This is a genomic window from Devosia sp. MC1541 (assembly GCF_012847305.1).
In the GTDB taxonomy this organism is placed as follows: Bacteria; Pseudomonadota; Alphaproteobacteria; order Rhizobiales; family Devosiaceae; genus Devosia.
This window is the reverse complement of sequence record NZ_JABBDZ010000002.1, coordinates 169,705-226,655: the sequence shown is the minus strand read 5'-3', so window position 1 is coordinate 226,655 and position 56,951 is coordinate 169,705. Positions and strand designations below refer to the sequence as shown.

The following is a 56,951-nucleotide window of genomic DNA, read 5'->3' as shown; positions in this document are numbered from 1 at the left end:
GCTCTATGTTAAGAACGGGCCGGTCCCCTCGCTTGAGGCGGACGTGCCGGGCACGCGCGACGAGGACAAATATTGGGCGGAGCAGCGCTATAGCTTTGAAAATGGTCTGCACAAGGATTTCCAGTGGCTCCGCACGCCGGAAACCGAGCGCATTTTCACAACTGAAAACGGCAAGTTGCGTCTGTTTGGTCGCGAGTCGATTGGCTCGTGGTTTGAGCAATCATTGGTCGCCCGCCGCCAGACGCATTTTTCCTATGACGCGGAAACGCTCGTCGATTTTGCCGCCACGGACGAACGCACCATGGCCGGGCTGACGGCCTATTATAGCCGCTACAATTTCTTCTATCTCGCCGTGACGGCCCATTCGGATGGTCAACGCGAACTGCTGCTGATGACTTCGGAAATGAGCTGGCCAGATGGCAAGCTCAAATTCCCTGCGGCCCCTGTGCAAATCCCTAATGGCGGCAAGGTCCGGCTCAAGCTCACCGTTCGCAATCGTGACCTGCAGTTTTACTACGCGCTTGAGGGCCAAGAATTGCAGGCCATTGGGCCGGTGTTCGACGCGTCCTTGCTGTCCGATGAATGTGGTGGTCACCAGGCACACGGCAGCTTCACTGGCGCCTTCGTTGGCGTTGCCGCTCATGACTTGAACGGCACGGCCTCGCCAGCGGATTTCGACTACTTCACTTACACGCCGCAGCACGGGTCCTTGGATCGTTATAAGCTCGATGCGGTAAGTTAAGCGCTTTATTTCTCTCGAACAGGGCGCGGAGGAGAACGACTTGTCTCTTTCGCGCCTTGTTATTTTTCTGGTGTTGTCAGAGTCTTCTCATCCGTTCTTAGGGAGAAGACTATGAAGCCCGAAACTATTGCCCTGCACCACGGCTATACCTCTGAAGCGACGACGAAGTCCGCTGCCGTGCCGATCTATCAGACGACCTCCTATACCTTCGACAATACCCAGCATGGCGCTGATCTGTTCGATCTGAAGGTTCCGGGCAATATCTACACCCGCATCATGAACCCGACTCAGGCCGTGCTCGAAGCGCGTGTGGCTGAGCTCGAAGGCGGGATCGCAGCACTGGCGCTTGCCTCGGGCATGGCTGCCATCACCTATGCCATTCAGACCATTGCTGGTGTCGGCGACAATATTGTTTCGGTTTCCCAGCTCTATGGCGGCACATACAATCTCTTCGTTCACGCTTTCCCGCGTCAGGGGATTGAAACCCGTCTTGTCAGCCATGACGATTACGAAGGCTTTGAAAAGGCTATCGACGACAAGACCAAGGCGATTTTCCTCGAATCCATCGGCAATCCAGCGGGCAATGTCGTCGACATTCAAAAGATCGCCGAGATCGCCCATCGCCATGGCGTGCCAGTGATCGTCGATAACACTGTCGCGACCCCCTATCTGACACGCCCATTCGATTTCGGCGCGGACATCGTTGTGCACTCGCTGACCAAATACATCGGCGGCCACGGTGTCGCCATCGGTGGCGCGATTGTTGACAGCGGCAAGTTTGATTGGAAGGCCAATGCCAAGCGCTTCCCAATCCTCAACGAGCCCGATCCGTCCTATCACGGCGTGGTCTACACTGAGGCTCTGGGGCCGGCAGCCTATATCGGCCGTGCTCGCGTTGCTCCGCTGCGCAACACTGGTGCTGCGATCTCCCCCCACAATGCCTTCTTGATTTTGCAGGGTCTGGAAACGCTTGGTCTGCGTATCGAGCGCCACTCTGAAAATGCGCTCAAGGTGGCCAAGCACCTCAAGAGCCATCCCAAGGTAAAGTGGGTGAATTATGCCGGGCTTGAGGACAGCCCTTACCATGCCGTTGCGCAGAAGATTTCCAAGGGCTCGGGCTCGGGCATTTTGTCCTTCGGCATCGACGGTGGGAAGGAATCTGGCGGGCGATTTATCGACGCCCTGCAGTTGATCTTGCGCCTCGTCAACATTGGCGATGCCAAGTCGCTCGCTTGCCATCCGGCCTCCACCACGCACCGTCAGCTCTCGCCAGAAGAACTGGCTAAGGCCGGTGTGTCGGAAGATTTGGTCCGTATATCGGTGGGCATCGAGCACATCGACGACATCATCGCCGACATCGATCAGGCGCTGGCCAAGGCATAATCACAAGTTCTGGAGCCGGGGGCGACAGCCTCCGGCTTTGGGCGTAGTCTGAGCTCTTTAGCGGTCGCAGGTTCTGCGTATCGCGCTTGAGGCAGCGCCACGCGGGTCACGCGACTTTCATTGTTGGAAGGAGGACGACTATGGCCCGAATTCATCTCATGTCCGGTGTGGGCGAAAAGCTCGATCTGCCGGCAATCGCGAAAATTTCTTATGCGGACCTTGGCGATGCCCTCAGCAAAGGGGCTGCGGATTTTTGGGCCAAGCCCAGTCATTATCTGCTCCTGGCACTGATCTACCCGGTCATCGGTATTGTGCTCACCGTGTGGATGAATGGCTATCAGACCTGGCCCCTCCTTTATCCACTCATCGGCGGTTTCGCCCTTCTCGGTCCGGTAGCGGCGCTGCCGCTTTACGAAATCTCCAAGCAGCGCGAAGAGGGGCGCCGACCCAGTTGGCGCGATGCCTTCCGTGTCATTCGCTCACCTGCCATTGGCAGTATCGTCGTGGTTGGCGTCATGCTGCTCGTGCTGTTCACTCTCTGGCTCACCGCCGCGCAGTCGATTTATCAAAGCATTTTCGGCTCCGTCGCGCCGCGCACTTTAGATGGTCTGTTCGCGCAAGTCTTCGGCTCGCCGGACGGGATGAGCCTGCTGGTTATGGGCACGGGCGTGGGCGCGCTATTTGCTCTTGCGGTGCTGTGCACCAGTGTCATCGCCTTCCCGCTGCTCATCGATCGCGATGTCGGCGCCTATGTGGCCATTGAAACCTCTGTCCGCGCCGTGCTGAAGAACATTGGGCCAATGTTGGCTTGGGGGCTAATCGTTGGCGCGGCCGTGTTTATCGGCTCTGCCCTGCTGTTCGTTGGGCTTGCGGTGGTACTGCCTATTCTGGGCCACGCCACGTGGCACCTTTATCGCAAGCTGGTCCCACAGACCTCGCTCATTCGATAAAGCGATAAACGCACGGAAAACGGGTGCTCTGCCGGTTGGCAGAGTGCCGTGAATTGCCTAAGCTCGGCACTTCCGACTAGCGCCCCAATCTCCCGAGCTCATGGACCAAATTTCGCCAGACGCAACACTGAGCGCCGCATCTGGACTGACGCCCATGATGGCCCAGTTCTTTGAAATCAAATCGGCCAATCCGGGCTATTTGCTGTTCTATCGCATGGGCGATTTCTATGAGCTCTTCTTTGAAGACGCCGAGATCGCCAGTGCGGCCTTGGGCATCGTGCTCACCAAGCGCGGCAAGCACTTGGGCGAAGATATTTCCATGTGCGGCGTGCCGATCCACGCTGCCAATGATTATCTCAATAAGCTGATCCGGCTCGGACACCGCGTCGCCATTTGTGAGCAAATGGAAGACCCGGCGGAAGCCAAAAAGCGCGGCTCGAAATCTGTGGTGAAGCGGGGCGTTGTGCGCCTTGTTACCCCTGGGACGCTGACCGAAGATGACCATCTCGACGCGCGATCCGCCAATTATTTGGCAGCGCTCTCCATGGTCCGTCACGGCGACACCGACTTTGCGCTCGCTTGGGCCGATATTTCAACTGGCGAAACCTTTGTTTCCGACCTGACGGCTGAACAGCTTTCGGACGAAATGGCCCGGATCGCTCCGGCCGAATTGCTACTGACCGATGCGACGCGCGCGGCACTCGTCGAGCGGCATTTGTTCGCGCCGGCCTGGGCCGCGATTGCGTCTTCTCTGGCGCCAGAATTGGCTGACAGCGAAAACGCCTTTGCAGCGCTGCGAAAAGTGTTCGACCCGTCGGTTTTTGATCCCTCTGCTTTATCGCGCGCATCTCGCAGCGCCGTTGGCGCTTTGGTGGGGTATGCGCTTGAAAGCCAGAAGGGTCGCGCCACGGCGCTGCGCCCGCCGGTGAGTGGCGCCAATGAGCTGACATTGAGCATCGATGCGGCGACCCGCTCATCGCTCGAAATCCTGCAAACCCAACGTGGCCAGGCCAAAGGGTCACTGCGCCAAAGCATTGACCTGACCGTCACCGCTCCCGGCGCGCGTCTGCTGTCCAATCGACTGGCCGCGCCGCTGAGCAAGTCTGAGCCGATCAATGAGCGTCTCGATGCAGTGGAGCGTCTGTTCGATGACACGTTGCTGCGGACGCGGTTGCGTCAGGATTTGAAGGCTGCGCCCGATGTGGCGCGCGCGCTCTCGCGTTTGACACTGGAGCGCGGTGGTCCGCGTGATCTGGCCTCCATTGGCAAAGCCGTGTCGGCAGCGCTCGATGTGGCGGCGCAATTGGCCGCACATGATGACCTACCCCCGATCCTGTCGCGTTTGCAGGCCGTTCTCGGCGCTGCCCCACGCGACATGGCGCTGAACCTTTCGCTGGCGCTGGACGATGATCTGCCACTTTTGGCGCGCGATGGGGGCTTTGTGCGGCCCCATTACGATCCGCGTCTGGATGAAGAACGGGCTCTGAGCCGCGAAACCCGCGAGGTTGTCGCCGCTCTGCAGGCGCGCCTCATGGACGAGACCGACGTCCGCTCGCTCAAGATCAAGCACAATGGCGTTCTGGGCTTCTTTGTTGAAGTCCCGGCCGCCCATGGTCAGAAGCTGCTGGAGCCGCCGCATCGCGAGGTTTTCATCCATCGCCAGACCATGGCCAATGCCATGCGCTTTACGACGACCGAGCTGGCGGAACTTGAGGGCCGTATCTCGCAGGCGCAGGGCGCTGCGCTCGAAATCGAGCATGCGATTTTTGCGCATCTGCGTGAAAGTGTCTTGAGCCACATGACTGCTTTGCAGGATCTGGCCGATGCCCTCGCCGAACTGGACGTCACAGCGGCTTTGGCGGAAGTCTCGGCAACGCGCGGCTATCATCGTCCCTTGGTCGACGACAGCCTAGCCTTTGCTATTGAAGGCGGGCGCCATCCGGTTGTGGAACTGATGGTGAAGGCCGAAGGGCATAGTTTTGTCGCCAACAACGCCGATCTATCTGGTTCGGAGGAAACAGGTGGCGGTGGTCTTTGGCTCGTCACTGGCCCGAATATGGGCGGTAAGTCGACCTTCCTCCGTCAAAACGCCCTGATCGCCATTCTCGCACAGATGGGCTGCTTTGTCCCTGCGGATAGCGCCCATATCGGCGTCGTTGATCGCCTGTTCTCTCGCGTCGGCGCCTCTGACGATATCGCTCACGGCCGCTCGACCTTCATGGTCGAAATGGTCGAAACCGCGGCTATTCTTAATCGCGCGACCCGCCGTTCGCTGGTGGTGCTCGACGAAATTGGCCGTGGCACAGCGACCTTCGATGGTCTTTCCATCGCTTGGGCGGCGGTTGAGGCCTTGCATGAAACCACCGGTTGCCGCGCTTTGTTTGCCACCCATTTCCATGAGCTGACCTCTTTGGCCAAGACGCTCTCGCGTGTTGCCAATGTCACCATGAAGGTGCGTGAATGGGAGGGCGAAGTTGTCTTCCTGCACGAAGTTGGCCCCGGCGCTGCCGACCGATCCTATGGCATTCAGGTTGCGCGCCTTGCCGGTCTGCCTGAACCTGTCATCTATCGTGCTAAGCAAGTCCTAGACATACTTGAGAAACGATCCTCCGGTACGGCCTCTTCCAGCGACAAGGCGAGCGTGCTAGACGATTTGCCGCTCTTCGCGCATCAGCCTGTTCCGGTTCCAGTCCGAACAGACGCTGTGCACGAGGCACTCGACGCGGTCCGGCCGGATGAAATGACCCCGCGCCAGGCTATAGAGGCTCTGTATCACTTGAAGAAACTCCGCGATGACGCTCGCCGAAACTGAGGCCCGGCCCAAAAAGCCACAGTTCGCGCTCAAAACCGCGCCGACCATTCTTGCCGAACTCGATAGTATCGTGGGCGACGAGGCCGCTGGCTCGCCCAGGGCTCGCGCGCTGGTTCTGGCCCATATTCGTCAGACGCTCCAGACCGCCCGCAAGGCCGCCGAGGTCGACCTAATCGCCACCGGCAAGGGGACGCGCTGCGCGCAAAACCTTTCGGCTGCGCAGGATGAGATCATCCGAGCGGTCTATTCCTTCGCAACAATGCGCGTTTATCCGGTCGATAACCCTTCTGGCGCTGAAGCCATCGCGCTCTCGGCTGTTGGCGGCTATGGCCGTGGCACGCTGGCGCCGGGTTCGGACATCGATCTGCTGTTTATCCTGCCCTATAAGCAAACCCCTTGGGGCGAGCAGGTCACAGAATATGTGCTCTACATGCTCTGGGATTTGGGTCAAAAAGTTGGCCACGCCGTGCGCTCGGTGGATGAGTGTATTCGCATGGCTCGCGCCGATATGACGGTGCGCACCGCGACGCTCGAATCCCGCTATGTGACCGGAGATAAAGAGCTGTTCTCGCAACTGGTCTCGCGTTTTGAAACCGAGATCATGCCGAAGACCGGCCCGGAATTCATCGCTGCCAAAATGGCCGAGCGCGATGAGCGCCACCGACAAATGGGCAATACTCGCTATGTGGTTGAGCCCAATATCAAAGACGGTAAAGGGGGCTTACGCGATCTCAATACCCTCTTCTGGATCGGCAAATATTTCTATCAGGTCAAAACCAGCCAGGAGCTGGTGGACAAAAAAGTTCTCAGCGCTGCGGAATATCGCCACTTCTCTCGCGCTGAAGATTTCCTTTGGGCAGTGCGCTGCCACCTTCACTACATCACCGGTCGTGCTGACGAAAAGCTGACCTTTGACGTGCAGCCCGATCTGGCGCGCCGCATGGGCTATGAGCAGCGTCTTGGGATGCTAGGGGTTGAGCGCTTCATGAAGCGCTATTTCCTTGTGGCCAAAGACGTCGGTGATCTCACCCGTATCATTTGCGCCAGTCTCGAATTCCATCACGTTAAAGACATGGACGTGGTTGGCCGCATGCTCTCGCCTTTCCGTAAGGGCAAGAGCAAGATCAAGGGCGAAGCCGATTTCGTCATCGACACCGGGCGTCTCAATATCGCTGCCGCCGATGTGTTTGAAAAAGACCCAGTCAATCTCATTCGCATGTTCATGGTCGCCGGGCGCGAGGAACTGCTGTTCCACCCTGACGCCATCAAGGTTATTCGCGACTCTCTCCATCTCATCGACAACAAGCTGCGCAATGATCAGAAGGCAAATGCCTTTTTCCTGACTGTTCTCACCAGCTCCACCTATGTCGAGCGCATGCTGCGGCAGATGAATGAGAGCGGCGTTCTGGGCAGGTTTGTGCCCGATTTCGGCAAGATCGTCGCCCTGATGCAGTTCAATATGTATCACCACTATACGGTGGATGAGCATTTGATCCGCTCGGTTGGGATTATGGCGGATATCGCCAATGGCGGTATGCGCACTGAATTGCCGCTGACTCATGAGTTGCTGCCGCAGCTCAACGACACCAAGCTGCTTTTTGTGGCGCTGTTCCTTCATGACATCGCCAAGGGACGCCCGGAAGATCACTCCATCGCTGGTGCGCGGATCGCGAAAAAACTGTGCCCACGCTTCGGCCTGACCCCAGCCGAAACAGATACTGTCGCTTGGCTGGTCGAAAACCATTTGGTGATGAGCGAGATTGCGCAGGCGCGCGATATTCAGGATCCTGAAACCGCCAAGGCATTTGCAGAAATCGTGCAATCGCCACAGCGTCTGGCCCTGCTGATGATCCTTACCGCTTGCGATATTCGCGCTGTGGGTCCTGGCACGTGGACGGGTTGGAAAGGCTCGTTGCTGCGGGCGCTTTATTACGCGACCGAACCCCTACTGTCGGGCGGTCATTCGCAAGTCAGTCAATCGGATCGCGTCAATCAGGCGAAATACGCCTTGAAAGAGGCGTTGTCGGCCTGGCCTGCTGAAGACGTCGACGCCTATATCGGTCGTCACTACGACCACTATTGGCTCCGTGCTGAACCAGAATTGCAGATCGAGCACGCGCGGATGATCCGCAATGCCGATCAGTCGGGTAACCCCTTTGCTGGGTCGATCCGGGTGAAGGCGTTTGAGAGCATCACCGAGGTGAGCTTTTATACGCCCGACCATCCGCGCCTGCTCTCGCTCATCGCGGGTGCCTGCACTATGCAGGATGCGTCGATTATTGGGGCGCAGATATTCTCGACCCGTGACGGCCGCGCCATCGACACTTTCCGCCTTCGTCGTTCGTTCACCTCCGATGAGGACGAAAAGGTTCGCGCCACTCGAATTATCGATACGGTCAAGCAATTGCTGCAGGGCCAGCGTCAGGTGACCATCGATCTGGGCAAGGAAAGTCGCCACAACAAGCGTCTCAAACCTTTCGCCCTGCCCGCTCAGGTCTCGGTGTCCAATGCCATCTCGGAAAAGTTCACCGTTATTGAAGTGGCCGGTCTCGATCGCATTGGTCTGCTCTATGCTTTGACCCGCGAGATATCCGATCTGAGCCTGACCATTGGGTCGGCTCATATCGGCACCTATGGGGAAAAAGCGGTCGACGTTTTCTATGTCACTGACCTGACGGGCCAGAAGATTCACGTGAAACAGCGCCAGAAGAAAATCCACGATTCTCTTCTTGCCGTTTTCGAAACACCGGACGCGAAGAAGCCAAGCAATGGCTAAGCGTCGAGGACGCGCATGAGCCTATTTCGCAACTTCGTCTCTGTCGGTTCTATGACATTAATCTCGCGCGTGGCCGGCCTCGCGCGGGACATGTTGATGGCGGTGGTCTTGGGAGTTGGCCCGGCCGCGGACGCCTTTTATGCCGCCTTCCGCTTCCCCAATCTGTTCCGACGCTTATTTGCCGAAGGCGCGTTTAACACCGCCTTTGTGCCGATGTTCTCGGGCGCGCTTGAAACGCAAGGCAACGCCGGGGCCAAGGAACTGGCCTCGCGGATCATGAGCTGGCTGGTGGTGGCACTGATCATCGTCACCATCTTGGCCGAAGTTTTCATGCCCCAGCTGATGGCACTGTTTGTGCCGGGCTTTGTCGGCGATAAAGAAAAATTCGATCTGACGGTTTTGTTGACCCGGATCATGTTCCCCTATCTCGCCTGCATGTCGCTGATGGCGGCCTATAGCGCGATCCTAAATACGCTAAACCGCTATTTTGCTTCGGCTTTTGCGCCGGTTCTGCTCAATCTCGTCAATATCGCCGCCCTCATCCCGCTCGCCACATTCTTCGTGCAAGCGCCGCAACAGGCGACACTTTGGGTGGCCCTTGCGACCATGCTCGGCGGCGTTGCCCAGCTTATTTTGGTGTGGGGCGCAATCCAGCGCACTGGCATGAAGCCCAAGCTGCGCCTGCCGCGCTTTGATGCAGATGTGCGCCGGTTCTGGGTTCTGGCTGTTCCGGCGATCCTCGCTGGGGGCATTACCCAGATCAATATTTTCGTCGGGACGATCATCGCCTCGGGCGGTGAGAACACTATTTCGATCCTCAATTTCGCCGATCGTCTCTATCAATTGCCGCTCGGTATCATTGGCATCGCCATTGGCACTGTGCTTTTGCCGGAGTTGAGCCGCCACCTCAAAGGTGGTCGCGAAACTGAAGCGCGGGCCTCTCAAGACCAAGCCCTCTTTATCTCCATGCTGCTCACAATGCCGGCGGCCTTTGCGCTGGTCGCGCTGGGGGAGCCAATTGTCCGCGTGCTGTTTGAACGTGGGCAATTTGGTGCGATGGATACGCTCTATACCAATGAAGCGCTTATTGGTTTTGCTATCGGGCTCCCCGCCTTTGTGCTCATCCGCATCCTCCAGCCAGGGTTCTTTGCGCGCGAGGATACGGTCACACCGACCGGGTTTGCGCTGGTGAGTGTGGTGCTCAATATTGGGATTTCGCTGCTGCTGTTCCCAAGCTTAAAACACCTTGGCATCGCCTTGGCGACCAGTGTCTCCGCCTGGGCCAATGTGGCCTTAATGGGCGTCACATTGGCATATCGTGGGCACTTCAAGCTCAGTTGGGCCCAATGGCGTGGTCAAGTGTCGATCCTGCTGGTTAGCGCCATCATGGGTGGTGGCCTGTTCATTCTCGCCGACCAAGGTCGGGGCCTTTTGGGGACTGGCTCCCCCTTCTGGATACAGGCGGGTGTGCTCGCCATTTTGATCATGTTCGGTGTCGTGCTCTATTTCACACTCATACACATCACAGGCACACAACGCCTCGGTCAGCTTTTGCGACGGTTCAAACGTCGCTAATTGGTTTTCATCTTCTGTCGGGCCGTATAAAACGGTCCTCAAATTTCCCGTCTTGGGTTGAAGGACATCATGAATTTTAGCCCCCGCGTTTTTTCTGGCATCCAGCCTTCCGGTGATCTGCACTTGGGCAATTATCTCGGCGCCATTCGCCGTTTTGTGCCTCTTCAGCATACGCACGAAACCATCTATTGCGTGGTTGATATGCACGCCATCACGGTCTGGCAGGAGCCTGATGCGCTGCGCCGCGCGACGCGTGAAGTGGCCGCCGCTTTCATCGCTGCCGGTATCGATCCGAAGAAGTCGATCATTTTCAACCAGTCGCAGGTCGTTCAGCATGCTGAACTGGCTTGGATCTTTAACTGCGTCGCGCGCATCGGTTGGATGAACCGCATGACCCAGTTCAAGGATAAGGCTGGTAAGAATTCTGAGGCGGTCTCGTTGGGCCTCCTCGCCTATCCTTCGCTCATGGCCGCAGACATTCTGCTCTACAAGGCGACGGAAGTGCCGGTTGGCGACGACCAGAAGCAGCACCTTGAGCTCACTCGCGACATCGCGGCAAAATTCAACAATGACTATGCCAAGTCCATTGCTGAGACCGGCGCGGCCAATGTTGATGGCGAATTCTTCCCCATTACCGAGCCACTGATTGCCGGTCCTGCGACCCGCATTATGTCGCTGCGTGACGGCACCAAAAAGATGAGCAAGTCGGACCCGTCCGATCAGTCGCGCATCTCGCTGCTCGATGATGCTGATGCGATCTCGAAAAAGATCAAGAAGGCGACCACCGACCCGGCTGAGCTGCCGAGCGACGTCGAAGGCCTAGCGGGCCGTCCTGAAGCGGACAATCTCGTCGGCATCTATGCAGCACTCAGCGACAAGACCAAGGCCGAAGTGATTGCCGAATATGGCGGCGCTGGTTGGGGTAAGTTCAAGCCAGCTCTGGCCGAGCTCGCGGTTTCCGTTCTCGCGCCAATGAACAATGAGATGCGTCGCCTGCTCGACGATCCAGCGACCATTGATGCGATTCTGCGCGATGGTGGCGAACGCGCTGGCGCGATCGCTGAGGCGACCATGAAGGACGTCCGCAACATCGTTGGCTTTATCCGCTAATCGGAGGCGCTCATGGTCGCTGAAGTTGAGTACAAACGCAAATTTCTGGTTGTCATCGACGAGACGGAAGAATGCGAACGCGCGCTGACTTTCGCGGCCTATCGCGTCAAACGCACCGGCGGCACCGTGGTGCTCATGACCGTCATTCCCTCCCCCGAGTTTATCGGCTTGGGGGTGGAAGACGTTTTGCGCGCGGAAGCGGTGGAGCAAGCTGAGCGAAACCTCGACTTGCGTCTGGCGCGTATTCGCGAAATTGGCGATGTCCGTACGGAATCCGTGATCCGCGAGGGCAATGGCCCTGAGCAGATTGAAGAGGTCATCGCTCGCGATAAGGATATTGCTATCCTTGTGCTCGCGGCCTCCAATTCCTCCGATGGTCCGGGGCCATTGGCGACCCATTTTGCGGCGCGCGCCAATGTGCTCCCAATCCCACTGACCATCGTTCCCGGTCACATGACCGACGAGGAAGTGATCGCGGTATGTTGAAGACTTAGGCGGCCTCGGCCGCCTTTTGTTTGCGCTTCAAGAACGGGTCATTGAGGAATGTCCCGAAGGGGAAGAACGAAGCAATGGTCGTTCGTGCCCATTCCACCGGCGTAAAGCCCTTGCCCCAAAGGCAGAACACCATAGCGACGATGTAGAGAACGAAGGCGAGGCCGTGGATGCGGCCAGCCGGGGAAATAAGGTCGGGATAGCCGAACCAGTATTTTGCTGGCATGGCGACGCAAAACAGCGCGAGGGTTGTAATACCCTCAAAGACGCCGATATATCTGAATAAGCGGATCATGTTATGTCTCTAGCGCTGCATGGTTGTCCGCGCAATCGTGACGCTCTGTCGCAAATGCAGCTTGCAAGACCCTTGCATTCGCCGCCGAAATAGCTATTTTAGAAGCATTCTAATTTACGAGCAGCATCCATGTTCATCCAGACTGAAGCCACGCCGAACCCGGCAACTCTGAAGTTTTTGCCTGGGCGGGATGTGCTCACCGGTGAGCCACGCGATTTCCGCGACGCCGATGCCGCGACGGCCTCCCCGCTCGCGACCGGCCTGTTCGCAATCTCTGGCGTGACCGGCGTTTTCCTTGGTTCGGACTTTATCTCGGTCACCAAGGACGAAACAAATTGGGCCCATATCAAGCCAGCTATTCTTGGCGTGATCATGGATCATTTCCTGTCGGGCAAGCCGGTTATCGCCGAAGGCGTTGAAGCGCCGCTCAACTTCGACGAAGTCGAAGAATTCTTCGAAGAAGAAGACAAGGAAATGGTCGAAGTCATCAAGGAATTGTTGGCGACCCGTGTCCGTCCTGCTGTGGCGATGGATGGCGGCGACATCATTTTTAAGGGCTACAAAGAAGGCACCGTGTTCCTCCATATGCAGGGCGCGTGCTCGGGTTGCCCTTCTTCCACAGCTACCCTAAAGAACGGCATTGAAAACCTCCTGCGCCACTTTGTTCCCGGCGTAGAGGCCGTTCAGCAGGTTTGATATTTCTTAGGGCTCAGTCCTGAGATAAACAATTAGCAGCAAGCCAGAAGCCCGATGAGTAATCGTCGGGCTTCTGGCTATCTGGTGCCCCAGCCAGACCCGATACAAGAGTTGAGTTCGCCCATGTCCACCACCGTCACCATCGAAACCCTCGGACAGCGGGGCGAAGGCGTCACCAGCATTGATGGCCAGCGTGTTTATGTGCCCTTCACCTTGCCGGGTGAAGAGGTTGTCATTGAGCACGAGGGTGAGCGCGGGCATCTGCAAACCGTCACGACCGCTTCAGCTGATCGTATTGAACCCTTCTGCCCCTATTTCGGTGAGTGCGGCGGCTGCCAGATCCAGCATCTTTCGCCCGATGCTTATAAAGCCTTCAAAATTGGCTTGGTGGAAACAGCGCTCCAACACGCCGGTCTTGAGCACAAGGTTGAGGCTTTCCACATCGCGCATGGCGAGGGACGCCGTCGTGCGACGCTTCATGCTCGCAAGGATGCTGCTGGCTATATGCGCATTCGCTCGCATGAACTGCTCAACATCGAAAAATGTCCGATCCTTGTGCCTGCTCTCGTGCATGCTCCCAAGATCGCGCGGATTTTGGCGGCGTCTATCGGGGAATGCGATGTCAGCTTTACAGCGACCAGCACGGGCCTAGATGTGCACGTTCGCAAGGCCCCAAAGGGCTTGAAGTTGGAGACGCTCGTGCCATTGGCCGCCCAACTGCGTCTGGCGCGTCTCTCCATTGATGGCGACATGGTCTCGGTGCGCCAACAGCCAACGATCACTATGGGACGCTCGGAAGTTGATCTGCCGATTGGTAGCTTCCTCCAAGCGACTGCAGAGGCCGAAGACGTTCTGGCCAGCTATGTCATCGCCGCAGTTGGCAAGTCCAAGTCCGTGGCCGACCTTTTCTGCGGGATTGGTCCATTTGCCCTGCGTCTGGCCGAGAAGGCGCCGGTTTACGCCGCTGATAGCGATAAGGCCGCAACCCTTGCGCTCGCAAAGGCCACACGTTTCACCAAGGGGTTGAAGGCCGTCACCAGCAAGGTGCGAGATCTTTTCCGCGACCCACTTACCCAGTTCGAGCTCAACTTCGAAACAGTCGTTCTCGATCCGCCTCGGGCTGGTGCCGAAGCGCAGATCAAAGAGCTGGTAAAGTCGAAGGTGAAGACCGTGGTCATGGTCGCCTGCGATCCGAAAACTTTTGCTCGGGACGCAAAAACGCTTGTTCAGGCCGGGTTCATTCTCAGTGAGCTAATAGCAGTAGATCAGTTCGCTTGGTCCACTCACATCGAAGTCGCAGGAACCTTCCGTCGGTAAATTTAGCAACCGATAACGATGTACCCGCGTTTCTTCCATCAAGGGCTTGAACGAGACACGCACGTGCCTTCAATTAGGCGCGTTTTGATAAGGAGCATTACTTAATGATGCTGAAGACCATTATTGCCGCCGCTTCGTTTGCAGCTTTGTTTGCTGCGCCAACCTTTGCTCAGGACGCTTCGCCGAACGGGACCTGGGTTGATAAGTGGGGCACGAGCTTCACATTCAAGCTTTGCGGTAGTGGCACCGATCTGTGCGGTACGCTGAACGATATTCAGGGCGACTCGCGTACCCCTGAAAACCTGAAGTTCGTGAATCAGCAGGTTGTGCAGGGCAAGCAGACTGGCCCGAACAAGTGGGAAGGCAATATCTCGCTCAACGGTGGTGGTGCAAAGGCCATTGTTGAACTTAAGAATGCCACCACTATCAAGCTCACCGGCTGTAAGGGCGGCATTTTCTGCTCCAGCATCGATTACATCAAACAGTAATCGATAGATGAATTTGAAAAGCCCCGGGAGACCGGGGCTTTTTTTGTTTAACAGACAGTGGTAACGCGTTCCTTGATCACCTGAAGCACTTCGTCGCCATCGCGCTTCCACCAATTGTTTTGGCTGAAAATCTCTACCTCTTGCGGGCCGAAGAAACCTGCGTCCTCGATCATTTTGCGGATGCCGGGAAGGTCGATAACCCCATCGCCCATCATGCCGCGATCGAGCAAAAAGTCCGAGGTTGGATTGAGCCAATCGCAAATATGATGCGCGAAAATACGCTTCATCCGCCCTGCCCGCGCAATGGCTTTGGCCAAATTGGGGTCCCACCAGACGTGATAAACGTCGATAGCGACGCCAACCGTTTCGCCAAGCTGTTCGCAAATATCGAGCGCTTGGTCGATGGTGTTCACGCAGGCGCGGTCCGCAGCATACATAGGGTGCAGCGGCTCGATGGCGATCTTCACATTGGACGCATTGGCGTGTGGCAGGATGGCGGCAATGCCGTCGCACACCTGTTTGCGGGCTTCAATGATATTGCGGCTGCCCTGCGGAATGCCGCCCACCACTAACACAAGACAGTCTGCATTGAGCGCCGCGGCTTCGTCGATAGCGCGCAGATTGTCTTCAATATTGGCCTTCAGCCCTTCCGCGGTGAGGGCTGGGAACATGCCGCCACGGCAGACGCCCGTCACTTGCAGCTTGTTGTCCCGAACAATCCGCGCAGCTTCTTTAAGGCCAATGGCTTGGATTTGATCGCGCCACGGCGAGATGGCGGTAATTCCAGCCCGCAAGCACCCGTCGACAGCTTCGGCAAAGCCCCACTGCTGGCGCGTTGTGGCAAAATTGAGAGAGATGCCTCTTTCGGTCATGCGGAAACTCCATTGACGGCGAGGAAGGCCTTCATGTGGCTCGTGGCGAGTTCTGGGTCGGCCAGCACGCGGGCCTTGTCAGCAAGGCGGAAGAGCTCGGCAAAGTGCTGCACGGAACGGGTCGACTGCTGCCCGCCGACCATCTGAAAATGATCCTGCAATCCGTTGAGATAGGCGAGGAAGACGACGCCGGTTTTGTAAAAGCGGGTGGGCGCTGCAAAGATGTGACGGCTCAGCGGAACCGTTGGCTCCAAAATGTCGAAAAACTCATTGGTATTGCCACGGCCCAAGGCCGCGAGACCGGCTGATGCTGCGGGCGCAATGGCGTCAAAAATGCCAAGCAGGGCGTGCGAAAAACCTTGGTCGTCGCCAGCGATCAACTCGGCATAATTGAAATCGTCGCCCGTATACATTTTGACCTGGCTCGGCAGGCGGCGGCGCATGTCGATCTCTTTTTCTGCCGAGAGTAGAGAGATTTTGATGCCGTCGACTTTGTCGGCGTGAGCGGCGATCACATCGAGGCACACGTCCATGGCTTCGTCATGCGTACCCTTGCCCCAATAGCCGAGCAAAGCTGGATCAAACATTTCGCCCAGCCAATGCATGATCACCGGTTGCTTCACCTGGCTCAGGACATGGCCATAAACGCGAGCATAATCGTCTGGCGACTTGGCTGCAGCGGCGAGCGCGCGGCTGGCCATGAGGATGACGCGGCCACCCTGCCCTTCAACGAAATCAACCTGTTCGTCATAGGCGCGCAGAATATCGTCAATAGTGACGTCTGGTCCGGGCGCCAGATGGTCGGTGCCGGCGCCATAGGCGATGAGACTGTCAGAGCGACTGCGGGCTTCCACCTGCGAGCGGCGGATCAGCTCCTGCGCTTCGGTCCAGGTGAGGCCCATGCCGCGCTGGGCTGTGTCCATGGCCTCGGCAACGCCAAGCCCGAGGTCCCACATGCGATGGCGGAATTTCAGCGTCGTGTCCCAATCAATTGCTGGGGTCAACCAAGGGTCGACGCTCGCCAGCGGATCGGCCACGACATGCGCTGCCGAATAGGCGATGCGCGGAAAGTCGCTGGCTTTGAATTTCACGAAGGGGATCGGATCGCCCTTGAGCACATAGGGCGTAATCGAACGATCAGCATTGGGTAGGTTTAACTGTGGCATCGGCATCTCCTCAAGCCTTTGCAAACGCCCACCGCCGCCTCAAAACACGTTCGAGGCGGCGCCGGGAGGGTTGAGCGAAATTAGAATTCGAGCTTTGGCACATCGAGCCAGCGGCGCTCGGCCCAGCTCTTGAGGCCCAGTTCGGCCAGCTGCACGCCCTTGGCGCCGGCCTCAAGGCCGTATTCCCAAGGCGCGTCCTCGGCGACATGGCGCAGGAACATTTCCCACTGCGCCTTAAAGCCGTTGTCGGCTGGCCAGTTGTCCGGAACTTCTTCCCAATCGTTGAAGAAATTCATGGTCTGGGGCTGGTCAGGGTTCCACACCGGCTTTGGCGTGTTGACGCGATGCTGGGTCCAGCACTTGTGGAGGCCTGCAACGGCGGAGCCGTGAGTACCATCGACGTGGAAGGTCACGAGATCGTCGCGACGGACGCGCGTTGTCCAGCTCGAATTGATCTGGGCAATGATGCCGCCTTCGAGCTCAAAGGTTGCGTAAGCTGCGTCGTCGGTATCGCAGTTGAAAGTATTGCCCTGCTCGTCGACGCGCTTTGGAATATGGGTCGCACCCAGGCAGGAGACGGCCTTCACTTCACCGAAGAGATTGTCCATCACATAGCGCCAGTGGCACAGCATATCGAGGATGATGCCGCCACCGTCGTTCTTGCGATAGTTCCAGCTTGGGCGCTGCGCCTTCTGCCAGTCGCCTTCAAACACCCAATAGCCGAACTCGCCACGCACCGAGAGAATGTCGCCGAAGAAACCGCTGTCGCGGAGCATTTTAAGCTTCATCAGGCCGGGGAGGAACAGCTTGTCCTGCACCACGCCGTGCTTGAGGCCAGAGGCGCGGGCGGTTTTGGCCAGGTTGACCGCGACTTCGAGATCGTCCGAGGTCGGCTTTTCGCAATAGACATGCTTACCAGCGGCAAGTGCCTGTTCGATCAGGCCTGCGCGCATCAGCGTCGTGCCAGCATCGAAGAAAATCTCGTCGTCCTTATTGGCCAGTGCGGCCTCAAGATCGTCGCTCCAGCGGGCGATATTGTGCTTCTTCGCCAGCGCTTCGATCTTGTCGCGATTACGACCAACGATGATCGGATCGACAACGAGGCGGTCGCCATTGGCAAGGCTGATGCCGCCTTGATCCCGTATGGCCAGAATAGAGCGCACCAGATGCTGGTTATAGCCCATGCGCCCCGTGACGCCGTGCATGATAATGCCTACCCGCCGAACCGCCATCAAAACCTCCTCAGGATCGCGCTGTGTAACTGTGTAGTTACTTAGGCGAGGAGAATGACGGCCGTCAAGCGGGTTTGCGTAGGCATAAAGTGGTGAGGTTAGAGCCCCATCACCATTTTTACGCCCATCAGACCGAGAAAGATCAGGATCATTCGGTCAAAGGCCTTACGACTCAGTTTCCCAGCAACGCGCTGTCCGAGGGGCATAAAGATGGCGATCGGGATCAGCGCCAGAAGCGCTTCTAGCATCCAATCTGGCTTCATAATGCCGGAGATGAATAGCGCGGGGAGGTGGATAAATCCGAGGAGTAGGAACATGGCCGAGACGGCATAAACATGCACGCGCCGGTCCAACCCCATGGCATGGATAAAGGTCACGCCAACGGGTGCCGAAATGCCGGTTGCGCCTTGCAATATGCCCGTGCCAACGCCGGTGAAGGGTGCCAGTTTTTGCGCCACAGTGGGGGCAATGGAGAAGTGCGGGTTCTTAATTTTGAGAACAAAATAGACCAGCAGCACAATGCCAAGGCTGAAGATCAAATAGCGCTCTGGAAGATTGCCCAAGAGCCATGTGCCGAAGCCAACGCCGACGGCGCAGGTCACCAAAAACATCGGCATAAACTGCAAGCGCACGTCCTTGGCGCCATCACGAAATTGCCAGACCTGAGCAATATTGGTAACGATCTGCACCACGGCCATAATGCCCACAGCATGCTGCAAACCAAAGGCCGAGGTCAAAACCGGCAATGCGATCAGGGGCAGCCCCATGCCTGTTGCGCCCTTCACAAAAGCTCCCGCTGCCAAAGTTAAGCCCAAGATGGCCAAGCGTTCCAATTCCATGATTGCCCCGAAGAGATATGTTCGTCCGCGCCACCATACCAAGCCGGACTTTCGCCAAGCAATTACCGCATGGCGTGATACTCTAATAGGCCAGAGTTAGCGCTCACTAAATCACTGATCGGTTACTTCTAGCTTGACACATAGTTTTTAGGCACCCAATCTGCCCGGGTGAGCACCAGAATACTGGGCTCCAACGGGAGGAGTTTTAGGATGAAGCAGTCACTGCTGCGCGTCGTCCTCGCGTCGAGCACTGCTGTGTTCGCGCTGGGCGCAACTATGGCCATGGGTCAGGAATGGAAGCCTGATCGTCCAATCAATCTCATCGTACCGTGGGGCGCTGGTGGGTCGACCGATCAGGTGACCCGTGTCACAGCGCCGATCCTTGCTGAAGCCCTTGGTGTTGAAGTCGTCGTCGTCAACCAACCTGGCGCCTCCGGTGCCATTGGCACGCAGGAAGTGCTCAACGCTGAGCGCGATGGCTACACCTGGACCGCCAATGCGATCGCCAACAACGCCACCTATTCGGTGACGGGGCTTTTGGAAAACACCAATATCGACGACTGGCATATCTATCTCTCCGTTGCCAACGTGCCGGTAGTCTCAGTGCCGACAGACAGCCAGTTCAAGGATTTCGGCGAACTTTTGGCGGCGTTCCAGTCGGACGCTGGTAGCGGCATTTCCGTGGCGACAGCCGGTATCACCTCATCTGGTGGCACAGCCATCGGCGCGCTTTCGGGCGCGGCGGGCGGCTTTGACTACAACATGATCACCTATGATGGTGGCGGCCCAGCTGCGATTGCAACAGCCGCTGGCGAAGCCATGGTCACAACGCAACTTGCCGTTGAGCAAACCGAACTGATCCGCGGTGGACGTCTCAGAGCTCTGGCCGTGTTGTCCAATCAGCCGCTTGTTATTGAAGGCGCTGAGCCGATCCCACCGATCACAAACTGGCTTCCAGACATGGAGTTGGCGCCGGATTACTTCGGTATTTTCGTGCCAAAGGGCGTGCCGGCCGAGGTGGTAGCCACACTCGACAAGATTTGGGCTGAGAAGGTCTCAACATCTGAAGCGGTAAAAACCTACGCTGAAACCTTCGGTGCCGTTTTCGCTCCATCCTATGGCGAGGAAGCGCGCGCTCTGGCGATGCCGGTTGTGATTCTTGAGGCCTGCGATTCCGTTGGTCGCGGTGAAGCGGTCAACGATCCGTCCACCATTGGCATCGATTGCGAAACCCGCACTGAGATGGCCAAGAACTAACACCAACCAACCAACCGCTGGCTTTCGTGAAAGCTAGCGGTTGGCTCGATGTTGGTGGGGCCGTACCAAACTTTAGGCACATAAAATGACCCTCTCTGCTCAGCACGAGGATGCTGCGCGCATACGCGCCGATCTTATCACTGCGATTATTCTGATCGCACTCGGCCTTGCCGTTACGTATCTGTCTTGGACCATGGATCGGCTCGCCGTGCGCCGTATTCACCCAGCAACGATACCGGGTCTCGTGCCCTTCGTGCTCGGCGTTGCCCTGACCCTGTGTGGGTCCCTGCTCGCCTTTCGGTCATGGAAGCTCGATACCAAGGCTGGCGGGGTAGCTCTGCTGAACCTGCTGCTTTCGTGGCAAACTATTCGCGTTGTCACCGTGGCCGCTCTCGCCTTGGTCTACACATTGGGGCTCGTGGGCCGCATGCCGTTCTGGCTGGCGTCGGCGCTCTTTGTGTTCGCCTTTATCGTCTTGTTTGAAACCGTACTGGCAGATCGGCCCGCCAACCTCGTGCGGACACTGATCTGGGCACTGGTGGTCGCGCTCGTTGCAGGCGTGGGCGTCAACTATGTGTTCGGCCAGATTTTTCTGGTTCGGCTGCCTTAGGAGACGGCTTCCATGTTTGACGGACTTATTCTCCTCGGCCAGGGCGTGGCGCATTTCATAACCCCCTCCGGCCTTTTCAATGTGGCGTGGGCAACACTGCTCGGTCTGACCATCGGTATTTTGCCCGGCCTTACGGCCACCATGGGCGTCGCGCTCTTGGTGACGCTCACCTATAAAATGGCGCCAGACCAGGCCATTCTCACCCTGATGTGCGTCTATTTGGGCGCCATTTATGGGGGCAGCCGCACTGCCATTTTGCTCAATATTCCCGGCACACCGGCCAATGCGGCGGCGACGCTCGATGGTCACCCGCTCGCCAAGCAGGGCAAGGCAGGTCTTGCCATGGGTCTTGCGACGACCTCCTCAACTTTGGGAACCTTGGTCGGCATTTTCTTTCTCGCCATTATTGCTCCCGTGCTTTCCGAAGCGGCGCTGAAATTTGGCTCGTATGAGTTTTTCTGGCTCGCACTATTCGGCGTGGTTGTATCGGGTCAGATGACGGGCTCTGATACGCCGCTCAAGGGCTACATCGCCGGGATCATTGGCCTGTTGGTGGCCATGATCGGCATGGAAACGCTGCATGCGCATCAGCGCTTTACCTTTGGCATACCGGCGCTTGGTGGCGGCATTGATTTGATCCCGGCCATGGTTGGCGCATTTGGCTTGGCCGAAATTCTCTCCACCATGAAGCGCACGGCCATCGCCAATATCGCCCCGGTGAATGATCGTGTCGTGCCGACCTTTCGCGAGATTTTCCAATATTGGAAAACCATTATTCGCTCCGGCATCATTGGCACCTTTGTTGGTATCATCCCGGGTGTCGGTGAGGACGTTGGCGCCTGGAGTTCCTATGCAGCGGCCAAAAAGCTGTCCAAGAACCCCGAAGAGTTCGGCAAGGGCAGCCAAGAAGGGCTGATCGCGGCAGAAACCGGCGATAATGCCGTGGTATCGGCCTCGATGATCCCGACACTTACTCTGGCCCTGCCCGGCTCTGCCGCTGCCGCCGTGCTCATCGCGGCGATGATGATCCACGGCATCCGCCCTGGCCCCATGCTGATGATCGAGAATGCGCCCTTCCTCTATCAGGTCGTGGGCATGCTGCTGTTGGCAACGCTCGCCAATCTGATCTTCGGCCTGTCGCTGACAAAGGTCTTCATTAAGGTCCTTTCGGTCCCACGCGAACGGCTCATGGCGGTCATCTATGTGCTCTGCGTTATTGGCTCTTTTGCCATCACTCAGCGCATGTTCGACGTCTACGTCATGTTGGTCTTTGGCATTGTCGGCTTCTTCCTTCGGGAGATGAAGTACCCAATGGCGCCACTGGTTTTGGGCATCGTGCTCGGCGATCTCTTAGACCTGAACCTGCGCCGCGGCTTGGCGCTTACCAATGGCGACCCAACGCCCTTCTTTACCCGGCCGATCAGCGCTGTTATTTGCCTGATCATTGTCTTCACCATTCTGATGTCCATTCCGGCGGTAAATCGACGTGTCCGATCCCTCTTCGCCCGCAATCGTGGAGCTGTCCCAGCCAAAAGCTGAGACGTCAAAACGCCCAAGGAATTCGGTAAAGACCAAAGCCTCCATTCTGGCAGCAGCCAGAGTGGAGTTTGCCGATCGGGGCTTTGAGGGCGCGCGCGTCGATGCCATCGCCGAGCGTGCTGAGGCCAATAAGCGGCTGCTCTATCATTATTTCGGCAATAAAGAGGAGCTCTACCGGGCCGTCCTCTTGGAAGCCTATACCGAGATCCGCGCGGGTGAGCGGGCGCTGTCCTTGGGGCGCTATGATCCGGTGGAAGCTATGGACCGCCTTGTGCGGTTCACCTTCCGTCACTTTCTGGCGAACCCATGGTTTCCGCGCCTCTTGGGCACGGAAAACATCGAGAACGCGCGTTTTCTCAAGACCCTGCCCGATATCAAGGCGCTGCATTCGCCGCTGGTCGGGCAAATCGCCGAGATTATCGAGCGTGGAGCCGAAGCGGGACTGTTCCGCCGCGATGTCGATCCGGTGCAGCTTTATATTTCCGTGGCTGCGCTCGGCTTTTTCTATGTGTCGAACACGGCCACCCTATCGGTGATCTTTGAACGCGATCTCTCAAGCGTTGCTATGGTCCAGGAGCGCGAGGCGCACGCCGTGCAAATGGTTCTCGACTTTTTGAAAACCAAATCGCGGCACGGCTAAAAAGCAAAAAAGGGCAGAGGTTTCCCCCTGCCCTTGCTCATTCCGTTCAGCCCCTAAAGGTCGACGTCATCGTCCTGACCGAGCGCTTCAATATCGGCTGCGGCGCGACGCAAAATCTCAGCGGCGCGTAACTGCACTTCGTCCGAACCAGTGCGGGCCTTTTTAATCGCCTGCTTAACCGATTTGCGCGCCGCATCCAGTTCCGGCACCACGTCATGCATAGGCCGGTCGTCTGGCGCCCAAGCGGGGTGTGACGGCGTTGCTTCCGGCTCCCCTTTGCCACCAAAAGGCCAATCGGCTGCAACGAAATCGCGGAACTTGTTCACCTGCTCGCCCGTCCGCGCCAGAAACTCTAGCGTGGCGGCTACTGCCTCGCGATTGTCTTCCAAATGCGCGCGGCCTTCGTCGGTAATTGCATAAAGCTTCTTATTGCCGTCAACGCTCGAGGTCGCGAAGCCCGCCTCCTCAAGATAGGTCAGCGCCGGGTACACAATGCCGGGGCTCGGCGAATAGACGCCATTGGACGCTTCTTCTACGGCTTTGATCAGATCATAACCGTGGCGCGGCTGCTGCTCGATGAAAAAGAGCGCCACGAGGCGTAAGTCACCCGAGGCCAGCATTTTGCCGACGCGGGCCTTGCCACCCCATTCGCCGAAATCGACGCCAGCAGCACGCTGCATACGGCCCCAGCTGCGACGCGCCAATTGGTCTACTGTGCTCCAGTCAAAATCACGAAAATCGCGAGATGCCATGATATGTCTCCAAGATATATCTTAACGCCCTTGAGCAAGAGATTGTCCCTGCAAGATCGGTTTCAAGATATATCGCGGAAACAAAAAGGCGCTCCGAGCCTATGAGCTTGAAGCGCCTTCAAAAAATATTTTGCGATAGTTAGGTGGCAAGACCTGTATTGGGGCCGCGATCGGCTCGGTCGAACTCGCCATTACGGCGGAAGCGCCACATATAGGTCGGTAGCACCTCGCCCATGCTAGTGGGAGCAATGCCAAATGCCGCGAGGGTGCGCTTGTCTCTGATAGCTTCGTCCGAAACCACATTATCGACCCCGAGCAAGTCGACCTGGTCGCTGGTCACCACTGGCTTGAAGGGCAGAATACCCAAGAGGTTCGCGCCAAGTTTGGCGAGACCAGCTGGGAATGGCACCAGCGGACGGTTGCGGCCAGCTTCGGCGAGAATGCGTTCCATAAGAACCTTGTGGCTTTCAACGTCTGGGCCACCCAGCTCGTAAATCTTGCCAGTCTTCACCTCGCCCTTCGCGGCCTTGGCAATGGCTTCCGCCACGTCGCCAACGAATACGGGCTGGAACTTCGTATTGCCAGCAATCAGTGGCATGATCGGCATAATGCGCGACAGCGTACCCATGAGGTTAAAGAAGCCATCGCCAACGCCGAAGATCAGCGAGGGGCGCAAAATGATGGCCTGCGGATAAGCCGCCAGCACAGCTTCATCACCAGCAAGCTTGCTGGCTGCATATTTTGATACCGACGCAGCCTTATCAACGCCGAGCGCCGAGAGATGGACGAGAGTTGAAACCCCGGCGGCCTTGGCGGCGCGAGCGACAGTTGCTGCGCCCGTGGTGTGCACGGCGTCAAAATTCTGTTTGCCGCTCTGGTGACCGATGCCGACCAGATTGATCACAATATCGGCGCCGGCGATGGCGCGCTGGACGGATGCTTCATTGCGCAGATTGGCTTGGATCGGCACGATCTGACCAACAGAACCCGGAGTGCGCACAACACCTGCTAGGTCAGGACGACGAACAGCAACGCGGATACGGAATCCTTCGCGTGCCAACACCTGCACCAGATGGGTCCCGACAAATCCCGATCCACCAAAAATCGTGACGAGCTTCTGGGCATTGCGAGTCATAGACGGCACTCCTGCGACAAGTTGACCGGTTTTAGCCAAGCCCGGTCCGCCTGTCGAGTGTTTCGGCCCGCTTTGATGGCCGATTGTTTGCGTCCGATGGTGCTTTAGGCGCGCAGTTTTCCACTCAGCGCAGATTTTTTCAAATCCGATATTCAGCCCAGTTTTCAAGGGCCTTCGCTGTGGAAGAAATCGGGATAAGGGTTTGTATGGGTGCAAAGTTTTAGGCTGGCCCGCAAAGCGCGTTGACTTCGGAAACACCCTAATCTAGATAGTCACTCGTTGCCGCAGCACTGCTGCAAAAGCGACACTGCCCAGATGGCGGAATTGGTAGACGCGCACGGTTCAGGTCCGTGTACCGCAAGGTGTGGAAGTTCGAGTCTTCTTCTGGGCACCAATCCTTCTCGAAAACCCGTGTATCCCTCGTGGATGCGCGGGTTTCGTGCTTTAGGGCACTGAGGTTTCTCCGCTTGGTACAAAACTCTGGTACAAAGCGCGGGTTTTTACCCTTCTAGGGTCAGATCAGGCGCTGGCGTCTGATCCGGGCGTGGGCGACAAAGCCGGCCAAGATGCTTCCCAAAACCGCGAGTAAGAACGGCCAGTGGCGCAGCTGTGCGAATAGCGTGCTGTCTAGCCGCTCATGGGGACGGACATCGAGAGCGCCCATTTCACCCGGCGGGAGTTGTGCCGTGATGCGACCCAGTGGGTCGGTGGCATAGGTGAGGCCGGTATTGGCGACACGAATGAGGCTCATACCTTCTTCGACGGCGCGAATTCGGGCGTGGTGCGCGTGCTGGCTGGGGCCGTAGGACGCATCGAACCAAGCGTCATTGGTGACATTGAGCAGGAAGCCTGCATTGGCGGTTTCGCCAAGATCGCCGGAAAACAAAATTTCGTAACAAATCAGCACCAGAGCGTTGATGCCCCCGGGCAGGGTCATCAAGCGGCGCTTGGCGTCGCCTGCGGCCCAACCATCCGATCCGGGCACGAATTGCTGCATGCCAATTTTGGCAAGGAGCTCGTCAAACGGCAGGTATTCACCAAAGGGGACGAGATGGGATTTGTCGTAGCTCGAGACGATCTCGCCTTCGGTGTCGACAACGATCACTGAATTGTATGGCTTGCCTGAGGCGTCCACTGCATCCAGCGCATAGGGACGACGTGGCGCGCCGGTGATGAGGCTGGCTTGCGGGGGCAGGAGACGTGCGATCCGGGTGAGGGCCTCTGGATAGGCTTCGAGATAGAAAGGGAGACTCGATTCTGGCCAAACGAGATGGGTGATATCGGCTAGACCCTGATCGATCGGGTCCATGCGCATTTCCGACAACATGGTGAGGCGGTCGATGAGTGCGACTGGGTCGACATTGCCAAAATCGCTGTGCTCATAAACCAGTGGCTGCACGAGGCGCATATGCATGTCGGTGCGCTCGGTGACCGGTGTGGTGTTGAGCCGGTTCCAGCCATAGCCAAGCATGGAGGCGACGACAAAGATGGCGCCAACGAAGGGCGCCAATCGCCGGGACCAATTGCGATCATCTGCCGGCCAAATCAGGGCAGGGGTCGCGGCAATCAACGGCGCGATAAAGCTTAGGCCATAAACGCCGACCAATGAGCTGGCCTGCATCAATTCTTCAGTTGCGGTGAGACTGTAGCCGAGCAGATCAAACGGGAAGCCGGTGAGCACATGGCCGCGAGCAAATTCTGCCGCGGCAAGCCAGCCAGCAAGAGTGAAAATACGCGTGCCCCCGTGACTCCAGCTCATATGAGCAAAGGCACTGGCCAGGCCCCAGAAGAGAGCGATCAGCGCTGAGAGCGCCAGGATGGCAAAAGGCATGGCTGCAACAAACCACCCCCCATCGACGAAAAACGCCGCGCCCAGCCAATGAAAGCTAACGAGGAAATAACCAAGGCCGAAAGCAAAGCCGATGAAGAAGGCGGGGCCGAAAAGGCGCTTAAGCCCTTTGCCGCGTTCCGCACCATCGAGAGCCCAGATCCAAATGGGCATGGCGACGAACAGCGCTGGCAGAAGGAAAAAGGGAGCGACAGAAAGCCCTGCAACAAGGCCTGCCAGCAGCAGGATCAGGAACCGGCGCCATCCCTGGCTCAGCATCGTCGTTTCAGCGAGCCATGTCATATCGAGATACGCAGCGAATCAATGGGCATAAAGGCAAGGTGGTCGCAGTGGGGTGAGGCGTCAAGGCGGTGGACTCAAGCCATTTTGAGCGATAGTGCCTGTTAGAACCCGTCTTGGGAGATCCTCGCTTGCCCGCAATTACCCTTGCTATCGACACAGCTGCTCCGCGCCTTCAGTTGGGCCTGCTCTTGGCAGACGGTACCAGCGATTTCATCGTTGATGACATCGCCAAAGGGCACGCGGAAATTCTCTTCGCGCGTCTCGACACTTTGCTGTCGCGGAACAACGTCTCCAACGCTGATATTGAGCGCATCGCAGTCACCACTGGCCCGGGCTCGTTCACCGGTCTGCGCATCGGTCTTTCCGCAGCGCGCGGCCTCGGTGTCGCCCGCAAAATACCCGTGCTGGGCATTCCAAGCTTGCAAGCGCTTTCGCTGACCGTGGCGAGCGGTCCGGTGGTAATTTTCTTGGATGCCCGCCGCGACGAAGCCTATTTTCAGACGTTCTCGGCCCCCGGCGTTCCGAAAACTGCCGCGCGGCTGCTGCCGCTTGAAGAGGCGCGCGCTGCTATTTCCCATGAGGCGACCTTGGTCGATAGTCCCTTTGTCGACATCGTCGCCATGGCTCGTTTTGCTGCCGAGCAAGATGTCGCTGACTATCCGCCACATGCGAGCTATGTGCGGGATGCCGATGCCAAGCCGCAAAACGCGTCTCGCATTCCAAGGCGCGTCTGATGGATAAGCTGTGGTTGGCCCCGCAAGGGCTGCATGTCGAACCGGCAGAGCCTTCTGATGCGGCCGCCTTGGCGAAAATCCATGCTGGATCATTTTATCGCGGCTGGTCGAGCGAAGAGTTTTCCAATTTTATCGCCGACAAGGCGACACCAACCTATGTGGCTTGTGATGCAAAGCGCCGCATTGCCGGCTTTGCGGTTATTCGCACTGTGCTCGACGAGGCCGAGCTTCTCACCATCGCGGTTGATAAAAAGTGGCGCAACAAGCGCTTAGGACGTGCGCTGCTCGATGCGGTGTTTGCTGATCTGCTGATGAGCCCAGTGACCACCATGTTTCTGGAAGTCGACGAGCAGAACACCCCCGCGATCCGCCTCTACGAACATCACGGCTTTAAGGCCGTGTCGAAGCGGAAGGGGTATTATCCACGCCCCGATGGCTCGGCAGCCACCGCGCTTGTCATGACGCGCGATCTTGGTTAACCCGGTTGTTTAGAGTGCGCGCGGGAGCGGAAACATGACCAAACTCACATCTGATCCCACCCTCGAGGAAGCATGTGTTGCTAAAGGCATGCGCATGACGGATCAGCGGCGCGTAATCGCTGCGGTGATCGAAGAGAGCACCGACCATCCCGACGTGGAAGAGCTTTACCGTCGCGCCTCGGCGATTGACGGACGCATTTCGCTGTCGACGGTCTACCGCACCGTTAATCTGTTTGAAGAAGCTGGCTTGGTTACCAAGCATGATTTCAAGGACGGTCGCGCCCGTTTTGAGCTCATCCCTGATGAGCACCATGATCATCTGATCGACATTCGCACTGGCATGGTCATCGAGTTCCGAAATGAGGAAATCGAGGCTATCCAAGAAGTTATCGCAAAGCGCCTTGGCTATAAGCTCGTCGACCATCGGCTTGAGCTCTACGCCGTCCCTCTAAACGCCCCCAAGACTAAGCAGGACTAACGCGTCTCATGATTTTCAGGACTATCTTTTTCCTGTTCATCCTTGTCCCCTACATCATCATCGCCTTGCCGATCCAATGGGTGATCGTCAAGCTGGATATGAAGTGTTGGCAGTATGTCCCGCGGGGCTTCCATAAGCTCAGCTGTATTCTGCTCGGCCTGCGCGTCCGCGCTATTGGCACGCCGTCCGAAGGTCGGCCCACGCTCATGGTGTCAAACCACATTGCTTGGACCGACATTATCGCTATCGGCTCACAAGCGCCGGTGACATTCGTTGCCAAGCGCGAAGTTGGTGACTGGCCGATCGTCAAGCAGCTCGCCTATCTGCAGCGCACGATTTACGCTGACCGCAATCGACGCACGGAAACCGGACGCACCGCAGAAGCAATGGGCAAGCACATTGCCGACGGTCATTCTGTCGTGTTGTTCGCCGAAGGCCAATCGGACATTGGCACCCACGTGTTGCCGTTCCGCTCGGCCTTGGTTGGCGCCGCTCAGATGGCGATAGCTGGAGCTGGGGCGAAGGACGTCGTGCTGCAGCCCGTGACGATTGCCTATACCAAGCTGCAGGGCCTCCCCATCAGCCGCAATGAGCGTTCGCTGATCTCGTGGTCGAAATCCAATTCCCTTGGTCAGAACCTACGCGAAATCTTTGGCGGCTCGATCAAGGACATTACAGTAGCCTTTGGCACGCCCATGCCGCTGACGGCGACCACTGATCGCAAGCTGGTCACAAAAGCCGCCGAAGACGTCGTTCGGGCCAATCTGGTGGCGCTCAATCGCGGTGGTGAAGTCCGCGTTTAGCCGTCTCAGTCCGGCCATAGAAAACATTTTGGGCGCGCTCATCATTTGAAGCCGTCGGCGTATCTGCTGGAAATACGTTGCCAGATAGCGGCTCCTGGCTGGAGGAGAGGCGCGATTTAAGCCGTCCGATGATGTCGGCCGCCTTCACCATTAGGGACAACTCAATATCGTCCTCAGGCGTGCCTTCAACTGCGTCTATCCAGACCGGTACAAAAATTTCATGCTCGATAAGACGTCCGCCGATAGTCTCGGCAAGAACTGCGCGCACTTTACCCGTGATCCTATTTTGCAGACGAGGATGGCTGTGGCGCTCTGACAGCGCAATGTCGATCAGCTCTAAGGTCATGAATTCCTACGGCTCTTTGCGAGCTCGTGACCAAATTGGCCCGGTTAAGTTCATAACTCCTTAACGACACAAGTGTGGCTTTAGTTCTCCCCAGTTGGGAATTTTTGGTCACAGTTTTGTTAGCTGGTTAAACGACGACAGCCTTCTCGACGCGTCCAGATTCTCCGAACACTCGTAGGTATCTTTCAATCTGAGATTTTTCGCCGGTGGCCTTCGCAGGATTGTCTGAGAGTTTAACGGCCGGTCGGCCATTTGCCTCACTCACCTTGGCAACCAGTGAGATGGGTTTGAGTGCCCTTTGCGGCACGGGAGAGCATCCCTCAAAGTCGTTTGTGAGGTTGGTGCCCCAGCCAAAGCTCATGCGCACCTTGCCCTCAAAGTGCAAATAGGCTTCCTCGATCATGTCGACGTCGAGCCCATCCGAAAAGATCAGGAGCTTTTCTTTCGGGTCCCGGCCACGCGATTTCCAGAAATCGATAATCTTTTCGCCGCCCTCAATGGCAGGGGCGCTATCGGGGCGGAAACCAGTCCAATCGGCGACCCAATCCGGCGCATCGCGGAGGAATGCGTCTGTGCCAAAGGCATCTGGCAGGACGATGAGGAGATTGCCCCCATAATAGCTCTTCCAGTCCTGTAGGACGCGATAGGGCGCTTCGCGCAATTCCTCGTCGGAACGCGCAAGGGCCGCAAGCACCATGGGCAGCTCATGGGCGTTGGTCCCGAGCGCTTCGAGGTCGGTATCCATCGCCAGCTTTACGTTGGACGTGCCGGTAAAATTATCGCCAATCCCTTCCTTGAGCGCTTCAACGCACCAGCGCTGCCAAAGGAATGAGTGCCGACGACGCGTGCCGAAATCTGAAATTTTGAGGTCGGGCAGTTTCTTGAGCCGCTCGACCTTGTCCCACATTTTAGCTTTCGCACGGGCATAGAGCACGTCGAGCTCAAAGGGACCGAATTCCTTCATGGCGGCGCGGGAGCGCAATTCATTGATGATCGCGAGGGCCGGAATTTCCCACATAGTGGTTTCAACCCACGGGCCGGGGAATTCCAAAATGAACTGGCCATCGCGCTTTTCGAGGCGATACTCGGGAAGCTGGAAGTTTTCGAGCCAGCGCAAAAAGCCTGGCTGGAAAATCTGCCGCGAGCCATAAAAGCTGTTACCGGCCAGCCAGATCATTTCTTTTTTCGAAAGGCGCAGCGTGCGGCAGTGGTCAAGCTGGGCACGCAATTCGTCAATGTCGATCTCTTCCGCCAGCTTAACGCTATTGGTCCGATTGATCAGGGAGAAGGTGGCTTCGACCTTGGGATACAGCCCCCAGATCATCTGCATCATCAACAGCTTATAGAAGTCCGTATCCAGCAGACTGCGCACGATCGGATCGAGCTTCCACGTGTGGTTATAAACACGACGGGCAATATCGGTATAAGTCGCCAAAAGCAGCCTCCCAAGATCGGCGGCAGTTTGTACCGTTTTGTCTTCGCAATGGAAAGTCGTCAGAGCACGGCTTCGTCAGGTGTACCCGTTTTATCCGCGCAGTTGAAACGATTCAAACCGGCCCAATTCTGCATCGATCGCCGCTTTGCTCTCGGCTGCTGGCGTTTCACGCCAAACGAAATTCTGCACGTTTAGCGTTTTAGCGTTGCGGTCGGTTTTGAGGTCGACCACGGCGGCAACGCGGTCTCCGATCAAAACGGGTAGAGCGAAATAGCCGTATTTGCGTTTTGCTGCTGGCACATAGGCCTCAAACACATGGCTATAATCAAAGACCATCTCGAGGCGTTTGCGCAGAATGATCAGCGGATCAAAGGGCGATAAGATATGCACGAGCTCTGGGTCGATGGGGTGGTCTGTTTCGAGCGTCTCAGGCTTTGCCCAATGCGCGATTTTTTCTGCGCCTTCCAGCGCTACAGCCACCAATTGCTTGCGTTTGACGCGTGCTTCGATCGCCTCGCTGACCGCCTTCTTCATGCCCGCGTTGAGATGACAGACGGAGGCGAGTGAGACGAAACCCTGCGCTTGCAAGGCGCGGTCGAGGAGATAATTGGCCGTTTGTTGCTCAGTTGCGCGTCTTGGCGGTGTTTGCCACTCAAAATGCCGCTGGGTCAGCTCATAGGTTTTGAGCATGCCAGCGCGTTCTGAAATGGTCACGAGCCCTTGGAAGAACATCAACTGAAGCACGCGTTTAGACGGCTTTTTGCTACCCCAAGCATGGGTCTTCTCGACGAGGACATCATCCTCAATGTCTCGGATCGAGAGGGGGCCTTCGTTGAGGAGGCGCTGGGTCATGGCTTTGACTTCAGCGGTGGTGACAGACCCGAACCAGGTCGACGGGGTATCGCGAAACTTTTGCATTGCCGCGCCGAAGAACCGAAAATCAGCACTGGGCACATAGCTCAACGCATGGGTCCAATATTCAAATATGCTTTTGCTCTGGCTTTGGAGCTGCGCGAGGTCCGCTCGTGAATAGTCTGGTATGCGCGAAAATAGAATGTGGTGGTGGCAGCGTTCGATCACATTGATCGTGTCGATTTGCACATATCCCAACTGCTCGATTGCCGCTTGTGCTGCGGCGGGCCCAGCCCCAAATGGCGCGCGCTCATCGAGCCTTTGCGCTGCCATCCAAATGGCGCGGGCGTGACTGCGTGGGATGACGCGTTTTGTTTCGATTGCCACAACTGTCTCCCGAGGACCGCAACTAGAGCGCGTTCATGGTTTGATCTTATATCGCGGAGGGTTGCAGTCAACCAAGAGGCGAACGCGAGAGAGCGGTTGCGCAACATACGATCAAAAAATTTTGGAGAAGAAGGATGGTGGAGCCTAGCGGGGCCGAACCATGCGGGAAAATTTACGAAACTTCTCAATAAGTTATTGATCTTGCTACATTCCTGAGGCAGGGAGTGGGGGCGCATTTGGGGGCGCAGTAGGATCATATGGCACTTTCTCGGAACGCTGATCGCAAGTTTCTTGAGCTTCACGGCAACAAATGGCGGGTCGTGGTTCCTGTCCCGAGGAAGGCTCAAGCTGCCATTGGGAAGACTAAGCTTCGGCAGTCGCTTCCGACCGATAGTTTGGCCGAGGCAAACAGGTTGAAGTGGCCAGTTGTTGCCAAGCTCCAGCGTCAGATAGATCGGGCCTTGAGGCCTGATGATCACTTGGGACAGGCCTTGCACCTTGCTCAGCAGCGTAGGGATGCCGTGGCTGCCACTGGAGACGCGGAGCCTGAGGAAAACCAGATTGATGACTACATCGAGGAAATCCAAGGACCTGTCCTCGCGGAGGATGAATTCGGTGAGCCGATTTATGATCCGCAACGCGAGGCAGCAGCGCACCGCTTCGCGGATATCGCCTATAGTCGCGCTACGCCATTAAGTGCGTCCCGTGAGAAGTATGAGGCGCAGCTCACGGTTGCTCCGCGGACAAGGGCGGATGACGTCAGGGCTTTTGCTTATCTTCTTGAATGGTGTGACCGCGAAGGCATCCCGGCTTTTCGCGAGACTTTCGGGCGGCGAGAGGCTGTGCGTTTTCACGACGACTTCGCTACGTCTGGCGAAAGGCATCCTGTCACTTTGAACAAGTACATGCGCCGCCTTTCCACCTTCTGGAAGTGGATGGTTCGTAGAGGAGAGGTGCAGTCCAATATCTGGCAGACGCTCACCTATGCCGTTCCGCATGAGACCGACGAAACCGAGGAAAGGCCTTTTAGCGACACAGAGCTGAAGGCGTTGCTGAGGGGACCGGCGGTGCAACACATGCATGACCTTATGCGCCTAGCGGCGCTCACGGGCGCTCGTTTGGAGGTGTTGGTCAGTCTGAAAGTGGGTGATTGCCATGACGGCTCGATCCGCTTCAAGGCGGCTAAGAAAGAAAAAAGAGCCCGCCTCGTTCCAATCCATCCTGATCTTGAAGCAATCATTTTGCGGCGGACTGAAGGGAGGCAGGATGAGGACGACTTGTTCCCCGAGTGGCCGCCAGTTGTTAAGAAGGGGTCTTTGCGCGAACGATCGTTCAAAGCCTCTCAGCACTTTACAACCTACAGGCGGTCCGTGGGCGTCACTGATCCCGTGGAAGGCAAGCGCCGCGACCGCGTCAACTTTCACTCCTTCCGCCGATGGTTCATCACCAAGGCTGAGCAGGCCGATCAACCGGAGAGCACAATCGCAACGGTAGTTGGGCACAAGCGCGAAGGAATGACCTTCGGTGTTTATTCTTCTGGGCCGAAATTAGAGCAAGCAAAACGGTGTGTCGAAGCGGTCTTGTTGCCAGAAGCCTCTGATATTGCCGTGTTGCCGTTTAAAAAGCCTCACGATCAGCGATAATCAATTATGTCCCCATATATGAGAAGGAAGCGCTTTTTTCTCATGTCTGGTCTGCGGTTTCTATAAGGTTGTTCCGTCGTTGGTTCTAGTTGTTGATTTTGATAGCCTGAATTCTGGGCTTCGGCATTATGAGGCTTTGGCTGATCTGGCCTCGGGTGAGGGCGGGCCGCACGTGGAAGAGCTTCGCCTCGATCAGTTATCGCTCTGCCCTGCCGTCTTCCAACCTCGGAATACGATAGCGATCTCTTATGATAGCGAGAAGCACGTCCGCGAGCTCATGAGGGCGATCAAGGAGGTGAAATCCCTCGAGCCCATCGTTGTTTGGTGGGGTGGTGATGGTTGGGTCGTGATCGACGGGCATCACCGGGTGGCCGCATATGATCGCTTGGAGCGCAGCAAGCCTATCCCGGTGGTGGTCTTCGAGGGAACGCCTCAGGATGCTTTGCTCGAGAGCATACGCCTCAATGGCCAGAATAAGCTGCCGATGACTACGCAGGAGAAGGCTAACGCGGCCTTGAGGCTCTGCCTGCTCACCAGCAAGTCCAAGGCGGATATCGTCAAGGCCACGGGCACATCTTCAGGTACAGTCGCAGAGATGCGCAGGGTGATCTCAGAGCTGAAAGGCCAAGGGCTTACGGTGGAGGAGATGTCCACCTTCACGTGGAAAAGCCTCAGAGAGCGCCTCAGTGGGCCGCGAGAAGCTTCTGGGGATTTCTCCGAGTACACTGAGAGGCGAGCCGCTGAGATCAAGGCAGGGCTCTTGGACTTGCTCCACAAGAACCCGCTCAATGACGCTGATGCCTTGGCTTTGGCAATCTCGGAGGTGTCGTATGAGTTCGCTCGAAGGCTCATGAATAGCGAGCACTGGCCTATCCCGTGGAGTGAGCCAGAGGATGACGATGAGGATGAACTCGCTGAGGTGGCCTACTGACCTCCTCTAGGAGCCACGGGGTGCACACTAAGGTATGTGCAAATTGTACAGGTTAAGCCTCCGTCCTGACCCTGGCTCATTTTCTCTGAAAAGTTTGTGAGCTCATTCAATAGGTAGGCTCATGTGAGTTTCCCCCGGTGTGGGGTGGTCTGGTGTTGGAGGCCGCGTGGGCCTTCATTGCTGGCGAAGCTAGAACTTCTCGAACCAAGGTCCGTGCCCTGACGCCATCTCATCCATCAGTAAGTATACGGAACGCATGGCTTTTATGTGCTCAGGTGTGCCGATAGTTTCGATTGGGCGCTTCGTATTGCTGAAACCATTTATTACCCGGAGTAGGAGCGCGAAGGTCAGGTAGATATTCTCGAAGGTCTGCAGGTCACCAGATAACGACGCTTCGGGTCGCTTGCGTATTTCACCATACCAAGAGCGATTTCGATGGAAGCTCGCGGCACCCCACTCTCGGAATGCAGCGCCATGCGCTATGCTGTGTCGAAACTCGAAAGCGGTACGTGCTGTCTTGCACCACAGCTCCGCAAGGTGTTTCGCAGGGCGGTCGGGTAGCTTTGCAACTTCCGCTTCGAACATGCCGATCAAGACACCAATTGGCTGTGCGTCGGTAGTGTGCTTCTCGCCCTTTGGTGAGTGGCCTTGCAGTCTCCAAATCGCGAACTCCAGTCGAAACTCAATATTGGCTGCGAAGACCGTTATCGCGCCAATCTTCTCGGATATTTGGGGGGTTAAGCCGTGCTGACCTTCTAGTAGGTCCGGTCTGATGACTTCAAAATCAGGGTATGAGCTCATGATTTCTTATATCCTGTCCGGGCTTTGATCGTCGCTCGATCTCAGCTTGTAGCACGTACTCTTTGCTGAATTTGAGCATGTCTTTGAGGTACGCCTCTAGCGAACTGGGGTGATTCGTGGTTCGATAAATCAATTTGACAACTCAAAACGAACCATCATTTATGAGACTACTCATAACGAACTGATGGTGCTTGTTGATGTTTGTCCGTGCTTATCTCCGCGCTTCTACCAAAGAGCAGGACGCCAGCCGTGCTCGTGCCGACCTTGAGGCGTTCGCTGAGGCGCGTGGGCTTGTGGTGGTGGCAACCTATCTCGAGAACGAGAGTGGGGCCTCACTGAAGCGCCCTGAGCTCTTCAGGCTACTTGCTGATGCTAAGCCCGGCGATGTTCTGCTTGTTGAGCAGGTGGACCGATTGAGCCGTCTAAACGCAGCTGACTGGGAGCGTTTGCGCTCAGAGATACGAGCTCGTCAAATCCGCGTTGTGGCGCTGGACTTGCCCACTTCGTGGCAGCTTGCGGCGACGCATAGCGATGACTTCACTGCGCGGATGGCGGAGGCCATCAACGGAATGCTGCTGGACATGCTCGCTGCCATTGCGCGGAAGGAATATGAAGACCGCCGTCGGCGTCAGGCTCAGGGCATTGAGAAGGCCAAGGTGAAAGGGAGTTATCGAGGCCGTCCTGAGGATACGCAGAGAAACGAGGCGATCCTTTCGATGCTCCGTTCTGGGCAAAGCTGGAACACCATCATTCGAGCGACGGGTTGCTCTCGCTCCACTCTGTCAAGGCTGGCTAAGAGGGAAGCGATCGCGTCTGCGGAATGAGCATGTCCTCTTCGGGAGCGCCAAGGCGGCTTGCGACGTGAACTTCACTTGTTCGTAGCGTGGCTGGAGCCTGCCATCAGTAGTTCAGCGATGGAGCGGGTGCTGCTATTCCGCGCTCTCTCGGACATCGGTGCGTAGTCGGCAACAACAAAAGTGTCTCCGAGATCGCCTATCTTGCAGAGGTCCTGAAGTATCTGGTCGTTACTCTTGCCTGACTTGATGTGGTAGCAACTCTCTGTCAGTTTCCGTGCAGATTGGGCATCTAGATATTCTTTGATGCCTGGGTAGTTCCTGTGGTTTTTATCTAGGTCGTAGGTGACGAGTACATCTCGTCCGAAGGCGCTATTCCAAAGTGGACCACGAAAGTCTGTCATGTTGACCTCGTCAACTGATTAACGTGCGTTAACTATGCGCGATTCTTCGGTGCGTCGCAACGCACCTTGTTCTCGTTCGGTTCTTCGTGGGGTAAGCTTGAGCTTCAGGCCTAGGCATTCAGGTAGCGGCGTGTGTTCCCACATTTTTTGTGGGGGCGCAGAATGGGGGCGTGATTGGGGGCGCAGGTGTTTTAAGGCCCTTGCTAAGCCTTTGAAATTCCATCGATTTTCGTGATTTCAAGAAGAATGGTGGAGCCTAGCGGGATCGAACCGCTGACCTCTTGCATGCCATGCAAGCGCTCTCCCAGCTGAGCTAAGGCCCCATATTCCTTGGGTCGTTCCGTCCGGGTTACTGTCTGGAACGAGGGGGAAACTAGTGGAAGGTTTTGCTGGGCGCAAGGCCTTAGTTTCACTTTTTTATCTGGCCGGTGGAAAACTCCATCCGGCCAGAAAAGTGTTTGGAATCAGCGCTCTTCGTCGCTGCCAACGTCGAAGCCAAGACCATCGTCTTCGTCTTCGTCTTCTTCAAGGAACACGTCCTCTTCGTCGTCGCCGAGGTCTTCTTCAACCTCTACGTCTTCGACGTCAGGGATGTCGTCACCGGCTTCTTCGGCGTCAGCGTCTTCGAGGCTGACGATTTCTGGACCGGTGTCTTCGATCTCTTCTTCATCGTCCAACTCGTCTTCGTCATCGGCCTTGCGCGCCGTTGCCGGGCCGGCCTTGCCGGTCAGCTGTTCGAAGAACGAACGCGGATAGCTCTTGCCGGTGTAGGGCGAAACGATCGGATCCTGATTGAGGTCGTAGAACTTCTTGCCGGTATCGGGGTCAGTGCGCTTGGTGCCGCGCTCAGAGTTGGCCATTTTCCATGCCTCGAACGAAAAGGGAAAGGACGGGCGCGGCAATAACGCCGCTCGCGCCCAAGTCGGTCAGTTCGGTTAGGGGAGAAGAATTAGGCTGTCAAACGTTAAATGTTTGCGGGCCTATGTGCGGGGCAGTGGGCCGCAGCTCTTGCCGCATCGCCCAGCTCTCGTTATCGCTTTGAGAACAACCAGATGGCTGCCGGAGCTTGGCCCATGATTATCGCTGTTGATGGCCCCGCCGCTTCGGGCAAAGGAACGCTCGCTGTTGGGCTCGCCAAGCATTACCAACTGCCTCATCTCGACACGGGCCTGCTTTACCGTGCTGTCGGACTCGCAATCGCAGACCAGATCGACACCCCCGAAATGGAGGCAGCTGCCATTGCCGCCGCGAAGAATCTAGATGTTGGTCATCTCGGCGATGTGATCGCGCTGACCACGGCAGAGGTCGGCGTGTTCGCGAGTAAAATCGCGGTCATCGGTGCGGTGCGTCAGGCGCTGTTTGATTTTCAGCGTGATTTTGCCCAGCAACCGGGCGGCGCTGTGCTTGATGGGCGCGATATCGGCACCAATATCTGCCCAGATGCCGATGTGAAGCTCTTCATCCAGGCGGACAGCAAGGCGCGTATGGAGCGTCGGGCGCGCCAGCTTGAAGCGCGCGGAGAAAGCGTCGACCGCTATGCTCTCTTCCATCAGATCGAGCAGCGCGACGCCCGGGACATGCAGAATCCCAATGGCGGGTTCTATAAGGCGCAAGACGCGCACTTGCTCGATACGACTCTTCTCGGTATAGAAGCGGCACTTCGCGCTGCCGTTGCGATTGTCGACGAGGCTATGGCGCTCAAGGCAGAGAGATAACTCTCTCTAATTTCCTCCTTGGGCCCGGCACTTCTGGCAATCACCTAAAGCACGGGCCGAACCGGACTAAAGAAATCTCCTGATGTTGGAAGCGGTGCTCCGTGCGCCGGCTTTGGTTTTTCCAAGGCGGACCCGTACCACTCAGGTGAATAACCCCAAACCACCGGCGCTCTGGAGACAGAATTTGGCACAGAACACTGTGACGAAAGACGATTTCGAATCCATGCTGCTCGACTCCTTTGTCGACAACGATGCCGCTGAAGGCACCGTTGTACGCGGCAAAGTCGTCGCCATCGAAAAAGACCTCGCGATCATCGACGTTGGTCTGAAGACCGAAGGCCGCGTGCCGCTGAAGGAATTCGGCGCAGCAGGCCGTGACGGCACCATCACTGTAGGTTCGGAAGTCGAGGTCTATGTTGACCGCGTCGAGAACGCTATGGGTGAAGCCGTTCTTTCGCGCGAAAAGGCTCGCCGCGAAGAGAGCTGGGTCAAGCTCGAAGTTAAGTACACCGCTAACGAGCGCGTTGAAGGCACCATCTTCAACCAGGTTAAGGGTGGCTTCACCGTTGACCTCGAAGGCGCAGTTGCCTTCCTGCCACGTTCGCAGGTCGATATTCGCCCAATCCGCGATATCGCTCCGCTGATGAACGTTCCGCAGCCGTTCCAGATTCTCAAGATGGACAAGCGTCGCGGCAACATCGTTGTCTCGCGTCGTGCAATCCTGGAAGAATCGCGCGCAGAACAGCGTTCGGAAATCGTCCAGCAGCTCGAAGAAGGCCAGGTTGTTGACGGCGTCGTCAAGAACATCACCGATTACGGTGCGTTCGTTGACCTCGGCGGCATCGACGGCCTGCTGCACGTCACCGACATCGCATGGCGTCGTGTTAACCACCCATCTGAAGTGCTCACGATCGGCGAAACCATCAAGGTTCAGATCGTTCGCATCAATCATGAATCCCATCGTATTTCGCTGGGCATGAAGCAGCTTCAGGCGGATCCGTGGGAAGGCATCGAAGCCAAGTACCCAATCAACGCTAAGTTCACTGGCCGCGTGACCAACATCACCGACTATGGTGCTTTCGTTGAACTGGAACCAGGCATTGAAGGTCTGATCCACGTCTCCGAAATGAGCTGGACCAAGAAGAACGTTCACCCAGGCAAGATCGTTTCGACTTCGCAGGAAGTTGACGTGGTTGTGCTCGAGGTCGATGCTGACAAGCGTCGTATCTCGCTCGGTCTCAAGCAGACCCTGCAGAACCCATGGGAAGCGTTTGCTGAAAAGAACCCAGTTGGCTCCACCATCGAAGGTGAAGTCAAGAACAAGACCGAATTCGGTCTGTTCATCGGTCTTGAAGGCGACGTGGACGGCATGGTTCACCTTTCCGACCTCGACTGGCAGAAGTCTGGCGAAGTTGCTCTGGAAGACTACAACCGCGGTGACATGGTTTCGGCCAAGGTCCTCGATGTTGACGTCGAAAAGGAACGCATCTCGCTCGGTATCAAGCAGCTCGCTGCTGACGACCTCGCAGAAACTTCCGCTGCTGGCGGCGAAACCGGCGGTCTGCGCAAGAACGCTGTTGTCACCACCGAAGTCATCGAAGTCAACGAAGGCGGCATCGAAGTCCGTATCGCTGACAGCGAAGTCACCTCCTTCATCCGTCGTGCTGACCTCTCCCGCGATCGTAACGATCAGCGTCCAGAGCGTTTCAGCAAGGGTGAAAAGGTCGACGCACGCGTCACCCAGTACGACCGTAAGTCCGGCCGCATCCAGCTCTCGATCAAGGCGCTCGAAATCGCCGAAGAACGTGAAGCAGTGGCTAACTTCGGTTCGTCCGATTCGGGCGCATCGCTTGGCGACATCCTCGGCGCAGCTCTCAAGGGCCGCGACGACAAGTAAGAGCTTCTGCTCCTATTTGACAAAAATTCGACCCGCGCCATTTGGTGCGGGTCGTTTCTTTTAGAGGAATAAGATGATCCAAATTCGTGATGTCGCGTGGCGTGCCATGACCGGCTATGACATGGATGCGGTGAACGCAATTGCGGGCCGCGTCCATCCTGGATTCTTTGAGGCCCCAGAAGTTCTTGCCGAGAAATTTCAGCTCTATCGAAACGGCTGCTATCTCTTCGAAGTTCAAGAGCGTCCGGCCGGTTACATGCTGTCTCATCCGTGGAAACTTGGCTCTGTGCCGGCGCTGAATGCCCTCCTTGGCCAGCTCCCCGATGATTTGGACACCTATTACATCCATGATCTCGCCCTGTTGCCGCTTGCCCGAGGCGTGGGTGCGGCCGGTAAGATCGTGTCGGCGTTGACAAAACACGCCGTTGCCATGGGTTATCCGTCAATGAGCCTGGTGGCGGTAAATGGCTCGGTGTCGTTCTGGGAGAAGCAAGGTTTTCAAGTTGAAGACCGCCCAGAACTGTCCGAAAAGCTGTCCGCTTATGAAGCTCATGCGGAATTTATGGTCAAACGGATCGCCTGAATTTGGTCGCAAGGCCGTGATTGTGGCGCAAATCTGCCACATATAAAACAGCAGCAAGTAACCTCAACCCATTACTATGCTTGACGGTTTCGTTCTGCTTTGGCAGGTTGGAATACCCCTCCAAATGGGTCTGAACCGGAGCCTTTTATGATCAAGTCTGAACTTGTCGAGAAGCTTGCAGCGGAAAATCCGCATCTGTTCCAGCGCGACATCGAAAACATTGTTAACGCCATCCTCGATGAGATTGGCGATGCAATGGCGCGCGGTGATCGGGTTGAATTACGCGGTTTCGGGGCCTTTTCGGTCAAGAACCGACCAGCGCGTGTTGGCCGCAACCCACGCACGGGTGAACAGGTTGAAGTTGGAGAAAAGTACGTGCCCCAGTTTAAGGCGGGCAAAGAAATTCGCGAGCGTTTGAACCACGAATAAGCTAGACTGCGATCAAGAACGGGGCCTTCGCCCCACGGAATATGCATGGTCAACAAGATCGTCGGCTGGCTGGTTCTGGTGCCCCTCTGCGGGCTCTTGATCGCTTTCGCCCTAGCTAATCGGCAGCTGGTTGCTGTCAATCTCAATCCTTTTGGCGCTCCCGCGCAGGCGGGCGCGTCGGGCTATGGCGTGCCTTTGTTCGTCATTCTCTATGTTGTGCTTCTGGTCGGAGTCCTGCTTGGAGGCGTGGCGAGTTGGTTTGCGCAAGGGCACCATCGCCGCCGCGAGCGCCATTGGCGCCGTGAAGCCACTCAGTTGAGCCAGGAGTTGGAAACGCTGCGCCGCCGCACCGGCACGAGCGCGGTTTCTGCCGCCAACGAGGTAGATGATTTGCTTGAGCTGCGGTGATGGACGGCGCAGTTCGGCAATTCCGATACATCCCGTCCCGTTGAGCCCGACCATATTATGGCCGATAATCAGACAATCAAAATTTGTGGCATCAAGACGGAAGACTTGTTGGACGCGGCAATAGACGCCGGGGCCGATATGGTCGGTTTCGTCCATTTTTTGCGTTCGCCGCGCCATGTGACCATTGAGCAATTGGGCAATTTAATCTCTGCCGCCCGCGGACGCGTAGAGAGCTGTGTTTTGCTGGTTAACCCAGATAATTCCTGCGTCGCCGAAGTCGCTGCTCTCGGTCCTGATTGGATCCAGTTGCACGGTCCCGAGAGCCCGGCGCGGGTCTCCGCCATTCGCCATTTGGCAGGCGTCGAGATCATGAAGGCCCTGCCCATCGGTTCGGCTGAAGACGTTGCCCAGATTGCGCTGTTTAACGACGTCGCCGACCGTGTATTGGTTGACGCCAAACCACCCAAGGGCGCTGATCGGCCCGGAGGGCTGGGCCACGTGTTTGATTGGTCGCTTTTAGCGGGCATTGATCCCAATATTCCATTGATGCTCTCTGGCGGGCTGACTGCGGACAATGTCGCTGAGGCGATCAAAACGGTCCGGCCGAGCTTTGGCATCGACGTTTCCTCTGGCGTGGAAAGCGCACCCGGCGTCAAGCAAAAGCATCTGATGGAAGCCTTTGTCCGCGCCGCGCGCGCCGCGATGTGAACCTGTCGTTTAAGGCCTGCTCCGAAGAGTGGGCCTTATTCTTTTTCGAGGGGACTGGCGCAATCCCCGAAATTCCCCTTTCTCATCAGCCCCTGCACCTGCCAAATCTATTGCACTCACCGGCCATGCCAGCTTATTGAAGCCCATACCCTGGGCTTGAGAAGCTCGACGAAGAAGTCCCCATCGGGATTTCGACGGAGGATACGCGATTGACCATCACCAATTCCCTGCGCAATGGCCCCGATGAACACGGGCGCTTTGGTATCTTCGGCGGACGTTTCGTCGCTGAAACTCTGATGCCGCTCGTTCTCGATCTTGAAGCAGCCTATCGCGCCGCCAAGACCGATCCGGCCTATCTGGCAGAGATGAAGGATCTCGCGACCCACTATATCGGCCGCCCAAGCCCGATCTACCACGCCAAGCGCTTGTCCGAGCAGCTCGGTGGCGCACAGGTCTGGTTCAAGCGCGAAGAGCTCAACCACACTGGTTCGCACAAGATCAACAATTGCATTGGCCAGATCCTTCTCGCCAAGCGCATGGGCAAGACCCGCATTATCGCCGAAACCGGCGCTGGGCAGCATGGTGTAGCAACGGCCACTGTTTGTGCCAAGTTCGATATTCCCTGCACCATTTTCATGGGTGCAACCGACGTTGAGCGTCAAAAGCCAAACGTTCTGCGCATGAAGATGTTGGGCGCTGAAGTGCGCGCCGTCACCGCTGGCGCAGGCACGCTCAAGGACGCGATGAACGAAGCCATTCGCGACTGGGTCACCAATGTCGAAAACACCTATTACCTGATCGGCACCGCCGCAGGCATGGCGCCCTATCCAGAAATGGTCCGCGATTTCCAGTCCGTCATCGGCACGGAAATCAAGCAGCAGTTCCAGGAACTCAACGGTCGCCTCCCGGACGCAGTCGTCGCTTGCGTTGGTGGCGGTTCAAACGCCATTGGCTCCTTCCACGCTTTCCTCGATGACGAGAGCGTCGCGCTCTATGGCGCAGAAGCTGGCGGCCACGGTATTGACGTTGAAAACGGTCACGCCGCGTCCATGACTGGTGGTCGCCCGGGCGTACTGCACGGCAACCGCACCTATCTTTTGCAAGATGACGCTGGCCAGATCCTTGAAGGCCACTCGATCTCGGCAGGTCTCGACTATCCGGGCGTTGGCCCAGAACACTCGTGGTTGCACGACATCAAGCGTGTCACCTATCAGCCGATCACCGACAATGAAGCGCTCGACGCCTTCCAGCTGTGCACCCGTACTGAAGGCATTATCCCGGCGCTCGAATCTGCGCACGGCCTGGCGCAGGTTTGCAAGATCGCGCCGACCATGGGCAAGGATAAGCACATTGTTCTCTGTCTCTCCGGTCGCGGTGACAAGGACGTTGAATCTGTCGGCAAGCATCTGGGGCTGCTCTAATTATGTCGCGTATTGAAAAGCGCTTTGCCGCGCTCAAGGCAGAAAACCGCCCCGCACTCGTCACCTTCATCATGGGCGGCGATCCGGATCTGGCCACCAGCCAGGCGATCCTCGAAGCCCTGCCACAGGCCGGTGCGGATGTGATTGAGCTGGGCATGCCCTTCTCCGATCCGATGGCTGATGGTTTGGCCATTCAGCTGGGCGGTCAGCGCGCCCTTGCCGCCGGTCAGACACTGCTGGGCATTCTCGGCATGGTCGAAGATTTCCGTCGCAAGGACGAAAACACCCCGATTGTTCTAATGGGCTATTACAACCCCATCTATTCTTTCGGCGTCGATAAATTCCTCGTGCAGGCTAAGGCAGCCGGTGTTGATGGCCTGATCGTTGTCGATCTTCCCCCGGAAGAAGATAGCGAGCTGTGCATTCCAGCGCTCCAAGCAGGCATCAACTTTATCCGTCTCACCACCCCAACCACCGACGACAAGCGCCTTCCGGCTGTTCTCAAAAACACCTCGGGCTTTGTCTACTATGTCTCGATGAATGGCGTGACGGGCGCTGAGATCAAGTCGCGCGCTGCCGTTGGTGACGCAGTGGACCGGATCAAGGCCCACACCGCTCTTCCGGTTGCGGTCGGCTTTGGCATTAAAACCGCCGACGACGCTGCCATGATAGGCAAGCATTCCGACGGCGTTGTTGTCGGCTCGGTGCTTGTGGACGCCGTCCGCACCTCGCTGGTTGACGGCAAGGCCACTGACAAAACCGTTTCCGCAGTCCGCGATATCGTCGCGGACCTTGCATCGGGTGTGAAGCGCGCTCGCGCCTAACCCCGCCATGTGGATAAGAGAAGCGTGCATATTTTGCGCTTCTCGTTTCCGCCTGATAAGAAATGCCACAATCGACTGCTACGTGGGCCGTTAAGAGTCCATCGCGAAAGGCCGCGCTATGAACTGGATCGACAATTTCGTCCGCCCCAAAATTCGCTCGTTGTTGACCAACAAGCGCGAAACCCCTGAGAACCTCTGGGTTAAAGACCCCGAGTCCGGGGAAATGGTGTTTTACCGCGATCTCGAAGCGAACCAGTGGGTTGTGCCCAATTCTGGCTATCACATGAAGATCAAGCCGGCGGACCGCTTGGCGACCTTCTTGGACGATGGCAAGTATGATCTCGTGCCCGTCGCTGACGTTCCGGTTGATCCGCTGAAATTCCGCGATCAGAAGAAATACGTTGATCGCCTCAAGGAAAACCGCGCCAAGACGGGTAATACCGACAGCGTGATCGTCGCCACCGGTAAGCTCTATGAGCGCGCCATCACCGTGGGCATCCAAGACTTTGACTTCATGGGCGGCTCGCTCGGCATGGCCGCAGGGCAGGGGATCATCACTGGTCTCGAAACCGCTGTGAAGAACAACACCCCCTTCGTGCTCTTTGTCGCTTCCGGCGGTGCGCGCATGCAGGAAGGCATTTTGAGCTTGATGCAGATGGCCCGCACCACGGTTGCGGTCTTGCGTCTGCGTGAAGCTGGCCTGCCATTCTTTGTCGTGCTCACCAACCCGACCACGGGTGGCGTTACCGCCTCCTACGCCATGATCGGCGACGTGCATCTGGCCGAGCCGGGCGCACTCATCGGCTTTGCCGGTCAGCGCGTTATCGAGCAAACCATTCGCGAAAAGCTCCCTAAAGGTTTTCAGCGTTCCGAATATCTTTATAGCCACGGCATGGTGGATATGGTTGTGCACCGCCACAATCTGCGTTCGACCATTGGCTCGCTCGCAGCAATCCTCACCAACGCTCCAGAAAACCCAGCCCTTTCGGGTTCGGCTACTAAGGCTGTTGCGGCTCAGGCCAGCCTGCGCGCTGCCGCTGTCGCCGCTGAAGGCGATGACGATATCGATCCGCCAGTTCCGGCCCACGCCGAATAAGCTGTTTAAGAAGGGCGCCGCGGGCGCCCTTTTTCTTGTCCGCTCAGCACTGCAGGGGTCTCGCCAAACTGGACAGAGCAGCTCTCCGCCTGTTCTATCCAGTCATGGAAAAACCTGCCCGATTCCCCGATGTTATGCTGCTCGCTGCCGGTCTTGGTACGCGGCTGCGCCCAATCACCGAAACCATCCCAAAGCCGCTTGTGCCGGTGGCTGGTATTCCTTTGATTGAGCGCGTCATCGGCACCGCTAGGGCAGAAGGGGCAAAGCGCTTCGCTGCCAATGCCCATTATCGCGCGGACCAAGTGCTGGCCCATTTTGGCGGCCTGCTGAAGGTCAATCGCGAAGACACCCTCCTCGGCACAGGTGGCGGCGTCAAAGCCGCGCTGCCCATGCTGCACTCCGATCCGTTCTTCGTCATGAACACGGACGCCTTCTGGCCGGAAGGGGCGGATACGCCTTTGGCCCGCATGCAGGCCAAGCGAGAAAACGAAGATCAAATCGTGCTCCTATGCGTTCAGCCCTCGCGTGCTTCAGGCTTTTCCCGCAGCCACGATTTTTGCCTTGATCCGTTTGGGCGTATCACCCTCGATTACGGTGCTCCGGTCATCTATGCGGGCGTGGCGCTACTGGGCAAAAACCTCTTCGCTGACACGCCTAACGGCGAGTTTTCCTTGAACCTCTTGTTCGAGCGCGCGCTCGAAGAGGAAAATCTTCTCGGCGTCACCTTGGACGCGCCATGGTTCCATGTCGGCGACGCTGAAGGGCTCGCCGCAGCCGAGAAGGCGCTTTCGGCATGAGGCTCTTTTCGATCGCCCCCCACACCCCATTTCTGCAGTGTCTCGCTGATGGGGTGATGGATGGTCGGCTGCTGCACGATTGGGACCGCTCTGGCCCCTTCTGGCTGTCCGACGTCACCATTGTCGTCCCCACCCAACGCGCCCGCGCGCTGCTCGCAGATTGTTTTGCTGCGCATCCTGAATACGCAGGCCTTCTGCCGGATATTCGTACCTTTGGTGGTGACGACGCCGAAGAAGAACCTTTCCTGCCGCCCTATGATGCTCCACCCATGCCGCTGGGCGTGACCGGGCTAGAGCGCCGCCTCGTGATGTCACGCCTTGTCGCCGCCTGGGCCCATAGCCCGGCGGGCATTCAGGCTTTTTCGACCCCGCCAACGGCCGCTGAAATCTTTTCTATGTCGGACTCGCTCGGCACCGTCATTGACGATCTTCAGATCGAAGAAAAATCCGCTTCCGATCTCTATGCCATCAAAGAGGGCATGGAGCATGAGGTCAGCAATTACTGGCAGCAAACCTTAGAGTTTCTCAATATCGCGCTGACCCTTTGGCCACATCACCTTGGTCCCGGGCGCGCCGATCCGCAGGAAATCCGCCGCCAGCGCCTTGATCGACAAGCGCTGGCTTCAACCCATGTCTATTCGGACCGTCCCGTCATCGCCGCCGGTTCTACCGGGTCTATAGCTGCAACTGCGCGCCTTCTCGCTGCAATCGGCAGTCTGCCGCGTGGCGCGGTTGTGCTCCCCGGCCTCGACATGGATATGAGCCCGCAGATGCACGAGGCGCTGCTCAATCCCGACAGCAATCCCCATGGCCACCCGCAATATGGCCTCGCCCGTCTTCTGCGCCGTCTTGGCGCGGGCGTGGGCGAAGTGGTGGAGCTGTGTGCGGTCGATCATCCCCGCACCACCATCGTCAACCACGCCCTCGCGCTCACCGAAGACACAGCGCTTTGGTCGAGCCTACGCCCCGACGACGGCACCATCGCAGCAGCGTTTGGCACTGTGTCCGTCATACGCGCCCGCACCGAAGACGAGGAAGCGCGCTCCGTCGCCCTCGCCAGTCGCGCCGCTCTCGCCGCGAACAAAACTGTCGGCATTATCACGCCCGACCGAAACCTTGCGCGCCGTATCGCTGCCGAACTGCGTCGCTTTGACATTGAGGTCGACGACGCCGCAGGCGCGCCGCTCTTCCAATCGCCCGCAGGCCGTCTTTCCCGTCAGGTCTTGAGCCTTGTTACTGGGCAATGCGCTCCCGTGGATCTCGTGGCGCTCCTGCGCAATCGCTCCGCCCTCTTTGGCCTCGAGCGCGCCGACATCACCATCTTCGCCGATATCGTCGATCTCAAAATTCTGCGCGGTCAACGCCTCGCCCCCGGTGTTGCGGGCCTGCGCAAAGCCGTCGAAAAGCAAACTGGCCAAGACGTTCCGGGGGGGCGTCGCATTAGCGAAGACGCTGCCGAAAAGCTTCTCGGCTTTTTCGATAGGCTCGAAAAAGCCATTTCCGGGCTCAACGCCCTTTCTGCCAAGCCCGAGATTGGAGCCGGGCAACTTGCCGCCGCGCTCTTTGCCGCGGTCACTGCGGTCAGTCAGGGCGCGCCGCTCCATGGGCGAGATGAATTGGCGCGTTGGGCTGCGGACATGGAAAAGCTCGCCGAGGAGGGCCATCGCTTCGCCCCGCGCGGTCTAGATGCAGTCCTTTCCGCGCTTATGACCGGCTATCAAGTGCGCAACCGCGAAGCCCGCCGTAGCGATATTTCTATCTGGGGGCAGATTGAAGCCCGCCTCATGGCGCCCGATCTGGTTATTCTCGCAGGGCTGAACGAAGACAAATGGCCTGCAGCCGCCGATCCTGGCCCTTGGCTCAGTCGCGGCATGCGCCTTGCTGCTGGCATGGAGCCGCCCGAGCGTATGCAGGGTCTTGCCGCGCACGATTTTGCCCAGGCCATGGGCCGTGACGCCGTTATCATATCCTATTCAGACCGCGTCGGCTCCAGCCCCGCTTTGCCCTCGCGTCTCGTCCAGCGTCTAGACGCGTTCATCGGCGCTTCGGCAGTGGAGACCATGCGCGAGCGCGGCCAGTTCTGGATTGTTCAATCGCGTGCGATCGACGCTGTAACAAGCGTCACCCCCGCCAAGCGTCCGCTTCCCAATCCACCGATTGTCCCTCGCACCCAAAAACTCTCGGTGACCGAAATCGAAACGCTGATGCGTTCGCCTTACGACATTTACGCCAAGCACGTTCTCAAACTGCGCCAGCTCGATCCTTTGGGCGAAGAGCCTGATGCGCGCGAACGCGGCACCATCATCCACGCCATCTTTGCCCGCTTTGTCCAAGAAGGTTTTGAGGTTTCTGCGCCCGACGCGCTCGAAACCCTCAATCGCCTCGCCGCGGAAGAATTTGCCAATCTCGACGCCATTGGCGAACGCCGGGACATTTGGCTTCGACGCTTTGCCACAGCGGCCGAACAATTCCTCAACTTCGAGCGGCAGCGCGATCCTCTGGTGCGCAAACGCCACGCGGAAATCGAAGGGCAGCTTGAGCTCAAACTGGCGTATGATTTTCTCATCACCGGCAAGGCCGACCGTGTCGATGAGCTGTATGACGGCACGCTCGAAATGCTCGATTTCAAAACCGGCTCACCGCCGTCCGGCGCGGCGATGAAGGCGTTTGAGGCCCCGCAGCTCCTGTTGGAAGCCGAAATGGGTGCCAATGGCGGCATGCGCGGCGTCGCTTCTGCAGACACCTCAGCCCTCACCTATATCAAGATCGGCCTCGGCCCCGACGCCTTTAAAGTCTCGGGTTTCTCCTTGCCGCCCAACACCAGCCTCATGGAGGCGGCCGACGAGATCAACCGTCGCATGCAGTCGCACATCGAGCATTTCCTTTTGGCCGAAACTCCGCTTCCCGCCCGCCTCATGCCGCTCAAAACCCAGCGTTTTGCCGGGACCTATGATCACTTGGCCCGTGTTGCCGAATGGACCGCGGTTGATGGGGATGATGAGGCATGAGCGATCGCGGCAAACTTTCCGTCCCCTTCGACACCACATCGAGCCAAGCGCGCGCTTCCGACCCCACCTATTCCATCTGGGTGGAAGCCAATGCGGGCTCGGGGAAAACTTTCGTGCTCACCCGTCGCGTCTTGCGCTTGCTGCTTTCCGGCGTGCGGCCGCAATCGATTCTCTGCCTCACCTACACCAAGGCCGCAGCCGCAGAAATGCGCCGCCGCGTCGGCAATGAGCTGGCCGCTTGGGCGGTTGCCAGCGAAGAGGCGCTCTATAAAACTCTCAGCGACGTGTCCGGCAGCGCGCCCACAAAAGAGCAATTGCGCGATGCGCGAACCCTCTTTGCCCGCGCGCTTGAAACCCCCGGCGGGTTGCGCATCCTCACCATCCACGCCTTCTGCGAGGCCGTGTTGCACCGCTTCCCCATTGAAGCCGGTGTCCCCTTTGACTTCGCCGTCATCGAAGACGATCGCCAGGAGCAGATGATCCTCTCGGCCCGCGAAGGCGTCATGGCCGATGGCTTGCGCGGTAAGGAAAATGCCCAAGCGGTGGAAAGCCTTTTCGGTCTGATGAGCGATCACGCCATCTCCGAAGCTATTGCAGTGGCCCTCTCGGAAGGGGCACGTCTTGAGCCCGTGCTGGCGGATATTGCTGGGGCGAAGGCGCGCTTGCGCAAGATGGCTGGTTTTTCGGGCCGCTCCTTTGCCGAGATCCGCGCCGATATCCCTGCCCACACGCTTCTCGCCGCTGACACACTGACCCAGATTCGCTCTCGCTGTGCGGTTAAGCCTGAAGGCGACGGGTGTGTGGATGTGCTCGCGCGCCTCACGCCCGAGACGCTTACCGCTGAAGAGCTTCGCCGCGCCTTCTTCACCAAAGCAGGCGATCCGCGCAAAAAGCTGCTGCTCAAAGCCGATGACACTGGCAATCCCGGTCTCAACGATCTGCTCACCCGCGAGCAAGAGCGCATTATCGCTCTCGAAGAAGAAGCCAAGGCGTCCGCTCTCGTTGAACGTAGCGAAGCGGTGTTGGATGTCGTCGCCGCCATTCACGCCCGTTACGAAGACGAAAAGCGCCGCCACTCGCTGCTCGACTTTGACGATCTCATCGAAAAGCTCGGCACGCTCTTTGCTAATAAAGAGCTTGGCCCGTGGGTCCAGTATAAGCTCGACGCAGGCATCGACCACATTCTCGTCGATGAAAGTCAGGACACCAATGGTCGGCAGTGGCGCGTTGTTCGTGCTCTGGCCGATGAGTTTTTCACCGGCGAAGGTGCGATAGAGCGTCCTCGCTCGCTGTTTGCCGTGGGCGATCAAAAACAGTCGATCTATTCCTTCCAAGGCGCTCAGCCTGTGCTGTTTGGCGAAACCGGTCGCGAAATAGCCCGCCGAGCCCAGCTCGCCGCAAAGAACTTTCAGGCCGTCAAACTGCACACCAGTTTCCGCACCCTCGGCTCGATATTGAACGCGGTCGACAAGGTCTGCTCGCGCGATGATATCCGGGCAGCGCTGCTGTCGGTGGAGCCCATCGGTCACGCCGCAGCCCGTATTCAAACCGGCGGCAGTGTCACGCTCTGGCCTCCGGTGCAGGAGCAAAAAACCGAGCGCGAAACCACAGAATGGCCGCTTGAGCCCGTGGACGGAGAGATGAGTGGCAATCGTCAGGTCGCCATGCGCATCGCAGAGGAAATCCGTTCGTGGATTGATTCTGGCCGCATCTTGGGCGAACGCGGTCGCCCCGTTCGCGCCGATGACGTTCTCATCCTCGTTCAGAAGCGCGGCGCTTTCTTCCAAGAGGTGATCCGCGCTCTGCGCGCCAAAAACCTACCGACCCCGGGCGCTGATCGTCTGGCCGTCACCGGCCACATCGCCGTGCTCGATCTTCTGGCGCTGATGGATGTGCTGCTCAACCCGGCCGACAATCTGCAATTGGCGGCGCTCCTGCGCTCGCCGCTGTTCGACGTCTCCGAAGAACTTTTGTACGATTTCGCCCGCGACCGCCTCGCCAACCAGACCCTCTGGTCAGCAATCTTTGCTTCCGAACAGCCGGAGGCTGTTGCTGTAAAGCAAGTGCTGGGCAAGTGGCGCAGCCAACTCGATATGGAGCGCCCCTTCGAATTCCTCACCGGCGTACTCTATGCCGAGGGCGGGCTAAAACGCTTCCACGCGCGTTTGGGCACTGAAGTAGACGAGGTTATCTCCGAGCTTTTGGAATTGGCCCTCAGCCACGAGCAGAGCGAGCAGCCCTCGCTTCAGGGCTTTGTCGCCGACATGCGCCGTCGCTCCGTCACCATCAAGCGCGAGTTGGCCGAAGGCGGCGCAGGCGTGCGCGTCATGACCGTCCACGGCTCCAAAGGGCTCGAAGCCCCCATTGTTATTCTCGCCGATGCGACAGCAAAGCCCTCGGGCAAACAAACCGGCAAGCCGCTTTACGTCGTGGCCGAAGCGCCCGGGCCTTTACTGGTCCATGCCTCCCAATCCGGACAGCATGTCGAGGAGTCGCTCAATATTAAGGCGGCCAGCGACGCGCAGGTCGCCGAAGAATATTGGCGTCGCCTTTACGTCGCCATGACTCGCGCCGAAGACGAACTTTACGTCACCGGCACGCTTACAGCATCGCAAAAGCTCGACAATTCCTGGTACGAAGCCATCGAAATGGGCCTTGCGGGGGAACTCCACAAAGTCGGCGGCGACGACGACGTGCCGCTCTCCTATGTTTTCCCTGAGCACACGGCGCCGCGCTACCTGCCCGGTGGTAAGGCTGCGAGTAAAGCCGCCCAAGAGCTGGTGCTACCCGCCGTGCCAGAGCCGGACGTGCCGAAAATTATCAGCCCCTCATCGGCTGAGGATCATGGTCCCGCCGAACACGCTCTCGACACTCTGTCCGAACGCGCCCGTGACGCCGAAACGGCGCGCCGCGCAGGCATCGCGCTCCACGCTCTGCTGCAGCACCTTGTGCGCGTTGAGCGTTCGGCTTGGGAGCAAGTGGCCCCACGTGCGCTGGATGCGCTGATGCCGGGGGGCGGTGAGCATGCTGAGGGCGTGCAAGACCGCGCTATTTCCATTCTCTCTCGGCCCGAGTTCTCTGCGCTCTTCGGCCCTGCGAGCCGACCGGAAGTGCCCTTCCAGATCAACGCCATCAAAAAAGGCGAGCCCATCATCTTGCGCGGCCGCATGGATCGCATCGTGGTCGATGATGAGGGCGTCCTTGTCATCGATTACAAATCTGACGCGAACGCGCCCAGCGACCCTGGAAAGGTCTCCCCGGCCTATCTCACTCAGCTTGGTCTATATGCGCTGGTTGCAACGCAGCTTTTCCCCGGTCGCTCGGTCCGCGCGGGTATTCTTTGGACCCAGTTGGAATCCCTAATGATTTTGCCGCCAGAACGGCTTGCAGAAGCGACAAAGGATTTCACGCTCGATTGACCGGACCTTGTATCTGGGCTGGACTCTTCCCAGCTTTAGGAGCAAACAGACGACCGCTTTCAACCTAAAGGCACCATGATGACTAATCCTGTTTCCGAGGCCAACTTTGGCGAGGAAGTCCTGAACTCCAAGGAGCCCGTACTCGTGGACTTCTGGGCGGAGTGGTGCGGACCGTGCCGCGCAATCGCCCCTGTCCTTGATGAACTCTCCAGTGAACTGGCTGGCAAGGTAAAGATCGTTAAGCTGAACGTCGACGAAAACCCGGGCCTTGCGGCTCAGTATGGCGTTCGCTCGATCCCGACCATGATACTGTTCAAGGGCGGTCAGGCAGCTGACATGAAGATCGGCGCAGGCACCCCAAAGGCGGGTCTTGCCAAGTGGCTCGAAGGCCACGCCGCTTAATCGACAGACCAGAATTTTTTGTTGCGCCGTCGGGATTTCCCGGCGGCGCTTTTGTTTGCTTGAAGATCTGCCTCGCCTTTGCCACCTTGCTCTGGTGCTGCTAAGCAAGACAAAACAGAATAAGAAGACTTCAGGGGATTTGCCTTGGCCGCCATCGACCTCTCTGCCGCGCCGTTCCATCTTGAAGACGGTGCGCAGGCCTGGGTGCAAGAAACGCTGACCAGCCTAAGCCCGCGCGATAAGCTGGCGCAGCTGTTCATTCTGCTGTCACGCGATGCGCCGGAGGCCGCGCTCGATAGCCTGCGCGCCTTCAAACCCGCCGGCATCACGCGAATCTATTCGTCCAATCTCAGTGCTGAGATTGGCTTGATCAACGACGCCAATAGCGTTGGCCCTGTGCCCATGCTGGTCAGCGCCGATCTCGAAGGCAGCCGCATGAGCCTGCCCTTTGGCACTGAAGTGCCAAATCCGCTGGCGCTGGCGGCCATCGACGATGTTGAAACCACATCCGCGATTGCCACCATCATGGCCGAGGAGGCCCATGCTGTTGGGCTCAATTGGAGCTTTACCCCGCTGCTCGACATCAATGCCGCTTGGCGCAGCGCTATTGTCAGCACGCGCTCATTTGGCTCGGACGTTGATCTGATCGAGCGCCACGCCCTAGCAGAAATCTCAGCCTTCCAAGCCAGTGGCGTCGCCGCGACCGTAAAGCACTGGCCGGGCGAAGGCTTTGATGACCGCGATCAGCACCTGGTCACAACCGTAAACCCGCTCTCCGTGGAGGAATGGGAAGACAAGTTCGGTCGGCTGTATCGCGCCGCCATTGATGCGGGCGTTATGAGCGTCATGTCTGCCCATATCGCTTTTCCGGCCTATGTCCTCGCCAATGACCCAGATGCAGGCTCTGAAGCATACCGCCCAGCCGTTCTGAGCTCTTTGCTCAATCAGCAGCTCCTGCGCGAAAAGCTGGGCTTTAACGGCCTTATCGTCACGGACGCCACGCCTATGGCTGGTTTTGGTGACTGGGGCCCGCGCTCCGAAATCATTCCGCAATCCATCATTGCTGGCTGCGACCTGATTCTGTTTTCCGACGATCCCACGGCCGACTTGATGCATCTGGTGGCCGCCGTTGCCGATGGCCGCCTGAGCCAGGAACGTGTTGATGAAGCCGTGACGCGCGTCTTGGCGCTCAAGGCCGCACTGGGCCTTCACAAGACTGATCGTGAGCCGCTGGAGCCAATCAGCGCGCAGCTCACTCTAGCGCGTCTGTCGAGCAAAGAAGTCGCCAAGGCAGCGCATGACAAAGTGCCAACGCTGGTCAAAGACACAGCGAACCTTTTGCCGTTGACGGTTGAAAAGCATAAGCGTGTTTTGATCTTTTCGACCGGGGCGGTGCAACCCTTCGCACCGGTGCCTCTGCCGCTGTCCTTGCCAGATCTCTTGCGCGAGCAGGGTTTTGAGATCACCGAATATACGCCTGACATGCAGGTCAACATCAAGGATTTTGATCTCGTGCTGTATCTTCTTGCGGAAGAAACCCTGCTGACGCGTCAGCGGATTTTCCTCAATTGGCGCGAGCTGACGGGCAATGTTTTTGGCGCGATGAAGCGCTATTGGCACGATGTGCCGGTGCTGATGGTGTCGCTTGGCTACCCGTTCTATCTGCATGATGCGCCACGGGTTAAAACCTACGTCAACGCTTATGCCTCCAACGAGGATATGCAGCAGGCGGTCCTCGATTGCCTCTTGGGCAAGAAGCCCTTCTTGGGCAAGAGCCCGGTCGATCCCTTCTGCGGGTCCGACCAGGCCAAATATTGAGGCACAAGTAGATCAGTCTGGCAGGGTGCCGTTTTTATCCAAAACGTCACCCGCCAGATAAAGCGATCCAGCCACCAGCACGCGGGCGTTTTCAATGCCCGCAGCGGCCTGCAACGCCGTTTCCACGTCACTGACAGCCTCGGTCGGCACGCCAATGGCTGCGCCCCGTCGGGCAATCTCTTCGCCCGAATGCGCATTGGCCTCGCCCGGAATGGTGAGCGTAAACACTTTAACCGGCTCAAGCGGCATATAGGGCGCCAGCACGTCCTCAGGCGCGCGGGTGTTCATCATCCCGAGTACCAGCACCAGCGGCTTTTTCGGCATGGCGCCGAGAGCCTTTGCTACAGCTCGCGAACCATGAGCATTATGCCCGCCATCCAGCCACAGCTCATGGCTAGGGGAGAGCAGGTTGCGTAGGTGGCCATTGCGCAGCGGCTGCATGCGCGCCGGCCAAGTGACCTTGCGGACCCCTTGCGCAAACGCTGCCTCATCAATCGGCAGGCCAAAATGGCGCGCGGCGGCAATGGCCAGCGCGGCGTTCTCAAACTGATGCTGTCCGATCAGTGCAGGCGGTGGCAAATCAAGGAGCCCGTCCTGGTCTTCAAAGACCAAACGCCCGTCCTGCTCAGCGCCATAAAACTCTTCGCCCTGATAGATCGGGGTAACGCCCAAGCGGCGTGCTGCGCGGTCGATGACATCGCGCGCGTCAGGCTGTTGAATGCCAATAACAGCCTTGGCGCCACGCTTGAGGATGCCCGCCTTGTTGACAGCAATCTCCCCGATCGTATTGCCGAGGAACCCTTGATGGTCGAGATCGACCGGGGCGATGATCGTGCCCAATGGGTTCTTGACCACATTGGTGGTGTCGTAGGTGCCGCCCATGCCGACTTCGAGCAGCAGATAGTCGGCAGGCGTTTCGGCAAAGAGCTTAAAGGCCGTGACAGTTGTCACCTCAAAGAAGGTGATCGGATCGCCATTATTGACGGCCTCAATCTCTTCCAGCGCAGCATCGAGCACTGGGGTCTCAACCAGTTTGCTAGCGAGACGGATGCGCTCATTGAACCGGACGAGATGCGGAGAATTGTAGACGTGAACTGTCTTGCCCGCCGCTTCTAGGAAAGCGCGCAGATAGGCAATGGTCGAGCCTTTGCCATTGGTCCCGGCCACATGGATGACCGGAGGCAGTTTTTCATGTGGGTTTCCGAGGCGCTCCAACAGGGGCAGCATGCGATCAAGGCTGAGGTCGATCAGCTTTGGGTGAAGCTGGCTCAAACGGGCCAAAATAGCGTCTGTGCGGGACATTTTGTCATTCCCAAATGCAAAAGCCGGGCAGGCCCCGGCAGGCTCCTCTCCCGTGTGAAGGGGGAGGTGGGGTGGGGGCGGTCTAGCATGAGCCGCCCCCGATAGATCTTACTTGCGCAATTCGCCGCCAGTGGCTTTGGCAACCGCCGCCACGACCGCTGCCGACACCTTTTCGATGTCCTCATCAGTCAGTGTCTTGTCGCGTGGCTGCAAGGTCACTTCAATTGC

The 56,951-nt window shown here is 57.8% G+C and carries 52 protein-coding genes and 2 tRNA genes (2 of these 54 only partly in view); 37 read left to right on the top strand and 17 right to left on the bottom strand.

The features are described 5' to 3' along the window. From HKD40_RS03820 to HKD40_RS03785, 8 genes are all read left to right on the top strand, one after another. Positions 1–742 carry the 3' end of a glycoside hydrolase family 43 protein gene (locus HKD40_RS03820; protein ID WP_169194395.1) on the top strand. 881 nt of this gene lie to the left of the window's left edge, so the window shows 742 of its 1,623 coding nt (coding positions 882–1,623); the start codon falls outside the window, past its left edge; its stop codon occupies positions 740–742. A 111-nt stretch (positions 743–853) separates the two neighbouring features. Then, positions 854–2,125 carry an O-acetylhomoserine aminocarboxypropyltransferase/cysteine synthase family protein gene (locus HKD40_RS03815; RefSeq protein ID WP_169194394.1) on the top strand — a complete coding sequence of 424 codons (1,272 nt, stop codon included), beginning with the start codon at positions 854–856 and terminating at the stop codon, positions 2,123–2,125. Positions 2,126–2,265: 140 nt separating this feature from the next. Further along, entirely contained in the window at positions 2,266–3,075 is an 810-nt protein-coding gene (locus HKD40_RS03810; protein ID WP_169194393.1) for a DUF2189 domain-containing protein, read from the top strand. A gap of 100 nt (positions 3,076–3,175) precedes the next feature. After that, positions 3,176–5,887, top strand: coding sequence for a DNA mismatch repair protein MutS (mutS, locus tag HKD40_RS03805; protein WP_248305893.1), 2,712 nt, complete (start codon positions 3,176–3,178; stop codon positions 5,885–5,887). Further along, positions 5,868–8,663 (top strand): [protein-PII] uridylyltransferase, encoded by a 2,796-nt coding sequence (locus HKD40_RS03800; RefSeq protein WP_169194392.1) that lies wholly within the window; start codon positions 5,868–5,870, stop codon positions 8,661–8,663. The genes mutS and HKD40_RS03800 overlap by 20 nt, the downstream gene beginning before the upstream one ends. Before the next feature lie 15 nt (positions 8,664–8,678). Next, positions 8,679–10,238 carry a murein biosynthesis integral membrane protein MurJ gene (gene murJ / locus HKD40_RS03795; RefSeq protein ID WP_169194391.1) on the top strand — a complete coding sequence of 520 codons (1,560 nt, stop codon included), beginning with the start codon at positions 8,679–8,681 and terminating at the stop codon, positions 10,236–10,238. Between the two features lie 69 nt (positions 10,239–10,307). After that, positions 10,308–11,348 (top strand): tryptophan--tRNA ligase, encoded by a 1,041-nt coding sequence (gene trpS / locus HKD40_RS03790; protein ID WP_169194390.1) that lies wholly within the window; start codon positions 10,308–10,310, stop codon positions 11,346–11,348. Positions 11,349–11,360: 12 nt separating this feature from the next. After that, positions 11,361–11,834 carry a universal stress protein gene (locus HKD40_RS03785; RefSeq protein ID WP_169194389.1) on the top strand — a complete coding sequence of 158 codons (474 nt, stop codon included), beginning with the start codon at positions 11,361–11,363 and terminating at the stop codon, positions 11,832–11,834. Positions 11,835–11,838: 4 nt separating this feature from the next. Here HKD40_RS03785 and HKD40_RS03780 read toward each other — a convergent pair whose 3' ends face one another. Continuing rightward, positions 11,839–12,135, bottom strand: a complete 297-nt coding sequence (locus HKD40_RS03780) for a DUF3817 domain-containing protein (RefSeq protein WP_169194388.1) — start codon at positions 12,133–12,135, stop codon at positions 11,839–11,841. A gap of 129 nt (positions 12,136–12,264) precedes the next feature. Here HKD40_RS03780 and HKD40_RS03775 point away from each other — a divergent pair, with 129 nt between their 5' ends. The 3 genes from HKD40_RS03775 to HKD40_RS03765 all read left to right on the top strand — a co-directional run bounded on the left by HKD40_RS03775 (position 12,265) and on the right by HKD40_RS03765 (position 14,636). Further along, entirely contained in the window at positions 12,265–12,831 is a 567-nt protein-coding gene (locus tag HKD40_RS03775) for a NifU family protein (protein WP_169194387.1), read from the top strand. A 54-nt stretch (positions 12,832–12,885) separates the two neighbouring features. Then, a complete protein-coding gene (locus HKD40_RS03770; RefSeq protein ID WP_248305892.1) occupies positions 12,886–14,148 on the top strand; it encodes a methyltransferase in 1,263 nt (420 codons plus the stop codon). 104 nt (positions 14,149–14,252) lie between these two features. Then, complete coding sequence (locus HKD40_RS03765; RefSeq protein ID WP_169194386.1) at positions 14,253–14,636, top strand: hypothetical protein; 384 nt, start codon at positions 14,253–14,255, stop codon at positions 14,634–14,636. 47 nt (positions 14,637–14,683) lie between these two features. Here the strand turns inward: HKD40_RS03765 and HKD40_RS03760 are convergent, their stop codons facing one another. From HKD40_RS03760 to HKD40_RS03745, 4 genes are all read right to left on the bottom strand, one after another. After that, positions 14,684–15,508, bottom strand: coding sequence for a sugar phosphate isomerase/epimerase family protein (locus HKD40_RS03760; RefSeq protein WP_169194385.1), 825 nt, complete (start codon positions 15,506–15,508; stop codon positions 14,684–14,686). Further along, on the bottom strand, positions 15,505–16,674 hold the full coding sequence (locus HKD40_RS03755) for a dihydrodipicolinate synthase family protein (RefSeq protein WP_169194384.1): 1,170 nt from the start codon (positions 16,672–16,674) through the stop codon (positions 15,505–15,507). Before HKD40_RS03755 ends, HKD40_RS03760 begins: the two co-directional genes overlap by 4 nt. 80 nt (positions 16,675–16,754) lie before the next feature. Further along, on the bottom strand, positions 16,755–17,906 hold the full coding sequence (locus HKD40_RS03750) for a Gfo/Idh/MocA family oxidoreductase (RefSeq protein ID WP_169194383.1): 1,152 nt from the start codon (positions 17,904–17,906) through the stop codon (positions 16,755–16,757). 98 nt (positions 17,907–18,004) lie between these two features. Further along, the gene (locus HKD40_RS03745; protein ID WP_169194382.1) at positions 18,005–18,745 is read right to left on the bottom strand and encodes a sulfite exporter TauE/SafE family protein; all 741 of its coding nucleotides are present in this window, start codon (positions 18,743–18,745) and stop codon (positions 18,005–18,007) included. Between the two features lie 210 nt (positions 18,746–18,955). On the opposite strand from HKD40_RS03745, the gene HKD40_RS03740 reads away from it, so the two are divergent. The 4 genes from HKD40_RS03740 to HKD40_RS03725 all read left to right on the top strand — a co-directional run bounded on the left by HKD40_RS03740 (position 18,956) and on the right by HKD40_RS03725 (position 22,791). After that, positions 18,956–20,002, top strand: a complete 1,047-nt coding sequence (locus HKD40_RS03740) for a tripartite tricarboxylate transporter substrate binding protein (RefSeq protein ID WP_169194381.1) — start codon at positions 18,956–18,958, stop codon at positions 20,000–20,002. Between the two features lie 85 nt (positions 20,003–20,087). Then, positions 20,088–20,612: a tripartite tricarboxylate transporter TctB family protein gene (locus HKD40_RS03735; RefSeq protein ID WP_169194380.1), complete on the top strand. Its 525-nt coding sequence runs from the start codon at positions 20,088–20,090 to the stop codon at positions 20,610–20,612. 12 nt (positions 20,613–20,624) lie between these two features. Further along, positions 20,625–22,151 (top strand): tripartite tricarboxylate transporter permease, encoded by a 1,527-nt coding sequence (locus HKD40_RS03730; protein ID WP_169194379.1) that lies wholly within the window; start codon positions 20,625–20,627, stop codon positions 22,149–22,151. Further along, positions 22,099–22,791 carry a TetR/AcrR family transcriptional regulator gene (locus HKD40_RS03725; RefSeq protein ID WP_349236786.1) on the top strand — a complete coding sequence of 231 codons (693 nt, stop codon included), beginning with the start codon at positions 22,099–22,101 and terminating at the stop codon, positions 22,789–22,791. The genes HKD40_RS03730 and HKD40_RS03725 overlap by 53 nt, the downstream gene beginning before the upstream one ends. A 53-nt stretch (positions 22,792–22,844) precedes the next feature. Here HKD40_RS03725 and HKD40_RS03720 read toward each other — a convergent pair whose 3' ends face one another. Beyond that, positions 22,845–23,543 carry a PadR family transcriptional regulator gene (locus HKD40_RS03720; RefSeq protein ID WP_169194377.1) on the bottom strand — a complete coding sequence of 233 codons (699 nt, stop codon included), beginning with the start codon at positions 23,541–23,543 and terminating at the stop codon, positions 22,845–22,847. Between the two features lie 139 nt (positions 23,544–23,682). After that, positions 23,683–24,678 (bottom strand): complex I NDUFA9 subunit family protein, encoded by a 996-nt coding sequence (locus HKD40_RS03715; protein WP_169194376.1) that lies wholly within the window; start codon positions 24,676–24,678, stop codon positions 23,683–23,685. 309 nt (positions 24,679–24,987) lie between these two features. Between HKD40_RS03715 and HKD40_RS03710 the strand changes: the two genes are divergently transcribed. After that, a tRNA-Leu gene (locus HKD40_RS03710) sits at positions 24,988–25,072 on the top strand. A 120-nt stretch (positions 25,073–25,192) separates the two neighbouring features. Here the strand turns inward: HKD40_RS03710 and lnt are convergent. Continuing rightward, positions 25,193–26,809: an apolipoprotein N-acyltransferase gene (lnt, locus tag HKD40_RS03705; RefSeq protein WP_169194375.1), complete on the bottom strand. Its 1,617-nt coding sequence runs from the start codon at positions 26,807–26,809 to the stop codon at positions 25,193–25,195. A gap of 128 nt (positions 26,810–26,937) precedes the next feature. Here lnt and tsaB point away from each other — a divergent pair, with 128 nt between their 5' ends. Genes tsaB through HKD40_RS03685 form a run of 4 tightly spaced genes read left to right on the top strand, consistent with a single transcriptional unit; the run spans position 26,938 to position 29,303 of the window. Further along, positions 26,938–27,543 (top strand): tRNA (adenosine(37)-N6)-threonylcarbamoyltransferase complex dimerization subunit type 1 TsaB, encoded by a 606-nt coding sequence (gene tsaB / locus HKD40_RS03700; protein ID WP_169194374.1) that lies wholly within the window; start codon positions 26,938–26,940, stop codon positions 27,541–27,543. Continuing rightward, the gene (gene rimI, locus HKD40_RS03695; RefSeq protein WP_169194373.1) at positions 27,543–28,022 is read left to right on the top strand and encodes a ribosomal protein S18-alanine N-acetyltransferase; all 480 of its coding nucleotides are present in this window, start codon (positions 27,543–27,545) and stop codon (positions 28,020–28,022) included. Before tsaB ends, rimI begins: the two co-directional genes overlap by 1 nt. A gap of 34 nt (positions 28,023–28,056) precedes the next feature. Then, positions 28,057–28,500: a Fur family transcriptional regulator gene (locus HKD40_RS03690; RefSeq protein WP_169194372.1), complete on the top strand. Its 444-nt coding sequence runs from the start codon at positions 28,057–28,059 to the stop codon at positions 28,498–28,500. A gap of 8 nt (positions 28,501–28,508) precedes the next feature. Continuing rightward, positions 28,509–29,303, top strand: a complete 795-nt coding sequence (locus HKD40_RS03685; protein WP_169194371.1) for a lysophospholipid acyltransferase family protein — start codon at positions 28,509–28,511, stop codon at positions 29,301–29,303. Here the strand turns inward: HKD40_RS03685 and HKD40_RS03680 are convergent. From HKD40_RS03680 to HKD40_RS03670, 3 genes are all read right to left on the bottom strand, one after another. After that, positions 29,275–29,649, bottom strand: a complete 375-nt coding sequence (locus HKD40_RS03680; protein WP_169194370.1) for a hypothetical protein — start codon at positions 29,647–29,649, stop codon at positions 29,275–29,277. The genes HKD40_RS03685 and HKD40_RS03680 overlap by 29 nt on opposite strands. Positions 29,650–29,776: 127 nt before the next feature. Then, positions 29,777–31,084, bottom strand: a complete 1,308-nt coding sequence (pncB, locus tag HKD40_RS03675; RefSeq protein ID WP_169194369.1) for a nicotinate phosphoribosyltransferase — start codon at positions 31,082–31,084, stop codon at positions 29,777–29,779. A gap of 90 nt (positions 31,085–31,174) precedes the next feature. Beyond that, positions 31,175–32,269, bottom strand: coding sequence for a crosslink repair DNA glycosylase YcaQ family protein (locus HKD40_RS03670; protein WP_169194516.1), 1,095 nt, complete (start codon positions 32,267–32,269; stop codon positions 31,175–31,177). A 311-nt stretch (positions 32,270–32,580) separates the two neighbouring features. Here HKD40_RS03670 and HKD40_RS03665 point away from each other — a divergent pair, with 311 nt between their 5' ends. Further along, the gene (locus HKD40_RS03665) at positions 32,581–33,966 is read left to right on the top strand and encodes a DUF6538 domain-containing protein (protein ID WP_169194368.1); all 1,386 of its coding nucleotides are present in this window, start codon (positions 32,581–32,583) and stop codon (positions 33,964–33,966) included. Positions 33,967–34,102: 136 nt separating this feature from the next. Next, complete coding sequence (locus HKD40_RS03660; protein ID WP_169194367.1) at positions 34,103–34,897, top strand: ParB/RepB/Spo0J family partition protein; 795 nt, start codon at positions 34,103–34,105, stop codon at positions 34,895–34,897. A 189-nt stretch (positions 34,898–35,086) separates the two neighbouring features. Here HKD40_RS03660 and HKD40_RS03655 read toward each other — a convergent pair whose 3' ends face one another. Further along, the gene (locus HKD40_RS03655) at positions 35,087–35,698 is read right to left on the bottom strand and encodes a hypothetical protein (protein WP_169194366.1); all 612 of its coding nucleotides are present in this window, start codon (positions 35,696–35,698) and stop codon (positions 35,087–35,089) included. A gap of 197 nt (positions 35,699–35,895) precedes the next feature. On the opposite strand from HKD40_RS03655, the gene HKD40_RS03650 reads away from it, so the two are divergent. Continuing rightward, the gene (locus HKD40_RS03650; protein ID WP_169194365.1) at positions 35,896–36,522 is read left to right on the top strand and encodes a recombinase family protein; all 627 of its coding nucleotides are present in this window, start codon (positions 35,896–35,898) and stop codon (positions 36,520–36,522) included. Between the two features lie 44 nt (positions 36,523–36,566). On the opposite strand, the gene HKD40_RS03645 is transcribed toward HKD40_RS03650, so the two are convergent. The 3 genes from HKD40_RS03645 to HKD40_RS03635 form a co-directional block, all read right to left on the bottom strand. Continuing rightward, positions 36,567–36,896 carry a hypothetical protein gene (locus tag HKD40_RS03645; RefSeq protein ID WP_169194364.1) on the bottom strand — a complete coding sequence of 110 codons (330 nt, stop codon included), beginning with the start codon at positions 36,894–36,896 and terminating at the stop codon, positions 36,567–36,569. A 247-nt stretch (positions 36,897–37,143) separates the two neighbouring features. Further along, a tRNA-Ala gene (locus HKD40_RS03640) sits at positions 37,144–37,219 on the bottom strand. A 141-nt stretch (positions 37,220–37,360) separates the two neighbouring features. After that, entirely contained in the window at positions 37,361–37,756 is a 396-nt protein-coding gene (locus tag HKD40_RS03635; protein ID WP_169194363.1) for a TIGR02300 family protein, read from the bottom strand. Between the two features lie 213 nt (positions 37,757–37,969). Between HKD40_RS03635 and cmk the strand changes: the two genes are divergently transcribed. The 14 genes from cmk to HKD40_RS03565 all read left to right on the top strand — a co-directional run bounded on the left by cmk (position 37,970) and on the right by HKD40_RS03565 (position 55,421). Further along, entirely contained in the window at positions 37,970–38,611 is a 642-nt protein-coding gene (gene cmk, locus HKD40_RS03630) for a (d)CMP kinase (RefSeq protein ID WP_169194362.1), read from the top strand. A gap of 184 nt (positions 38,612–38,795) precedes the next feature. Then, entirely contained in the window at positions 38,796–40,508 is a 1,713-nt protein-coding gene (gene rpsA, locus HKD40_RS03625) for a 30S ribosomal protein S1 (RefSeq protein WP_169194361.1), read from the top strand. A 73-nt stretch (positions 40,509–40,581) separates the two neighbouring features. Beyond that, positions 40,582–41,091 carry a GNAT family N-acetyltransferase gene (locus tag HKD40_RS03620; protein ID WP_169194360.1) on the top strand — a complete coding sequence of 170 codons (510 nt, stop codon included), beginning with the start codon at positions 40,582–40,584 and terminating at the stop codon, positions 41,089–41,091. 147 nt (positions 41,092–41,238) lie between these two features. After that, on the top strand, positions 41,239–41,520 hold the full coding sequence (locus HKD40_RS03615) for an integration host factor subunit beta (RefSeq protein WP_169194359.1): 282 nt from the start codon (positions 41,239–41,241) through the stop codon (positions 41,518–41,520). Between the two features lie 45 nt (positions 41,521–41,565). Further along, on the top strand, positions 41,566–41,928 hold the full coding sequence (locus tag HKD40_RS03610; RefSeq protein WP_169194358.1) for a lipopolysaccharide assembly protein LapA domain-containing protein: 363 nt from the start codon (positions 41,566–41,568) through the stop codon (positions 41,926–41,928). Between the two features lie 57 nt (positions 41,929–41,985). After that, positions 41,986–42,636, top strand: coding sequence for a phosphoribosylanthranilate isomerase (locus tag HKD40_RS03605; protein WP_169194357.1), 651 nt, complete (start codon positions 41,986–41,988; stop codon positions 42,634–42,636). Between the two features lie 215 nt (positions 42,637–42,851). Beyond that, complete coding sequence (trpB, locus tag HKD40_RS03600; protein ID WP_349236516.1) at positions 42,852–44,057, top strand: tryptophan synthase subunit beta; 1,206 nt, start codon at positions 42,852–42,854, stop codon at positions 44,055–44,057. After that, on the top strand, positions 44,057–44,881 hold the full coding sequence (gene trpA, locus HKD40_RS03595; RefSeq protein WP_169194515.1) for a tryptophan synthase subunit alpha: 825 nt from the start codon (positions 44,057–44,059) through the stop codon (positions 44,879–44,881). The genes trpB and trpA overlap by 1 nt, the downstream gene beginning before the upstream one ends. 118 nt (positions 44,882–44,999) lie before the next feature. After that, positions 45,000–45,977 (top strand): acetyl-CoA carboxylase, carboxyltransferase subunit beta, encoded by a 978-nt coding sequence (accD, locus tag HKD40_RS03590; protein ID WP_169194355.1) that lies wholly within the window; start codon positions 45,000–45,002, stop codon positions 45,975–45,977. A 104-nt stretch (positions 45,978–46,081) separates the two neighbouring features. Continuing rightward, positions 46,082–46,774 (top strand): nucleotidyltransferase family protein, encoded by a 693-nt coding sequence (locus HKD40_RS03585; protein WP_169194354.1) that lies wholly within the window; start codon positions 46,082–46,084, stop codon positions 46,772–46,774. Beyond that, positions 46,771–49,782 (top strand): double-strand break repair protein AddB, encoded by a 3,012-nt coding sequence (gene addB, locus HKD40_RS03580; RefSeq protein ID WP_169194353.1) that lies wholly within the window; start codon positions 46,771–46,773, stop codon positions 49,780–49,782. The genes HKD40_RS03585 and addB overlap by 4 nt, the downstream gene beginning before the upstream one ends. Continuing rightward, complete coding sequence (addA, locus tag HKD40_RS03575; protein WP_169194352.1) at positions 49,779–53,201, top strand: double-strand break repair helicase AddA; 3,423 nt, start codon at positions 49,779–49,781, stop codon at positions 53,199–53,201. Before addB ends, addA begins: the two co-directional genes overlap by 4 nt. Before the next feature lie 75 nt (positions 53,202–53,276). Beyond that, positions 53,277–53,603, top strand: a complete 327-nt coding sequence (gene trxA / locus HKD40_RS03570) for a thioredoxin (protein ID WP_169194351.1) — start codon at positions 53,277–53,279, stop codon at positions 53,601–53,603. A 144-nt stretch (positions 53,604–53,747) separates the two neighbouring features. Continuing rightward, on the top strand, positions 53,748–55,421 hold the full coding sequence (locus HKD40_RS03565) for a glycoside hydrolase family 3 N-terminal domain-containing protein (RefSeq protein ID WP_169194350.1): 1,674 nt from the start codon (positions 53,748–53,750) through the stop codon (positions 55,419–55,421). A 12-nt stretch (positions 55,422–55,433) separates the two neighbouring features. On the opposite strand, the gene HKD40_RS03560 is transcribed toward HKD40_RS03565, so the two are convergent. Beyond that, a complete protein-coding gene (locus tag HKD40_RS03560) occupies positions 55,434–56,723 on the bottom strand; it encodes a folylpolyglutamate synthase/dihydrofolate synthase family protein (protein WP_169194349.1) in 1,290 nt (429 codons plus the stop codon). Positions 56,724–56,831: 108 nt separating this feature from the next. Continuing rightward, positions 56,832–56,951 carry the end of a phenylalanine--tRNA ligase subunit beta gene (gene pheT, locus HKD40_RS03555; RefSeq protein ID WP_169194348.1) on the bottom strand. It continues 2,304 nt past the right edge of the window, so 120 of the gene's 2,424 nt are visible here — the last part of the coding sequence; the start codon falls outside the window, past its right edge — the gene reads right to left on this strand; the stop codon is at positions 56,832–56,834.

Bases quoted from the DNA above. Each gene is read 5' to 3' on its own strand.
- HKD40_RS03815 (WP_169194394.1), top strand. From the start codon at position 854: ATGAAGCCCGAAACTATTGCCCTGCACCACGGCTATACCTCTGAAGCG.
- HKD40_RS03810 (WP_169194393.1), top strand. From the start codon at position 2,266: ATGGCCCGAATTCATCTCATGTCCGGTGTGGGCGAAAAGCTCGATCTG.
- mutS (WP_248305893.1), top strand. From the start codon at position 3,176: ATGGACCAAATTTCGCCAGACGCAACACTGAGCGCCGCATCTGGACTG.
- HKD40_RS03800 (WP_169194392.1), top strand. From the start codon at position 5,868: ATGACGCTCGCCGAAACTGAGGCCCGGCCCAAAAAGCCACAGTTCGCG.
- murJ (WP_169194391.1), top strand. From the start codon at position 8,679: ATGAGCCTATTTCGCAACTTCGTCTCTGTCGGTTCTATGACATTAATC.
- trpS (WP_169194390.1), top strand. From the start codon at position 10,308: ATGAATTTTAGCCCCCGCGTTTTTTCTGGCATCCAGCCTTCCGGTGAT.
- HKD40_RS03785 (WP_169194389.1), top strand. From the start codon at position 11,361: ATGGTCGCTGAAGTTGAGTACAAACGCAAATTTCTGGTTGTCATCGAC.
- HKD40_RS03780 (WP_169194388.1), bottom strand. From the start codon at position 12,135: ATGATCCGCTTATTCAGATATATCGGCGTCTTTGAGGGTATTACAACC.
- HKD40_RS03775 (WP_169194387.1), top strand. From the start codon at position 12,265: ATGTTCATCCAGACTGAAGCCACGCCGAACCCGGCAACTCTGAAGTTT.
- HKD40_RS03770 (WP_248305892.1), top strand. From the start codon at position 12,886: ATGAGTAATCGTCGGGCTTCTGGCTATCTGGTGCCCCAGCCAGACCCG.
- HKD40_RS03765 (WP_169194386.1), top strand. From the start codon at position 14,253: ATGATGCTGAAGACCATTATTGCCGCCGCTTCGTTTGCAGCTTTGTTT.
- HKD40_RS03760 (WP_169194385.1), bottom strand. From the start codon at position 15,508: ATGACCGAAAGAGGCATCTCTCTCAATTTTGCCACAACGCGCCAGCAG.
- HKD40_RS03755 (WP_169194384.1), bottom strand. From the start codon at position 16,674: ATGCCACAGTTAAACCTACCCAATGCTGATCGTTCGATTACGCCCTAT.
- HKD40_RS03750 (WP_169194383.1), bottom strand. From the start codon at position 17,906: ATGGCGGTTCGGCGGGTAGGCATTATCATGCACGGCGTCACGGGGCGC.
- HKD40_RS03745 (WP_169194382.1), bottom strand. From the start codon at position 18,745: ATGGAATTGGAACGCTTGGCCATCTTGGGCTTAACTTTGGCAGCGGGA.
- HKD40_RS03740 (WP_169194381.1), top strand. From the start codon at position 18,956: ATGAAGCAGTCACTGCTGCGCGTCGTCCTCGCGTCGAGCACTGCTGTG.
- HKD40_RS03735 (WP_169194380.1), top strand. From the start codon at position 20,088: ATGACCCTCTCTGCTCAGCACGAGGATGCTGCGCGCATACGCGCCGAT.
- HKD40_RS03730 (WP_169194379.1), top strand. From the start codon at position 20,625: ATGTTTGACGGACTTATTCTCCTCGGCCAGGGCGTGGCGCATTTCATA.
- HKD40_RS03720 (WP_169194377.1), bottom strand. From the start codon at position 23,543: ATGGCATCTCGCGATTTTCGTGATTTTGACTGGAGCACAGTAGACCAA.
- HKD40_RS03715 (WP_169194376.1), bottom strand. From the start codon at position 24,678: ATGACTCGCAATGCCCAGAAGCTCGTCACGATTTTTGGTGGATCGGGA.
- lnt (WP_169194375.1), bottom strand. From the start codon at position 26,809: ATGACATGGCTCGCTGAAACGACGATGCTGAGCCAGGGATGGCGCCGG.
- rimI (WP_169194373.1), top strand. From the start codon at position 27,543: ATGGATAAGCTGTGGTTGGCCCCGCAAGGGCTGCATGTCGAACCGGCA.
- HKD40_RS03690 (WP_169194372.1), top strand. From the start codon at position 28,057: ATGACCAAACTCACATCTGATCCCACCCTCGAGGAAGCATGTGTTGCT.
- HKD40_RS03685 (WP_169194371.1), top strand. From the start codon at position 28,509: ATGATTTTCAGGACTATCTTTTTCCTGTTCATCCTTGTCCCCTACATC.
- HKD40_RS03680 (WP_169194370.1), bottom strand. From the start codon at position 29,649: ATGACCTTAGAGCTGATCGACATTGCGCTGTCAGAGCGCCACAGCCAT.
- HKD40_RS03670 (WP_169194516.1), bottom strand. From the start codon at position 32,269: ATGGCAGCGCAAAGGCTCGATGAGCGCGCGCCATTTGGGGCTGGGCCC.
- HKD40_RS03665 (WP_169194368.1), top strand. From the start codon at position 32,581: ATGGCACTTTCTCGGAACGCTGATCGCAAGTTTCTTGAGCTTCACGGC.
- HKD40_RS03655 (WP_169194366.1), bottom strand. From the start codon at position 35,698: ATGAGCTCATACCCTGATTTTGAAGTCATCAGACCGGACCTACTAGAA.
- HKD40_RS03650 (WP_169194365.1), top strand. From the start codon at position 35,896: ATGTTTGTCCGTGCTTATCTCCGCGCTTCTACCAAAGAGCAGGACGCC.
- HKD40_RS03645 (WP_169194364.1), bottom strand. From the start codon at position 36,896: ATGACAGACTTTCGTGGTCCACTTTGGAATAGCGCCTTCGGACGAGAT.
- HKD40_RS03635 (WP_169194363.1), bottom strand. From the start codon at position 37,756: ATGGCCAACTCTGAGCGCGGCACCAAGCGCACTGACCCCGATACCGGC.
- cmk (WP_169194362.1), top strand. From the start codon at position 37,970: ATGATTATCGCTGTTGATGGCCCCGCCGCTTCGGGCAAAGGAACGCTC.
- HKD40_RS03620 (WP_169194360.1), top strand. From the start codon at position 40,582: ATGATCCAAATTCGTGATGTCGCGTGGCGTGCCATGACCGGCTATGAC.
- HKD40_RS03615 (WP_169194359.1), top strand. From the start codon at position 41,239: ATGATCAAGTCTGAACTTGTCGAGAAGCTTGCAGCGGAAAATCCGCAT.
- HKD40_RS03610 (WP_169194358.1), top strand. From the start codon at position 41,566: ATGGTCAACAAGATCGTCGGCTGGCTGGTTCTGGTGCCCCTCTGCGGG.
- HKD40_RS03605 (WP_169194357.1), top strand. From the start codon at position 41,986: ATGGCCGATAATCAGACAATCAAAATTTGTGGCATCAAGACGGAAGAC.
- accD (WP_169194355.1), top strand. From the start codon at position 45,000: ATGAACTGGATCGACAATTTCGTCCGCCCCAAAATTCGCTCGTTGTTG.
- HKD40_RS03585 (WP_169194354.1), top strand. From the start codon at position 46,082: ATGGAAAAACCTGCCCGATTCCCCGATGTTATGCTGCTCGCTGCCGGT.
- addB (WP_169194353.1), top strand. From the start codon at position 46,771: ATGAGGCTCTTTTCGATCGCCCCCCACACCCCATTTCTGCAGTGTCTC.
- addA (WP_169194352.1), top strand. From the start codon at position 49,779: ATGAGCGATCGCGGCAAACTTTCCGTCCCCTTCGACACCACATCGAGC.
- trxA (WP_169194351.1), top strand. From the start codon at position 53,277: ATGATGACTAATCCTGTTTCCGAGGCCAACTTTGGCGAGGAAGTCCTG.
- HKD40_RS03560 (WP_169194349.1), bottom strand. From the start codon at position 56,723: ATGTCCCGCACAGACGCTATTTTGGCCCGTTTGAGCCAGCTTCACCCA.